This window comes from Trinickia diaoshuihuensis (assembly GCF_003390925.1).
Taxonomy (GTDB): Bacteria; Pseudomonadota; Gammaproteobacteria; order Burkholderiales; family Burkholderiaceae; genus Trinickia; species Trinickia diaoshuihuensis.
Genome location: NZ_QUBS01000080.1, coordinates 1 through 56,240 on the forward strand (window position 1 = coordinate 1; position 56,240 = coordinate 56,240).

A 56,240-nucleotide genomic window follows, 5' to 3' on the forward strand; every position below is an offset into this window, starting at 1 on the left:
AGTACCGCCCGTCTTGCGTTGCTGCGTCAGCAGCAGAGAAACGAGATTATGCAGAACCTTTTGCATCTCGTCAACAGTTTTTTTAGCACATCGCTTAAAACCTGTTGCCGTCGGCGCCGTTTCGTCGCCCCTCATCAAATGAGGATGCGAATAGTAGGTCAAACACACATCCCATGACAAGGGTGTGACGCAAATTTTTTTCAGCGCCGCGCGGCATCGGCGATCGTCGCGAGCGGCACCGCCGCCGCCATCGCCGCATATCCCTCGTCGTTCGGGTGAATGTGGTCCCCGCTATCGAAGCGGCGCTGCAGTTGCGCCGGATGCGAAGGGTCCCGTAGCGCGGCATCGAAATCGACGACGCCGTCGAACGCGCCGCTCGTACGAATCCATTCGTTGACCGATGCGCGCATCGCTTCGCGCGCGGGCGGCAGCGTCGCCGGGGTCAACGTCGCGCCGTATATGCGGATCCCGCTTCGGTGAGCGAGCTCGATCAAGCGGCGATAGCCGTCGGTCAGCTCGCGCGCCGTCACGGCCGTATGCGGAAAGTCGCAGTCGAGCCCGGCGCGCGGCGGCATCGCCGCGAAGTTGATGTCGTTGATGCCGATCATCACGATCACCGCGCGCACGGCGGGATGTCGCAGGGCGTCGCGCTCGAACCGCCGCTCGAGCGCTTCCCCATAACAAGGAGAGGCGCTCAGCAGACGATTGCCGCTGATGCCGAGATTGAGCACCGACCAACCCGCCGCCCCGCCCTCGTCGAGCCGGCGCGCGAAAACATCCGGCCAGCGGTGGTTCCGATTCAGGCTCGAACGCAAGCCGTCCGTGATCGAATCGCCGATCGCGACGATCGCCGACGCGTCGCGCGCACGCACGTCCAGGCCGCTCACCCACGCCGATTCGGTGAACTTGCGCGGGTATGCGCCTGCGTCCGCATCGGCGGCATGATCGCCCGGCGTCGAGACATAGTTGACTTGGTTCGCCACGCGATGCCAAGCGGTCAGCGTCTGCCGCGACCCCGCCGCGAGGCTGATCGCATACGGTTCGCCGGCCGTTACGCTAGCGGGGATCGCATCGCTATCGATCTCCTCTCCCGGTTGCAGCGTGATCGCGCTCTTGCCGCCGAACGTCACTTGCATGGACGTGCCCGGTTGCGTGGCCGCGCCGCCCGCCGAGCGCGCCAGCACTACATCCGTCAACGTAAGCGGCGCACGGCCGTAAGCATTGCTGACGCGAATACGCACGCCACGTCCCGACACGGTCGGGTAGACGATCTGTCTGACCGTGCGTCCGGCGACGTCGGGCGTCCGATACAGCGGCGGTGGATCGGGGACGTCTGGGATCGCCTGCAGCGCGGTCGCCCAAGCACTAACCCAACCTTGCTCCGCGGCGCTCGTCGCCGGCTGCGCGGCGTTCGCCGCGAAAGCGACGGCGATGACCGCGGCAGCCGTCATTGCTCGCAACACCGGCGAAATAGAAGAAGAAAGCATGGATACGCAAATCGAAGCGGATAGGACAAGCGGCGATTGTGCCTCAACGGCGCCCCGGCCATAAAGGCGGGTGCGCAGCCGTTGCTCGGGTCTCTTCCCCGTATAGAGGTTTTCCCTCGTTTGGCTTTCGTCGGTTTTAATCATCGGGCCCTAGCTGCCGATAACGCACTTCTCAGCGTTGGAGATAATCGTGAAAGCCTTCATCACCCTCCTTGCCGCGGCAGCCCTAACCGGGTGCGCGCAAATGCAAGCTCTGCGATCGAACGACGGTCAGCAATCGGCTTCGGCCGCAAGCGCGCAGGGTCCCGCCAAACTCGTCGACATCGCGATCCCCGCGGACGCACTCGGCGCGCACGATCCCCACCTCACCGAAGTCCTCGTCAAAGTGGGCGCGGTCGCATCCAAGCAGCAGAGCGCTCGCATCGTCATTGCCGCGCTCCCGCAGGACTTTCCTTATTTAAATCAATCGGTCAAGCGGGGCATCGCGTCGGCGCGCGGCGGTTCGGTTCAGATCGAAAACCTCTCCGTCGGCAGTTGCCATCCCTACAGCATTCAAGTCGTACCCATCGAATAGCCACCGGAGACGATCATGATTTCCCGTTCCGCTCTCGCGCTGGCCGGCGCACTACTCGCCGCCGGCACGCTCCCGGCCCACGCCGAAACCAATGCGCTTGCCGGCGCGGCCTCCAAGCTGTCCGGCGAAAGCGCGGGTCCTGGCCAGTTGTTCCCGCCGCTGCCCTCGCTCGCTTCGCTGCCGCCGTCGGCCGCCGAGCAAGTGGAAGACGCGGCGCCGGCGAACGGCGGACGCCGGACCGGCAAGAAGGGCCACAAGAGCGCATCGCGCAAAAGCGCGGCCGAACCGGTCGTTCGCGTGGTGGTCTCCGACGAGTCGCAGCTCTACCTGACGCAAGTCGATCGCAAGCTCGACGATATCTTGCACGCCTCGGCCCGCTCGGCCCATGGCGGCGCCGACACGGTTTCCGTGGCCTGGACCCGATAAGGCCGGCGGCCCAACCCAAACGTAGGAGTCGTCGGCAATGATCGCATCGTCCGTCCGCAATCCTCGGCTCGCCGCCCGCCTCGGCGCGGCGCTAGCCGCCGTCGCATGCCTGCTTACCGGTGCGAACAGTGCGCGCGCCGATGAAGACTGTTTCGCTCGCGCCGGGGCTTACCAAGGCGTGAACCCACTCGTCTTGCGCGCGATCGCCTGGTACGAATCGAAGGGCAACCCCAATGCGGTGCACCGCAATGCGGACGGAAGCATCGACGTGGGCCAGGCCCAAATCAATTCGGTCCATTTCGCCGAATTGCGCCGCTACGGGGTGCCGCCCGGTGCGCTCAAGGATGCGTGCGTCAACACCTACGTGGCCGCCTGGATGCTCAAGCAAAAGATGATTCGCTACGGCAACACCTGGCATGCGATCGGCGCCTATCACTCGGAAACGCCGTCGCTGCGCGATGGATACGCGCGCAGCATCCACGCCGTGCTCGCCTCGTGGGGCATGGACAAATAAGCTGAACGAGCGCCTTCGGGCGCTCAGCCTTGCTGCCGGACGATGATCTCGTAGCCGGAGCCGGCATTGCTGCGCGCGGCGCGCTCGGCTTCCTCATACGACAGGAAGTGCTCGGCTTCCTCGAACGACGGCGTCAACCCGACGTCGCCATCCTCTCCCGGACAGAGATACTGCTCGCCGGTTTTCACGAAATAGACGGTCGTCATGATCGCGTTGCTGGATATAGGCGGTGCCTTCAGTCTAGCAGCCGCCCGCCATGCCGGAGCCCGCCCTTTTTTCGGTCCGCGCGGCCGTCCAGTCGCCACGGATCCCGCCCTAAAAATTATTTATTAACCGACCGGTCGGTTGGTTTATACTCGCCACAACGTACAACCCAGGACGAGATCGTTCCCCATGTATACGCAATCCCTCGACATTCCGGGCAATGTGGCGGCGCTCGACGCCGGCGCTCAAACGCCCGAGCAAGCACGCTTCGACGCGGTGATCGCAGCGGACGGCAAGGTCGAGCCGCAAGACTGGATGCCCGACGCCTACCGGAAAACGCTCGTGCGGCAAATCTCGCAGCACGCCCATTCGGAAATCGTCGGCATGCTGCCCGAGGGCAATTGGATCTCCCGCGCGCCGAGCCTGAAGCGCAAGGCGATCCTGCTGGCCAAGGTGCAAGACGAAGGCGGCCACGGGCTCTATCTGTATAGCGCCGCGGAAACGCTGGGCGTGTCGCGCGACGATCTCGTCGCCGCGCTGCACAGCGGCCGGGCCAAGTATTCGAGCATTTTCAATTACCCGACGCCGACCTGGGCCGACGTCGGCGTGATCGGCTGGCTCGTGGACGGCGCGGCGATCATGAATCAGATACCGCTGTGCCGCTGCACGTACGGGCCCTATGCGCGCGCCATGATCCGCATCTGCAAGGAAGAGTCGTTCCACCAGCGCCAAGGCTTCGATGCGCTGCTGGCGATGATGAAGGGCACCGAGGCGCAGCGCGAACTCGTTCAGCAAGCGGTCGATCGCTGGTGGTGGCCGGTATTGATGATGTTCGGCCCGAGCGACAAGGACTCGGTCCATAGCAACCAATCGGCCAAGTGGGGCATCAAGCGGATCTCGAACGACGATCTGCGCCAGAAATTCGTCGATGCCACCGTCGAGCAAGCGAAGGTGCTGGGCGTGACGCTGCCCGATCCCGATTTGAAGTGGAACGAGGCGCGCGGTCATTACGACTACGGCTCGATCGATTGGGACGAATTTTGGCGCGTCGTGAACGGCGACGGTCCCTGCAACAAGGAGCGCCTCGCCACGCGCGTGAAGGCGCACGACGACGGTGCCTGGGTCCGCGAAGCGGCCCTCGCCCACGCCGAGAAGGTGCGCTTGCGCGCACAGCAAGAAGCGGCTTGAACCGCCGCCTTGCCTTCGTCACCGATTAACCAGCGTTTAGCATCGCCACGCATTCAGGAGTGAGTTCATGAACAAGGAATGGCCGATCTGGGAAGTGTTCGTGCGCAGCAAGCAAGGGCTCGACCACAAGCACTGCGGCAGCTTGCACGCCGCCGATGCGTCGATGGCGCTGCGCATGGCGCGCGACGTCTACACGCGCCGCCAGGAAGGCGTCAGCATTTGGGTCGTGCCCGCGGCGGCCATCACAGCCTCCGATCCGAACGAGAAAGCCGATCTGTTCGAGCCGGCCGGCGACAAGATCTATCGCCACCCGACGTTCTATACGCTGCCCGACGCAGTCAACCATATGTAAGAGTGTCATGACGACCACGCCCGAACATCTTTCGTACGTCCTGCGCCTCGCCGATAACGCGCTGATCCTCGGTCAGCGCAACGCCGAGTGGTGCGGTCACGGTCCGGTGCTCGAAGAAGACATCGCACTCGCCAACATGAGCCTCGATCTCATCGGCCAGGCGCGCATGCTCTACTCGCACGCGGCGACGCTCGAGCACGCGCTCACCGGCGCGAACAAGACCGAGGACGATTACGCGTATTTCCGCGCCGAGCGCGAGTTCAAAAACTACACGCTGCTCGAGTTGCCGCATGGCGGCCCCCTCAGCGGCACGGCGCGAGGCGATCGAGACTATGCGGTCACGATCGTGCGCAACTATTTGTACACGGCGTTGATGGCGCATGTTTGGACGGCACTCGAAGGCTCGAAGGACGCACAACTGGCCGCGATCGCATCGAAGTCGATCAAGGAGACGCGCTATCAGTTGCAGCATGCGCGCGATTGGCTCGTGCGCCTGGGCGACGGTACCGAAGAGTCGCACCGCCGCATGCAAGCGGCGCTCGAATACTTGATGCCCTACACACGCGAATGGTTTGCGCCCGATGCGCTCGAAGACGCGGTGGCCGCCGCCGGTATCGGCGTGCGCACCGTGGCGTTCGAAGCGGCTTGGCTCGCCGACGTCCATGCTGCCTTGGACGAAGCGACGCTGACGCTACCCCCGCCCGCCGTGCATGTGACGACGGGCAAGCACGGCGAGCACTCGGAGCACATGGGCTTCTTGCTCGCGGAAATGCAAAGTCTCGCTCGTCAGCATCCCGGCGCAAGCTGGTGATCGGCGCGCCCACGTCCCACGCGCGAGGTGTTCGACATGACAAGCGTCCCCCACTCCGCACGCGGCGCCGACGCGCTCGCGCGCGCATGGTCGGTGCTCGAATCGGTGCCCGATCCCGAAATTCCGGTCGTCTCGATCCGTGAACTCGGCATCTTGCGCAGCGTCGAGCAAGCCGATGACGGCACGCTTGAGGTCGTGATCACGCCGACCTATTCGGGATGCCCGGCCATGGCGCACATCGCCGAGGACATCGCGCACGCGCTCGAGCGGGCCGGCTTGACGCCGCATCGAATCAAGACGGTTCTCGCCCCCGCGTGGACCACCGACTGGATCACCGACGAAGCGCGCGAGAAGCTACGAGCGTACGGCATCGCGCCGCCCGGCGGGCGCTGTGCCGGCACGCCGGCAGGCGGCTCCGAGCAGGCGATCCGTTTCGTGGCTCGCTCGGCCGGCTCGCCGGCGTGCCCGCGCTGCGGCTCGGCCCACACCGAACGCCTCTCGCAGTTCGGTTCGACGGCATGCAAGGCGCTCTATCGATGCTTGGACTGCCGCGAACCCTTCGATTACTTCAAACCTTACTGACTGTGTGACTATGGCGACCCCGCAATTTCATTCGCTGCGCATCCGCGAGGTGCGGCCCGAAACCGCCGACGCGGTTTCCGTTTCGTTCGAAGTCCCGCCCGAGCTGCGCGAGCAATATCGTTTCACGCAGGGGCAATTCGTGACGCTGAAAGCGCACGTCGACGGCGAGGAAACGCGGCGCTCGTATTCGATTTGCGTCGGCGTGACCGATTACGATCGCGACGGCGAATTGCGCATCGGCATCAAGCGCGTGCGCGGCGGCCGCTTCTCGAACTTCGCGTTCGACACGCTGCAAGCCGGCCATACGATCGAGGTCATGACGCCCGATGGGCGCTTCTTCACGCACCTGAATGCCGAACAAGGCAAACAGTACGTCGCTTTCGCGGGCGGCTCGGGTATCACGCCGGTGCTGGCCATCGTCAAAACGACGCTCGAACTGGAGCCGCGCAGCACGTTCACGCTGATCTATGGCAATCGCAGCGTCGACGCGATCATGTTCGCCGAGGAACTCGAGGACCTGAAGAATCGCTACATGAACCGGTTCGTTCTGTACAACGTGCTGTCGGACGACATGCAGGACGTCGATCTCTTCAACGGTGTGCTCGATCGCGACAAGTGCGCCGCATTCCTCGATGCGCTCGTCTCGCCCGATTCGATCGACGAAGCGTTCATCTGCGGTCCCGCGCCGATGATGGATGCGGCGGAAGCGGCGCTCAAGGCGGCGGGCGTCGCCGAGTCGAAGGTACACGTCGAACGGTTCGGCACGCCGCTGCCGCAAGCGGGCGCGCCCGTCGTCGAGATCACCGACGAGACGCCGGCCGCCGATCTCGAAATCATCATCGACGGCAACCGCCGCAAGATGCGCCTGCCGTATGAAGGCGCGAGCCTGCTCGACGTCGGTCTGCACGCCGGTCTTGCCTTGCCGTACGCTTGCAAGGGGGGCGTGTGCTGCACTTGCCGGGCCAAAGTGCTGGAGGGCGAAGTGAAGATGGACAAGAACTACACGCTCGAGCCGCAAGAGATCGCCGACGGCTTCGTCTTGACGTGTCAATGCCATCCGGTCAGCGAGCGGGTTGTCGTGAGTTACGACGAACGCTGACTGAGCGGGGCCGCGCTTCGCTTGACTTCGCTTACACTAGCGCCGCGGCGGCCCCGGTGCACGGCGATGATGATGACTTGCGTCGATCGCGCGCCAGCCGGCCCGAAACGACGACGACATCATGGCCCGTACCCGAGCACCCGATCACGAAACCCAACGCGAGCAGATCCTCGAGCTCGCCGCCGCCGCCTTCGCGCAAACGAGCTACCCCAGCACGTCGATGGCCGAACTCGCCAGCGCGAGCGGCACCTCCAAAGCGCGCCTCTATCATTATTACGAGAGCAAGGAAGCGATTCTCTTCGACCTGCTCGACCGCTATACGAAGCGGTTGATGCTGATCATCGCCGAAGTCGAAGGCTCGAGCCAACGGCGCGGACTGAGTGAGCGGGAGACCTTCGCCGAGCTGGTGCGCGCATTCCTCGCCGAATATGAAACCTCGCACAGCCGGCACGTCGCCCTATTGAACGACGTGAAATACCTCGTCGACACCCAGCGCGAGATCATCCTCGATCGCCAGCGCGATATCGTTGCCGCGTTCGCGCGCCAGCTCGCGCGCGCCTATCCGGGCCGCGTCTCGAAAGAAAAGCAGACTGCCCTCACGATGATGGTGTTCGGGATGATCAACTGGACCTTCACGTGGCTCAAGCCGGGGGGCCGGCTCGGCTACCGCGAGTTCGCGGACGAGGTGATCGACGTGCTCGAAAAGGGCCTCGCGAACTAGACGCCGCCACGTCGGCACGGGGATGCTTTCGCCGCAACGCAGCATCGATCAAACGGCCGTTTGATCGGTCGAAACGACGCATTGCACATCTACAACACCGCCATTCCTTCTAAAAATCAGTAAGTTAGGCCGTTTCATGGCGGCAATAGAGGGGGTCCTCAGCATCGAATTCGGGTTTTCCCTATTAGGGGATATGCCTATCGGGTAGAATTCGCATTGCGCCGCAACAAGTGCGCATGACGAAAGGAGAACCCGCGATGAATTTTTACGCCCCCGCTAGCGCCGCCGCCTCGATCGAGCTTTCCGAGCGCGCCTCGCAAGAGGCTTATCGTGCCCCGGTTCTCGTGCGCGAATTGACGGCCGGAGACCGCGAGCAACTGCTTGCGCATTTTCTCGCGCTCGGCGACGACGATCGTCTACTTCGCTTCGGCCAGGCCGCGCCCGACCATGTGATCGAAAACTACGTGCGTTCGATCGATTTCTCGCGCGACAAAGTATTCGGCGTTTTCGATCACGAACTGGATCTCGTCGGCGTGGGCCATCTGGCGTACCTGCCGGCCGACGGCGACGGACGCACGGCTGAACTCGGCGTGTCGGTGCTCGAACGCTCGCGCGGCATGGGCGTCGGCTCGAAGCTGTTCGAGCGCGCCGCCATCCACGGTCGCAACTCGCGCGTCACGACGCTGTATATGTATTGCCTCTCGCGCAATACGACGATGATGCACATCGCCAAGAAGGCCGGGATGAAGATCGAGTACGCGTACGGCAGCGCCGATGCGTATCTGACGCTCCCGCCTGCCGATCAGGCCAGCATCATCAGCGAAATGCTGCAAGAACAGGCCGCCGTGTTCGATTACGCGATCAAGCGTCAAGCGCGCAACACGGCCCGCATCATCGAGGCGATGGTGCCGGCAGAGGCGCTAGCCTAAGTTTTTCGTCCCCCCCGCGCGCCGCCCTCCCCTGTGCGGCACGCGCGACGAGGCGGCCTTGCGCCGCCTCGTCTCTTTTGCGGCCCCGCAATCGCGCCTCAAAGAATCGGCAGCGCCGTCGTCTCCTTGAACGATTCGAGCGCGAAGCTCGTTTTGACGTCGATCACCGAGGGATGGTGCAGCAGTTGATCCTGCACGAAGCGCGAAAAGTGCACCATGTCTTTCACCTGCACGCGCAGCAGGTAATCCATCTCACCCGTCATCGCATGACAGGCGACGACTTCCGGCCACGACTGCACCGCGGCGCGAAAGAGTTCCGCGTGCGTGGTCCCGGCATGCCCCGTGGCGCCGCCGCGCTTTTCCAACCGGACGTTGACGTACGCCAAGAGCCCGAGGCCCAGCTTTTGCGGATCGAGCAGCGCGACGTAACCGCGAATGATCCCGGCCTCTTCCAGACGCCGAATACGCCTCAGGCAAGGACTCGGCGATAAATTCACGCGCTCGGCGATGTCCTGGTTCGACGCGCGGCCGTTCTCCTGCAAAAACGCGAGGATACGTCTGTCGACGGCATCGAGCTCGATATCGGCCATATTCTCACTCCCTCCGGTTCGCAAGAGACACAAAATTGCGCAATCGTAGTGCCAGCCGACCAAGATCGCAAATTTTTGCCCGGACGGCGGCTATACACTTGCGTCTATCGGCGGCGTGCGGCGGTTGGCCGCGGTGATATCGACAGGAGACAGGTATGCAGGTTCAAACGTGGGATAACCCCGTCGGCACCGACGGGTTCGAGTTCATCGAGTACACGGCACCCGACCCGAAAGCGCTCGGCAAACTGTTCGAGCAGATGGGTTTCACCGCTATCGCGCGCCATCGCCACAAGGATGTGACGCTCTACCGGCAAGGCGAGATCAACTTCATCGTCAACGGCGAGCCCGATTCGTTTGCGCAACGCTTCGCGCGCTTGCACGGCCCGTCGATTTGCGCGATCGCATTTCGCGTCCAGGATGCGGCGAAGGCCTACAAGCACGCGCTCGACCTCGGCGCTTGGGGCTTCGATAACAAAACGGGCCCGATGGAGCTGAACATTCCGGCCATCAAGGGCATCGGCGATTCGCTGATCTATTTCGTCGATCGCTGGCGCGGCAAGAACGGCGCGCAGGCAGGCAGCGTGGGAGACATCGACATCTACGACGTCGACTTCGAACCGATTGCCGGAGCCGATCCGCATCCGGTCGGCCATGGCCTAACCTATATCGACCATCTCACGCACAACGTTCATCGCGGCCGCATGCAGGAATGGGCGGCGTTCTACGAGCGGCTATTCAATTTCCGCGAAATCCGCTACTTCGACATCGAAGGCAAGGTGACGGGCGTGAAATCGAAGGCGATGACCTCGCCGTGCGGCAAGATCCGCATTCCGATCAACGAGGAAGGATCGGAGACGGCAGGCCAAATCCAGGAATACCTCGATGCCTATCACGGCGAAGGCATTCAGCACATCGCCTTGGGCTCGACCGATATCTACGGCACCGTGGACGGCCTGCGCGCCTCGGGCATCAAGCTGCTCGACACCATCGACACGTACTACGAACTCGTGAATCGCCGCATCCCCGGGCACACCGAGCCGCTCGACGAACTGAAAAAGCGCAAGATTCTCATCGACGGCGCGAAAGACGATCTGCTTTTGCAGATCTTCACCGAGAACCAAATCGGCCCGATCTTCTTCGAGATCATCCAGCGCAAGGGCAATCAAGGTTTCGGGGAAGGCAACTTCAAGGCGCTGTTCGAATCGATCGAACTCGATCAGATTCGGCGTGGGGTCGTGCAGGACAAGGCCTGACGCAAGACCGAAGCGCGGCCCCTGGGGCCGCGCTTCGCTTAGAACCGACTCGACGCTACATCAGCGAGAACGGCGCGGCATTCACGCTGTTCGCCTCAGTCGCGTCCTCGCTCGTCCGAGCCGCCTTCGCCGATGCCGTTTCGATCGTCGAGAGATGTTTGCGGCTCGCGTGCGCGATCGGCGTGCGCCGAGCCGGCGCATCGCCCATCGCGGCGGCCCACCGTTCGGCCGGACCGGCACCGATACCGGCCTTGGCGATCGTGCGAGACACCGCCGTCGCGACCATGCCGGCCTGCGCCTGGCGCGCGGGCAAGCTCATCGCGAAAAATACGGCGGACACGGTCAAGAAGGTTTGAATGTGTCGTTTTTCCATCTGTACTCCTTATATTGCGCGCGCTTGGCGCTTCACGCTCCCGGATGCACCGGCCTGGCCCCGGGTTGCATGCCCGCCAAACTGAACGGTCCGCAAATTAGACCAGCCCGACTGCCCGCGTTCCAGCCTTAAAACAACACGTTACGGTGGTTACAGACGGATACGAGCGTGCCTATTCGAGATAACGTGGGATCGGCAGAGGCTTATTCCTCTTGCGATGGCACTATTTTTGACATCTGCGGCGGGTTTTTACCAGTGCTACCATCGCAAAAAAACCGTCAATATGGCGGCCCCGGCCGAAGCGTCCACAAGATGCTCGAGGCCGAGACGTTTTGGTGATCCCAAACAGGGTTGAGGAGTCAACATAATGAATGCCCCGCTAGACGCAGGTCAGCGAGCCTCGCTGGAAGCTGCGCTATCGTCCGTCACGCTCGACGACAAATACACGCTTGAACGCGGCCGCGCGTACATGAGCGGCATTCAGGCGCTCGTGCGCCTGCCGATGCTGCAACACGCACGCGATCAAGCCGCCGGGCTCAATACCGCCGGGTTCATCTCCGGCTATCGCGGCTCCCCCCTCGGCGGGCTCGACCTCGCCCTTTGGAAGGCCAAGAAGCACCTCGCCTCGAATCAGGTCGTATTCCAGCCCGGGATCAACGAAGATCTCGCCGCCACGGCCGTGTGGGGCACGCAACAGGTCAATCTCTACCCCGGCGCGAAGTACGACGGGGTGTTTTCGATGTGGTACGGCAAGGGGCCGGGCGTCGATCGCTCGGGCGACGTGCTCAAGCACGGCAATTCGGCCGGTTCGTCCCAGCACGGCGGCGTGCTCGTGCTGGCCGGCGACGACCACGCCTGCAAGTCGTCCACGCTCGCGCATCAATCCGAACATATCTTCAAGGCCTGCGGCCTGCCCGTCCTCTTCCCGTCGAACGTCCAGGAATACCTCGACTTCGGCCTGCACGGCTGGGCGATGAGCCGTTACTCGGGCCTGTGGGTCGCGATGAAGTGCGTGACCGACGTGGTGGAATCGTCGGCTTCGGTCGATATCGATCCGCACCGCACGCAGATCGTCCTGCCGACCGACTTCGCCATGCCCGAGGGCGGTCTGAACATCCGCTGGCCCGATCCGCCGCTCGTGCAAGAAGCGCGTCTGCTCGACTACAAGTGGTACGCGGCGCTCGCCTATGTGCGCGCGAACAAGCTCGACCGCGTCGAAATCGATTCGCCGCATGCGCGCTTCGGCATCATCACGGGCGGCAAAGCCTACCTGGACGTGCGCCAAGCGCTCGTCGACCTCGGGCTAGACGACGAAACGTGCTCGCGCATCGGTATTCGTCTCTATAAGGTCGGCTGCGTCTGGCCGCTCGAAGCGCAAGGCGCGCAAGCGTTCGCGCGCGGCTTGGACGAAATTCTCGTCGTCGAGGAAAAGCGCCAGATCCTCGAATACGCGATCAAGGAGGAGCTGTATAACTGGCCCGACGGCCAGCGTCCGCGCGTGTTCGGCAAGTTCGACGAAAAAGACGGTGCCGGCGGCGAATGGTCGGTGCCGATGGGCAACTGGCTGCTGCCCGCGCATTACGAACTCTCGCCGGCGCTGATCGCCAAGGCGATCGCGACGCGGCTCGAGAAGTTCGAGTTGCCGTCCGACGTGCGCGAGCGCATCGCCGCGCGCATCGCCGTCATCGAAGCGAAGGAGAAGGCGCTCGCCAAGCCACGCGTCACGGCCGAGCGCAAGCCCTGGTTCTGCTCGGGCTGTCCGCACAATACCTCGACGAACGTACCCGACGGCTCCCGCGCGATGGCCGGTATCGGTTGCCACTACATGACGGTCTGGATGGATCGCAACACGAGCACGTTTAGCCAGATGGGCGGCGAAGGCGTGGCGTGGACGGGGCAGGCGCCGTTCACGAACGAAAAGCACGTGTTCGCGAACCTCGGCGACGGCACCTACTTCCATTCGGGCTTGCTCGCGATTCGCGCGGCAATCGCCGCCAAAGCGAACATCACCTACAAGATCCTCTACAACGACGCCGTGGCGATGACGGGCGGCCAGCCCGTCGACGGCGTGCTGACGGTGCCGCAAATCACGCATCAGCTCGCGGCCGAGGGAGCAAAGAAGATCGTCATCGTCACCGACGAACCGCAGAAATACAGCGGCACGACGCTGCTCGCGCCGGGCGTGACGATTCACCATCGCGATCAGCTCGATGACGTGCAGCGCGAATTGCGCGAGATCGAGGGCACGACGATCCTCATCTACGACCAGACCTGCGCGACCGAGAAACGGCGCCGCCGCAAGAAAGGCGAATTCCCCGATCCGGCGCGCCGCGTCGTCATCAACGAAGCCGTCTGCGAAGGGTGCGGCGACTGCTCGGTCCAGTCGAATTGTCTGTCGGTCGAGCCGCTCGAAACCGAACTGGGCACGAAGCGCCAGATCAACCAATCGAGCTGCAACAAAGATTTCTCGTGCTTGAAGGGCTTCTGCCCGAGCTTCGTGACGGTCGAAGGCGGGCAACTGCGCAAGCCGAAGCCGCTCGGCGCGAAGTCGAGCGACGCGCTGCCCGCGATCCCCGAACCCGCTCTGCCCGAAATCCAGCGCCCGTACGGCGTGCTCGTCACGGGCGTGGGCGGCACGGGCGTCGTGACGATCGGCGCGCTGCTCGGGATGGCCGCGCACCTCGAGCAAAAGGGCGTGACCGTGCTCGACGTCACGGGCCTCGCGCAAAAGGGCGGCGCCGTGATGAGCCACGTGCAGATCGCGAACGCGCCGACCGACATCCACGCGACGCGCATCGCGATGGGCGAGGCCAATCTCGTGATCGGCTGCGACGCGATCGTGACCGCCGGCGACGAATGCACGTCGCGGATGAAGCTGGGCCAGACGCGCGTCGTGATCAATAGCTCGAAGACGCCGACGGCCGAGTTCATCAAAAACCCGAACTGGACGTTTCCGGGCACGAGCACGGAGCAGGACGTGCGCGCGGCGGCCGGCGAGCATGTGGATCTCGTCGATGCGAACCGGCTCACCGTCGCCCTGCTCGGCGACGCCATCTTCACGAACCCGTTCGTACTCGGCTACGCATGGCAGCGCGGGTGGTTGCCGCTCGAGCATCGCTCGCTCGTCCGCGCGATCGAGCTGAACGGCGTGCAAGTGGAGAAGAACCTCGCCGCCTTCGAGTGGGGCCGTCGCGCCGCGCACGACCTCGCCAGCGTCGAACTCGCGGCGAAGCCTGCCGCGGGCTCGCAAGAAGCCGGCGCCACGGTGATCTCGCTGCATACGAAGAAGTCGGTCGATGCGCTGATCGCCAAACGCGTCGAGCTGCTGACCGCCTATCAAGACGCGGCTTACGCGAAGCGCTACGAAACGCTTGTGACGCAAGTACGCGGCGCCGAACGGGCGCTGGCCGACGGCACGGCCGCAAGCGAGCCGCTGACCGAAGCCGTCGCGCGCAATCTGTACAAGCTGATGGCGTACAAGGACGAGTACGAAGTCGCGCGTCTGCAAACGGATCCTGCGTTCCTCGCCAAGCTGCGCGAGCAATTCGAAGGCGATTGGAAATTGAACTTCCACCTGGCGCCGCCGATGACCGCGAAGAAAGATGCCAAGGGCCATCTCGTGAAGAAGCAGTACGGCCCGTGGATGCTCACGGCGTTCAAGCTGATCGCGAAGATGAAGTTCTTGCGCGGCTCGGCCTTCGACGTATTCGGTAAGACCGAGGAGCGCCGCACCGAGCGTGCGCTGATCGGCGAATACGAAGCGCTCGTGCGTGAAATCGTGTCGGGGCTGACGGCGGGCAACCTCGAACTCGCGATTCAGCTTGCGAATCTTCCGGACGGCATCCGCGGCTACGGCCACGTGAAGGAGAACAATCTGAAGGCCGTGCGCGTGAAGTGGAACGAGTTGCTGGCGAAGTGGCGCACGCCGGGCGGAGCGACGCGGCACGCGGCATAACCTACGGTGAGCCGGTAAGGGCCGGCCGAGAAAAAACCCCACGCCGGCGTGTTGCCGGCGTGGGGTTTTGTTTTTGGGGCGCCGCCGCGCTGTCGGCTAAACGCCGATCGGCTGCACGAGCGCCTTGCAGGTCGCCGCCTGCGGATCGCCGGCGGGCAGCTTGCCGCACGTTTGCTCCAATTGCCGCGCGAGCGCCTTGACGGTCGATTCATGCGCCCCGTCCTTGTTCCATTGCGCGAGCCGCGCAACGACTCGGCCCAAGGCACGCCGGTTGGCGCCGTAAAATGCGTTCGGCGTTTGCGCCGCTTGCGTCAGGACGTTCGACGCGATCTCTTGCACCCGCGCCGCGTCGTTCGGCGCCAGATCGATCACGCCGCTGACATACGAAGCCCCCCAGCGCAGCCGCGTGGCCGGCCCCGTCGAGGCATCGTAGGCCTGTTTGTACCAGGCCAGCGCGCCCGCCTTGTCGCCGCGCGACTTCGCGTTGAGCGCCAGTTTCGACATGAGGTAGTAAGGCGTCGGCGAACTCGCCAGCGACGCCTTCAACAGCGCATCGGATTCGTCGACGAGACCCGCGTCGGTCAGCAGTTCCGCGCCCTCCGTGACCACCACCTCCCGCTCGAACGCGTTGCTCGCGGCCTTGTGGGCATCGGCCACCGTGCGGCGCACGTCCTCGACGAGCGCCTTCGGAAGCGGCGTCCCCTTGGGCGCATCGAGCTTGGCAAGGTCCACTCTGCCTTGCAATGCGGAGAGCCGGTCGATGCTCGAGAGCGACGCATCTTGCTCGAGCCGCGCAAGCGTCGTGCTGAATGCTTCCACCAACCGTTTGCGCTCTTGCGTCCCGGCCGCCGACAGGTAGGCCGTCACGCTCGCGGGATCGGCCACGAGCAGATCGGAATAGAGGCGGCTGCGCTTGGCGTCGTGCAAGACCTGATCGAGCGCGGCCAGCGCCTTCGTCTTGTCGAGCGTGCCGCTTTGCTTCGGATCGTTCGACACTTCGACGACGAGCGCCTTCAACTCCAGTCGCAGCGACTCATCGTCCGCATGTTCGGCTTGCGCGCGCGCCGCGAGCTTCTCCAGCGTCTGGCCGATGCGATCGCTCGCCACGGGCAGGTCGCCATCGGTATCCCACGAGTAATCGGCCAATAGGCGCCAGTCGTCGCGATCGAGGTGCGCCCCGCCGTTCAGCGCATTCGTCAACGTCTGTCTTACAGGATGCGTCGCGCTCAAGCCGAGCGAGAGCGCCTGCATATATCGATCGACGTCCGCCTCGCCGGGCAGTCGCGTGATCTCGGTACCGTCGGGCCGGAACAGGATCATCGTCGGATAGCCGTGCACCTTGAAGCGCTCGCCGATCTGTTGCGCGCTTGCCGTATCGCCGTCCAGATAGACCGGTACGAACAACGCCGAGCGCTCCTTGAACGCCTGACGGCTGAAGATCGTCGCCTTGACTTGGTTGCACGACGGGCACCATACGGCGCCCCAATAAAGCAGCAACGGTTTGTTCGATGCTTTGGCCAACGCGAACGCCGCATTCACGTCGCCTTGCTGCCAGGCGATACCGGGCGGCAAATGCTGCTCCGGCGCCGCCGCCGCAATATTCGGCAATGCGCCTGCGGCGGCGATGACGAGTGCCGAGACGGAAATCGATACAACCTGCGCAATCGTACGAGATCGCATCTTCATAGTGTCATGCTCTCAATGGGTCGATCGACACACGATCGACGTTGATGGATGGGCCAATAGGTATCGGGTATTGCGCTTCGTCTCCGGATGCGTCAATCGAAGCGATGATCGAACTCCAGCCAGAACGTGCGGCCGTACGGCATGTAGTACCCCACCGTGTAGTAGGGCCAACCGGCGGAGTCGTCGTGCTTGATCGTGTTCATCAGGTTGTTGACGACGAGCGTCAGCGACGAGTGCTTCGTGAAATCATGTGAAACGCTTAGATTCGCTAGCGCCGTGGGCGACAAATAGGCTGTTTGCGCCGCGTTCGGCACCTTGCCGTAGCGCTCGACTTGTATCGTAGACGTCCATTTCGGAATCGACCAGGTCAAACTCACGGCCAGCTTGTCGGGCCACTCCGGATTGCCGGTCGGGTTCTGCAAGGAGTGGAGCAGATCCTGGGTGGGACCATTCGCGAATTGTTGATACGTGTGGCTCAGCACCTTCGTGTAGTTGACGGTCCAGAGGAACGAACCGAACCCATGCGTGCGCCAACGCCATTTCCCGCCCACGTCGAACCCGCTCGTGTGCTCGACGGCCGCGTTGATCGGATTCACGAAGATCGTGTTGATCGCGCCGGGGTCGAGCACCGCCGTCATCGGATTGCGCAATACGCGGCGCAACGCATCCTGGCAATCGGCCGAGTTCACGTCGAGTTGGCCCGTGCGGCATGCGGCCTCGGTATGCAGCAGGTTGTCCTGATCGATGACGGTGACGAGATTGTCGATGCGAATGTCGTAATAGTCCGCCGAGACGTCGAGATCGGCCGTGGGTGAGAACACGAAGCCGTAGCCCCATGATTTCGCATTCTCGGGCTTCAACGCATCGTTGCCCGTTTGCACGTAGTTCGAGCCCGGCGAGACGTTCGCGTAGGAGCAGTTGCTGATCGGTTGGCCCGCTTGGCTGCATCGATAGTAATCGGTCGTGCTCTCGAAGTAGCCTTTCGTCTTCGACTGATAGAGGTAGTTCATGTCCGGCGCCCGAAAGCTCGTGCCGTAATAGCCGCGGGCAAGCAAGCTTCGGAGCGGGCGGTATTCCAGGCCCAGGTTATAGGTGAACTGCCCCGCGTTCTTGCCGCTGAATGCGTAATCGTCGTAACGGCCCGCCAGCGTCGCGTTCAATTGATGAAAGATCGGTACGTCCAGTTCGAGCGCGGCCGCATAGCGTTTGCGCGTACCTCCGGCCGCTTGGGCGTCGCTCTGATTGTAGTAGGCGCCCTGATCGATCAGCGGATCGGGGGTGTTCTTGAAGCCTTGCATGCCGAACTCGAGCGCGCCCGCCGCCCTGACCATCCCCGCCGGCAGCCGGAACAAATCGCCGTTCGCGCTAAGCGTGAAGTTCTGCGTCCACGTATCGTTCTGGCTCGCCGATTCACCGTAGAGGCCGGCGAATTGCGCCGGCGTGAGTGGCGTCGCGAAACGCGTCGGGTTCGGCGCGTAGATCGGCGTGCCGTCCGCCGTGACGCCCAATTGCGGGCCCAGGTAATAGTTGTCGACGCTGGAGAACAAGCGCGGCACGGTGGCGCGGCTCTCGTAGCCCGATGCGTTGTAGGCCGCCTCGTAGTTCCAGCTACTGTCGCCGATCTTGCCGCGCACCCCGATGGTGACGTTGCCGAACGCGTCGTTCCATTCTTTGTCCCACACGGACGCGCCGCCGATCTCCTCGGGCGAGAAGCGCTTGCTCCACTGCTCGTCGGCGCCCGTCGTTTGATTGAAGAAGAAGTTCGTGCTCGCCGCGGCGGAGGTCCAATTCGGGCCGCGCGTGTTGTTCTTCGTCTGATCCCATGACGCCCAGACGGACCCGAACAGCGTCGTCTTATCGCTCAAGCGATATTCGACGCCGGCATACAGGTTCTCGCTGGCGTTGTTCGTTTGCGTCGTCCAAAACGTCGGCTTGGCCTTGCCGCTGCCGCAAAAGATACCGTGGCCGGTATCGACCGCGGACACGCTGCCGCCGAACGCCCCAATGCCCGAGAGCGAACCGCAGGCGCCGGGGCCGCCGAGGTAACTGCCGGAATCGAGATTGCGGCGCGACCAGATCGAGGTGGGCGACTCGCCCTCGAGCGTCGTCGAGGACATGAAGTCGCGCTGGTCGGACCAAACGGGATTGGTCTTGCTCAATTCGATGCCGAAGACCGTGCTGAGATTGCCGAACTCTTTGCCGCCCGTAATCTGGAGACGGCCGTTGGCCCCGCCGCCTTGCTCGGTCGTCCCGCCCTTGACGTTCACCTCGATCCCGTCGATGTGCTTCTTCGTGATGATATTGACGACGCCCGCGATCGCATCCGAACCGTAGACCGCGGAGCCCGGCCCGTTCAGAATCTCGATCCGGTCGATCATCGCCGAGGGCACGTTCGCCAAATTGACGAAGTTGACATTGCCGTCGTAAGCCACCGGGTAATCGGCCACGCGCCGGCCGTCCACCAATACGAGCGTATGGTTCGGTCCTAATCCGCGCAAACTGATCGCATTGGCGGCGGGCGTAAATGTATTGCCGTAATCGGCGCCTTGCGTAAAACCGGTGTTTTGCGTCTGCTGGCTGATCGCATCGAATACATTACGATAGCCTTTAGTTTCGAGATCCTTGCTCGTAATGACGGTGACGCTCGTCGTGCCTTCTTTTTCCGAGCGCGGGATGCGCGAACCGGTGACGACGATTTTCTTCAGTCCCACGGGGCCGCTCGCACCCGCGGGCGCCGAGGCGCCGACAGCACCGGCGTCCGCCGTGGGTTCGGCCCACGCCCAATTCGCGCCTATCGCCAAGACCACCGAAAGCGCAAGCGATAGGAACGCCTTTGACAAGGCGCCAATAGTTTTTATCTCGAGGCTCATCGTTTTTATCGAGCGGAGTTCGATCCCCGCTTTTCATTCGTTCGGCATAGTTATGCGGAAGTCCGAATTTAAAAGCGGCGGCAATCGAGCGTCCAACGATCGTTCGTCATATCGATGTGACGAATTCTTCGATTCTTCGCTGGGATAAAAAGAGAGTGGTATGAGAACGATGCTGCCATCGAAGCGACGGGAGGCCCCGTCGCGCTGCCCCCGTTGCGGGAGCAGCGCACCTAACTCAGGTCAAGCGCCTACGCGCGTTATTCCACGCCGGCGTTCGCCGCGGCCACCGCCGTCATATTGATGATGCGTCGCACCGTCGCCGCGGGCGTGAGGATATGCACGGGCTTGGCCGCGCCGAGCAGGAACGGTCCCACCGTCACGCCGTCCCCGCCGATCATCTTGAGCAGGTTGTACGTGATGTTCGCGGCCTCGACGTTCGGCATCAAGAGCAGATTCGCCTCGCCCGTCAGCGTCGTGCCGGGGAACGACTGCTTGCGAATGACCTCGGACAGTGCCGCGTCACCGTGCATTTCGCCGTCGACTTCGAGTTGCGGCGCGCGCTCGTTGATGAGCTTGCGCGCGGCCGCCATGCGCTGCGACGATGCCGACGGCGCGCTGCCGAAGTTCGAATTCGACAACAGCGCGACCTTCGGCACGATGCCGAAACGCTCGATTTCGCGCGCGGCCAAGATCGCCATGTCGGCCAGTTGCTCGGCGCTCGGCACTTCGTTCACGTAGGTATCGCAGATGAACAGGTTCCGGCCCGGCAGCATCAGCAAGTTCATCGCCGCGTAGTGCTCGGCTTGCGGCGCGCGGCCCAGCACCTGTTCGACGTATTTCAAGTGGCTGTGGTACGTGTCGATCATGCCGCAGATCATGCCGTCGGCATGACCCAAGCGAATCAGAATCGCGCCGATCAGCGTATTGAACTTGCGCATCGCGGCTTTGGCGATCTCGGGCGTCACGCCGTCGCGCGCACCGATCTCGTGATAGAGCTGCCAGCTTTGCGTAAAGCGCGGATCGTCTTCGGGATTGACGATCTCGACATCCTCGCCCACGCGCAGCTTCGAGCCCATCTTCTTGAGCCGCATCTCGACCACGGCCGGCCGCCCGACGATGATCGGCTTGGCGATCTTCTCCATCAGCACGAACTGCGCGGCACGCAGCACGCGCTCGTCCTCGCCCTCGGCGAAGACGATGCGCGCCGCCTTCTTCTTGGCCGATGCGAACACGGGCCGCATGACCATGCCCGTGCGATAGACCGTTGCGCCCAGTTGCTCGCGGTAGGCATCCATATCTTGGATCGGGCGCGTCGCGACGCCCGAATCCATCGCCGCTTGCGCGACGGCGGGGGCGATCTTGATGATCAGACGCGGATCGAAGGGCTTCGGAATCAGATACTCCGGACCGAACTCGAGCGAATGTCCCTCGTAAGCCTTGGCCACTTCGTCGCCCTGGTCCGTTTCCTCGGCCAGTTCGGCGATCGCGCGCACGCAGGCGAGCTTCATTTCTTCCGTGATCGTGGTCGCACCGACGTCGAGCGCGCCGCGGAAGATGAACGGGAAGCACAGGACGTTGTTGACCTGATTCGGATAGTCCGAGCGGCCCGTCGCGATGATCGCGTCGGGGCGTGCGGCCTTCGCATCCTCGGGGCGGATCTCGGGTTCGGGATTGGCCAGCGCGAGAATCAGCGGCTTGTCGCCCATCGTCTTGACCATCTCGGGCTTGAGCACGCCGGCGCTCGAACAGCCGAGGAACACGTCGGCCGATTGAATCGCGTCGGCAAGCGTGCGCGCCTCGGTCACGGCCGCATAGCGTGCCTTCGACGGATCGAGGTTGCCGCGCCCTTCATAGATGACGCCCTTGGAATCGGCGACGAGTACGTTTTCCTTCGACAGACCGAGCTTGACGAGCAAATCGAGGCACGCGATGGCGGCCGCGCCGGCGCCCGAGCAAACGAGCTTGACCTTCGACAGTTCCTTGCCGACGACCTTCAAGCCGTTCAGGATGGCCGCCGAGGCGATGATCGCCGTGCCGTGCTGATCGTCGTGGAAGACGGGAATCTTCATGCGCTCGCGCAGCTTTTGCTCGATATAGAAGCACTCGGGCGCCTTGATGTCTTCGAGGTTGATGCCGCCGAGCGTCGGCTCGAGCATCGCGATCGCCTCGACGAGCTTGTCGGGGTCCGACTCGGACAACTCGATGTCGAACACGTCGATGCCGGCGAACTTCTTGAACAAGCAACCCTTGCCTTCCATCACGGGCTTGGCGGCCAGCGGGCCGATATTGCCCAGGCCGAGCACCGCGGTGCCGTTCGTCACCACGCCGACCAGATTGCCGCGCGACGTGTACTTTTGCGCGTCGAGCGGATCGGCGTGGATGGCCTCGCACGCGGCGGCGACGCCCGGCGAATAAGCCAGCGAAAGATCGAGCTGGTTCGACAACGGCTTCGTGGGCGTAACCGAGATCTTTCCGGGCTTGGGGTTCTGATGGTATGCGAGGGCGCTTTGCTTCAGTTGTTCGTCCATATCCGAGCCTGCGAGATGTAAAGATGTAATTGAGTGAGCTGTTATTGAATGGGGCCGACACGCTCACGCCGGATGCGGCGCCGGGCAAGTCGGCAAGTGAGCGACTGCGGCGGCCGCTCTGCGCGCCGGGTAGGCGCTGCGCCGGGGCTAAAACGGCGCGTGAGCGATTTGCGGGGCGCCTAGTGTACACCCCCTAATCTTCGTTTCCAGCGGGGCGGCAGCGGAACTCGGGTAAAATACCGGCCTACGCGCGCAGCCGCCCAGAGTGCTGCCCGAGGGCGAGCCCGCCCGCCTCACGCTCTACATCCAAGGATTTGCCCATGACAGGCTACGATCGCCAAACGATCTCCGACACGACCGCCAAGATCCTGCTCGAAGTGCAGGCGGTGCACTTCAACGCCGAGAAGCCGTTCATCTTCACGTCCGGCTGGGCAAGCCCGGTCTATATCGACTGCCGCAAGCTCATTTCGTACCCGCGCGTGCGCCGCGCCTTGATGGAGATGGCCGAGACGACGATCCTGCGCGACGTCGGCTTCGAGCAGATCGACGCGGTCGCGGGCGGCGAAACAGCCGGGATCCCGTTCGCCGCCTGGATCGCCGACCGCATGATGCTGCCGATGCAATACGTGCGTAAGAAGCCGAAGGGTTTCGGCCGCAACGCCCAAATCGAAGGGCATCTCGAGGAAGGCTCGCGCGTGCTGCTCGTCGAGGACCTGACCACGGACAGCCGCAGCAAGATCAACTTCATCAATGCGCTGCGCACGGCTGGCGCAAGCGTGAATCACTGCTTCGTGCTGTTCCACTACAACATCTTCAAGGAAAGCGTGTCGGTGCTGAAAGACATCGACGTCGATCTGCACGCGCTCGCGACTTGGTGGGATGTGCTGCGCGTGGCCAAGGCATCGGGCTACTTCGACACGAAGACGCTCGACGAGGTCGAGAAATTCCTGCACGCGCCCGCCGAATGGTCGGCCGCGCACGGCGGCGCGACGGCCACGCCGCAATAACGCTAGCACGAGTAGCTCGGTACCTACCTATGCGCGGGCGATGCGCCCGCGCATACGGCCAACTTTCCCGCCTCGCCCTCGTGCGACGCGACGCCATAGTCCATGGCCCGATGCGCCAGGCCGTTCGCCCGCGCATATTCGATGAGCTCGGCGTCGCTCGCGACGCCGAGCTTGCGCAGCGCGGCCACCTTGTGCGAACTGACCGTCTTCACGCTGCGATTGAGCCGAGCGGCGATTTCGCTGACGCTCAGGCCCGACGCGAACAGACGCAGCACCTCGATCTCGCGCGGCGACAACGCGATGGGATCGTTCGCCCGGCCGTTGCGCGCCGCACCGCGCTCGAGCACCGCGCGCAGCGAAGGGCTGACGTAGCGGACATCCTTCATCGCGTGGCGCACGGCAAGGCCGATATGAGCTAGATCGTCGCCCTTGCCCACCACGGCGGCCACGCCCGCCTCGAACAAGCCTCTGAGCAGCGCGCCGTTGCCGAGCATCGTCAAAACGACGATGCGCACGGTCGGAAAATGCCGCCGCAAATAGCCGATCAGGGTTAAACCGTCTCCGTAGCGACCGCACGGCATCGCCAGATCGGTGACGACGACGTCGACCGGCATGCGACGCAGCGACTCAACGAGCTCGGTCGATTGCCGCGCTTGCGCGAGCAGCGCGATATCGTCGAACGCGTCGAGCGCATGGCGCACCCCGAGCAAGATGACAGGATGGTCGTCGGCGGCGACGACTCGGGTGCGGCGCATGGAAGGCGCGCCGCCAAGGGTAAAACGCGAGACGGTTGAGCTCATAAGACCGATACCGATACGTTTGGCCGATCGCCCCGGCCGTGGATAACGAGACACGCGCTCATCCGGTGCCCCGCGCGGCGGGCATTCGGACGCCACGATGGCGAGCGGCCGATGTTAGACTGGCTAGCGCAAGGCAGCGCGATGTCGGCGAATATTCGGCCGCAACGAGGTCCCTCCCGCCCAAGAAGAGATCGGTTCATGCGCAACTATCGCGAACGCGTCGCATCGGTTTGGCTCATGTTCTCGTCCCGAGGCCGGGCGGCCGCCGCCGCGTCCGTCTTCGTCGTCTCCGCCGTCGTGCTGGCCGCCGGGGCGAGCACGGCGGCGGCGCAAGGGACCTTCTCTCTTCATAGCAGCGACCTACGAGACGGAGCCGCGATCGGCAAGGCGCAGATTTATGACCGCAGCGGTTGCAAAGGCGAGAACGTTTCGCCGCAGCTTTCTTGGCGCAACGCACCGGCCGGGACCAAGAGCTTTGCCGTCACCGTCTTCGATATCGACGCCCCCGGCCCCGGCTGGTGGCACTGGGCCGTCGCCGCCATTCCGCCTAGCGTGACCACGTTGCCGGCAAACGCGAGCGCCTCGGGCTACTTGAATGCCATTGGAGCGATGCAAGCGCGCAACGATTGGGGCGACACCGGCTACGGCGGTCCGTGTCCGCCGCCGGGCAAGCCGCATCGTTACATCGTGACCGTGTTCGCGCTGAACACGGCCGATCTGCGCCTCGGTTCAGGGCGCCACGCGCTGATGTTCGATCACGAGATCAATACCGCGATGCTCGCCAAGGCCAGCCTCACGGTCACGTATCAACGCTGAACGCGAAGCGCGAGCCGCGGCCCCGCGGCGATGCCGCGCCGCATCGAATTTTCACAGCAATTTCGCTTAACAACCCGTAAAATCATGGCTTTGGCGCCGTTGCGGCGGCGCTTTCACCGGCCACATAGCGAGATCGAAATGAGCACGAAGGTTTTTGTCGACGGACAGGAAGGCACGACGGGTCTGAAGATTTTCGAATACCTGTCGCGCCGAACCGACGTCGAAGTGCTCCGCATCGAGGAGGCGAAGCGCAAGGATTTGGACGAGCGGCGCCGACTCATCAACGCATCGGACGTCACGTTCCTGTGTCTGCCCGACGTCGCCTCACGCGAATCGGCGAGCCTCGTCGAAAACGGCAACACCGTGCTCATCGACGCAAGCACCGCTTTTCGTACCCACGCCGATTGGGCCTATGGGCTGCCCGAGCTCGCGCCGGCGCAGCGCGAACGGTTGCGCAGCGCCAAGCGCATCGCAGTGCCGGGCTGTCATGCGTCGGCCTTCGTGCTCGCCATGCGCCCGCTCGTCGACGCCGGTTTCGTCACGCGCGATTTCGCCGCGCACGCTTACTCCATCACGGGCTACAGCGGCGGCGGCAAGAAGATGATCGCCGACTACGAAGCCGCGCAGCCGAACCCCAAGCTCCAAAGCCCGCGCGCCTACGCGCTCGCACTCGGCCATAAGCATTTGCCCGAGATGGCGGCGCATACGGGTCTCGCGGCCGCCCCCATCTTCACCCCGATCGTCGGTCCCTTCTACAAGGGCCTCGCCGTCACGACCTACTTCACGCCCGAGCAGCTCGGCAAACGCGTGGGTCCGCGCGACGTGCAAGCGCTCTTCGCCGAATACTATGCGGACGAAGCCTTCGTGCGCGTTGCCCCGTTCGATGCCCAAGACAATCTCGACGAGGGTTTCTTCGACGTCCAAGCGAACAACGACACGAATCGCGTCGACTTGTTCGTGTTCGGCAACGAGGAGCGGTTCGTTACCGTCGCGCGGCTCGACAATCTCGGTAAGGGCGCCTCGGGTGCCGCGATCCAATGTATGAACCTGAGCATCGGCGCGGACGAACAAACGGGATTGCAGCGTTGATATAGAGCGGCACCCCATCGAATGCAAGACGAAAGCCGGCAATGCCGGCTTTTCTTTTGATACTTTACGGCGCGCGCGTATGCCGTCGCAATGACACCGTCAGCGGCTAATCGCCCGGTCGAGCGAAATGCAATAGCTGCCGCAATCATCCGATCAATAGAGGGTCCAAGCGACATAATCGTCCCGAGCCTCGCCTTGCAAACATCGTGCTGGCTCGCGCAACCGCGCGCGCCGCATGCGAGCGCTTGAAACGCGTTTTTTGTTTCAATATCGGCTTGCTCGCCTTTTCCCCTCTCGTTCTCATTCGAATAGCGTTTTTTGAATCGCGCTTTTTAGACGCCTTTGTCAATTGACAGCGAAAAGATCCGCGACGAAATTACTCCGCATAACGCCTATCGCCACCCGCAACGACGGCCGCAAAACCCAGGTAAAGGAGGTTCGCTCGCAAGCGACGATCGGTTAGGAGAACAAACTAAATGAAGCGGCGGCCGACAGGGAGCCGGCCGCCCGATAACGATAAAGCCAATGGAGGAACGTCATGACCCGGAACGCCCTTTTTGCGCTGGCGCTCATTGCGCCTTTCTTGTCCGCGTGCGGAGGTGGAGGTGGCGGCGGCGGTAGTGCCGCCACCGGCGCGGCCGGCAGTTCGGCTGCCGCCGCCGATCGGCTCTGTCCCGCCTCGCTCGACTACGGCACCGTCTTCACGGGCGGCGGTGGCGACGGCGAACTCGTGAAGATGCAGATCGATACGACGAAGATGACCTGGCAGGTGACCTACGTCGAATCGGCGATCCCGGCCACGACCGGCACCGTCACGCCCTCGCGCGCGGGCATGACGCAAAGCGGCACGCTGGCGGCCGAAACGCTGCTGCCGACGCAAAAGCAAAACGAATGCGCGTATTACCTGCAAGGCGCGAGCCTCGATCCGAACAAGCCCGCCCGCATCTTCGTCGGCCAAGGCGTGCTGGGCGGCACGATTCCGGGCAAGGAAATCCAATACAACGGAATCGCCGGGTTCGGCGCCGTTCCCGACAAGTCCTTTCCGTATTTCCCGTTCATCGGCTTCTCTTCGCTCGAGACGAACCTCGCCAACGTCGCGGGAAGCTACAACCAGATCGGCTATCACATCATTCCGTCGCAGAACTACGCGACCGTGCCCGTCGATGCGACGATCACGATCCATGCGGACGGTACGTGGAGCGAGACCGACAACGTCGGCGTGAACGCGGGCAAAACGCAGCAGGCGGGGACCAACTGGGCGCTGTCGAGCGACGGCAGCGGCGCCTTCGAGACGGACGCGTTTCAGAGCCAGGCCAAGGCGACGAACGCGGTGACGCCCGCCGGCAAGGGCTTCATGATCGTCGGCAAGCTGCGCAATCAGTTGGTCCCGATCCTGATCCGCACGGGCTACGCGAATCCATCGACCTTCCAAGCCGACGACGAATCGGGCATCTCCATCCTTGCGCCGCAAACGCCGGTTGCCGTCGACACGCAAGACGGCCAGTACATCGGCGTGGATAGCCAGTTCGCGTATCGGGCGACCGCGCTCGAAGGAACGGAAGCGACGATGCTCGACCCCTACCAGCCGTCCAACGCCTCGCTCGCGACACCGCTCGATCTGAGCTTCGCGAACCTCGTGCCGGGCGTCGTCACCTCGGCCGTTCATGAGGCATCGTCGAATGTGGCCACGGGCAAGCTCGTCTTCACGGGCGGCGTGTTCGGCTATCTCTACAACGAGAACACATCGCCTTACTTCACGATCAACGCGTTCGTCCAATAACGAGCGCGTACCGTTGGGCATCGGCCGTCGGCTCGCCTTGCCCGCAAGGTGAGGCGAGAAGTACGGCCACATAAAAAAAGCAGACAGGGAGGAAACATGGATAAGACAACACGAATCGCCGCGTGCGCGGCGTTGCTGGGCGCGTTCGCCGGTGCGGCGCAGGCGCAGCATGCGGGCGATAACGTCGTCACGCTGGGCTGGTTTCACATCATGCCGCAAGACTCCAGCACCCCGATGACGACGTACGTCACGCCGCAGCCGATCGATACGCCGCTGCGGCTGCCGAGCGCCTTCACCTCGCAGGGCACGGGGCTATCGACGACGAACGCGGACACGCTCGGACTCGTCTTCAGTCATTTCCTGACCGACCATATCGCGATGACCACGGTGGCCGGCGTCCCGCCGAAGTTCAAACTGAAGGGGCGCGGCTCGATCGTGCCGCCGGGACCCGCGGCCGCGCTCGGCACCGAGAACCTCGACGATCCGGCAAACGAACCGATCGTCAAGAGCGTGCGCCAATGGAGCCCGGCGATGATGATCCAGTATTACTTCAATGCGCCGACCGCGAAATTCCGGCCGTTCGTCGGCGTGGGCGTGTCGTACAACTTCTTCACGAACATCGAGCTCAATCCTAACTTCGTCACGTCGACGCAGAACAATCTTGGCTCGGTGCTGGCGGCCGGGGCGGCAAGACCGGGGGTGACGAGCGTATCGGCGAAGGCATCGCCGTCGTGGGCACCGGTATTCAACGTGGGGGCCTCGTACGACTTCACGGAGCACTGGGGCGTGAGCGCGTCGCTCACCTACATTCCGTTGAAGACGAATTCGACTGTGTATGTGCGCGCGGCCGACGGCACGCTGCTCGGCACAACGAAGGCACAACTGACGGCCGACCCGCTCATCACTTATGTGGCGGTGGCGTATAAGTTTTAGGTGAAGTAGCCCACAACGACCAACGGCTGCCTTTCGGCAGCCGTCGCATGCGGGATTCTCTATCCACCTTCCAGCGGAATTCCCACTCCTGGTGGGACCCGGGTTCCCGGGCGGCGCTACGTTTTTTGCACTCGCTCGTACGTAGTTTTCAGTTGAGACTGTGCGCGATGCTCGCACGGCTGGTCAAGGAAGCTCAGCACTCACCGACGGTTGTCGATCGCACCGCCCATCGAAAAAAAAGCCCGCCAAACTGGCGGGCTGAATCCATATCAGAGGAGACATGGAGGAGACAACTTCACTCTAGCAAACCGTTTGATGCGATGCAACAGACCCTATTGACGCACCGCCCGCGCGTTGCCCGCACGCAACAGATCGCGACAAAAACCCGCCCGTCATACGAGCGTCAACGAAAGCAGAAAGCCCAACTGGTCGACGCCGACCGGCTTCACCAGATGGACATCGAAGCCGGCGGCCAATGCCATCTCGCGGTACTGCGGCTGCCCCCACCCCGTCAGCGCAATTAGCAGCAATGCGGATTGCCCAACCAGCTCCCGCATCGTGCGTGCCGCGGACAAGCCGTCCAGCAACGGCGCGCCGACATCGATCAACGCCGCATCGGGCGGCGAGCGACGCGCCAACTCGAGCGCCTCCTCGACACCTCGCGCCGAGATCGCCTCGTAACCGAGACTCTCGACCAGGTTGATCAGCATGGTGCGGGCGGTGTCGTCGCGATCCGCGATGAGCACCCGCTTACGATGCTGGGCGGCGGCGGACGGCACGTGCGCCGCGCTTGTGTCCGAGTGGCGATGCCAATCGTGTCTTTCCGTACTTTCGTCCGTTACGTTCGCGAGCGATGCTTGCGCGCCGTACCCATCGGATTTCATTGCTTCATCCTCGTTGCACAGTGCCTATCGAGCAGGCCGGCGCGATTCGCGCTCGGCTCGCCTATGGTCTTTCGCGTTGTCACGGATCCGATCACATCGATTCAAACAAGCGTTTGGAGACTCACTTCAGCGCTCGATTAAAAATAAGGGTTTCTGCTGACATACGCAAAAATTTTTTTCGATCGCCGACTGGCGAGACGCTTCATTCGTCCGATTGAAACACCTCGATCCAGCCCGCGCGGCCGCCTCGCCTCGCGCTCGCTCCCTCATTAAAACGCGCCTTCCACCGAAGTTTTCGCCTCGACTGCCCTCCGTCTGTGCCCCGTCGCCGCGGGAATGCGTTACTTCAGCCTAAAGTTCGGCGCCGCGCGTCCGTTCAACGCAGAAGAAGGCGCCTCGCCGATGCATCTGGAACGAAGGAAACGCAGTGAAATCGCATTTTTATTCGAGCGCAATGGCTGTCGCGCTCGCCGCGGCAAGCACCCTCGCCGCTCCGCAAGCTCGGGCCGCCCTCGGCCAGCATGTCGAAAGCGTCGCGAGCGACGCCACCCACCTCACGGCAATAGCGCACGCAAGCATCGTGCAAGGCGCTTACGCCGTCCATACGATCTCGCTGCCATCCGGCACGCTCGTGCGCGAGTACGTTGGTGCCGACGGGATCGTGTTCGGCGTGGCCTGGGAAGGGCCCACGCTCCCCGATCTGAAGACGACGCTGGGCGCGGCATTCGACCGCTTCGCCACGGCCAACGCCACGCGCGGAGGCAGTCCGCTCGCCGTGTCGGCCGACGACCTCGTCGTCTATTCGGGCGGACACCTGCGCGCTTTCTCCGGACGCGCCTATCTGCCCCATGCGCTACCGGCCGGTGTCGATGCCGGCGTCGTTCGCTAAGGAGTACGAACGATGTTCCGACTCGATACCTCGACAATCGTCAAATGGGCGATGGCACTGTTCGTCGCATGTTCGATCGCGGCATGCGGCGGCGGTGGCGCAAGCTCCGGTTCCGCGTCCGGCTCGATCAGCAATACGTCGGCGTCGCCATCGGCGCCACCGGCCGCCAATGTCGCCGCGATCACCGTCGATCACGGCGTCGCCGGCGTGCCGAACATGCCCTTCGTGAGCGTCACCGTCTGCGCGCCCGGCACCGCGAACTGCCAGACGATCGACCACGTGCTCGTCGATACCGGCTCTTGGGGCCTGCGCGTGTTCGCCTCGGAATTGCCCGCTTCCGTGGCGCTACCGCAGCAGACGAACGGCAACGGCGGCGCCCTCGCGGAATGCATGCAGTTCTTCGACGGCTACACCTGGGGCTCGGTGCGCACGGCCGACGTTCAGATCGGCGGCGAGCATGCCAGGTCCCTGCCGATTCAACTCATCGATCCCAATTACGCCGCCGTCCCGAGCACGTGCGCCAATGTGGGTGCGCCCCGCAACACGCCGAACACGCTCGCGGCCAATGGCATTCTGGGCATCGGCGTGTTCAAACACGACTGCGGGGCGGCGTGCGCAAGCCAAGCGATCGCAGGCACTTATTACACTTGCTCAGGCACTAACTGCACACCGACCGCCGTGGCCGAATCGTTGCAGGTCGCGAACCCCGTGCCGTATTTCGGCACCGATGGCAACGGCGTCGTCATCAGCCTGCCGGCCGTCCCGGGCGCCGGCGCCGCCAGCGTTAGCGGAGAGTTGATTTTCGGGATCGGCACGCAAAGCAACAACGGCCTGGCATCGGCGCAGGTGATCGCCGTCGATGCCGCCCGCGGCGTCTTCACGACGGCGCAAAACGGCACGACCTATACGCGCGGCTTCATCGACAGCGGCTCGACGGGACTGTTTTTCGAAACGAATTTGATGTCGGCATGCGCTAGCCCCGATCAAGCCTATTACTGCCCGAGCGGCACAGAGCAGTTCAGTGCGGTCAACACGGGCTCCGACGGACGGACGAGCAGCGTCACGTTCAGCGTCGGCAATGCCGCGCAGATCTGGCAAGCCTCGGGCGGCGCGGCGGCGATGCCGTTGTTCGCCGGGCCCGCGTTCGTGGGGTCGCAAGACTTCGATTGGGGCTTGCCGTTCTTTTACGGTCGCCGCGTCTACACCGCGATCGAACAACAGCCCACGCCGGCGGGGGCCGGGCCGTATTTCGCCTATTGACCGCCTGTCGATCTGAGGAAGCACCTGCCCGGCAAAAAGGGGCGACGCATCGATTGCGTCGCCCCTCTTTCGTTCCAGCGCGCCATATGGCGCATATGGCGGTGAGTTCAGTGCCGCACGAGCGCCATCATCGCGCCGAAGCCGACGAATACGCCCCCCGTGAGCCGGTTGAATGCGCGAGCGACGCGGCCGCTTCTGAGCGTCGTGCCGATCCGCGCCCCGCAGACCGCGTAGACGAGATACCAGCTCACTTCGATCACGGCGAAGGTTGCGACGAGGATGCCGAATTGCGGCAGCGTCGGCTTGGACGCGTCGATGAATTGGGGCAAAAGCGCGGCGGCAAATAGGATCGCTTTCGGGTTGCTGCTCGCAACGAGAAAGCCGCTGCGATAGAGCGCGCCGAGCGAGCGCGAAGGTTTGGCCGAGGCGCCGGGCGCGGTTTGCGCCGCCGCACTCGCGTCGTCATCGACTTTGGCGCGCCACGACTTCACGCCGAGATAAATCAAATAGGCCGCGCCGATGAGCCGCAAGGCGTCGAACATCGTCGGCCAGGCCTTGAGAAACACGCCGAGTCCCGCGGCGGAGATCGATAGCATGAGCACGAGCGCCGACAAGCAGCCGGCCATCGTTGCCCCGGCCCGACGAATCGAATGCTGGGCGCTTGCCGTCATGACGACGAGCATATTCGGACCGGGAATGGCGCTGACGACGAAAACGGTAGCGACGAACAGCCACCACGTATGCAAACTCATGACGCGAAGTCTCCGGTAAGGACGTGAACCGGCGATTATGCGCCCGATCTCCGGTTCGTGCGTCCCGCGGGCATGCTCGCTCTCCTTTGGTACGGAGATTCGTAGTGGGATGTCCGCGGCGCAACGAACTCGGCGCGGTATTAGCGCCCCGCGCGCCGCGCCGCCACTTCGCCGAGAACGGCAAAGTCCTGCTCGCCCTCGCCGCGCGCCATGACCTCGACGAGGTTGTCGCGCACGAGGCTCGCGAGCGGCATCGGCGTCGAAGTTGCCTCGGCCGCCGCCATCGCCAGGCGCACGTCCTTCAGTCCGAGCCGCGCCTTGAACATCGCCGGCTCGTAGCGGCGCTCCGCGATCAGCTTGCCGTAACCGGCATAAACGGGGCCGGGGAAAGCGCTCGACGTGATGACGTCGAGGTAGTCGGTCATCGCGACGCCGTACCCGGCCAACAGCGAGGCGGCCTCGCCGAGCGCTTCGATCGCCGAGGCGAGCGTGAAATTGGCCGCGAGTTTGATCACGTTCGCGTGCTGGGGGAGCGAGCCGATGCGGCACGTCTTTTGTCCGACGACATCGAAGATCGGCTGCACGCGGTCGAGGGCCTCGGCGGGGCCCGCCGCCATGATCGTGAGCTTGCCGGCGGCCGCCACGTCGGGCCGACCCATGACGGGCGCGGCGACGTAGTGGATCCCGCGCGCGGCGTGATCGCGCGCCATCGTCTCGGCCAATGCGACGGAGATCGTCGCCATGTTGACGTGAACGAGATCGCGCGGCGCCCCGCCGAGCAACGCGGCATCGATCGTCTCGGCGACGGCCGCATCATCCGCGAGCATCGAAAAGACGGCGTCGCCGGCAAAGGCGTCCGAGGGAGCGTCGACGAGGGTCGCGCCCAGCGCCACGAGCGGCTGCGCGCGCTCGCGCGTGCGGTTCCAGACGCGCACTCGATGCCCCGCTTTCAAGATGTTTTCGACGATCGCGTGGCCCATGCTGCCTAGGCCGATAAAACCGATATCCATTGCTGACTCCTTCACTCAAAGAGCGGAAGTAAATCACGATCGATGAGAACGTGCCCGGCGGCGCGCACGCGTTGCCGCCCGCGGTGCCATACTCTTGCCATGCCGACCGTCACCGCCACGTTCCGGTTTTACGAAGAGCTGAACGATTTTCTCGCCCGGCCGCTTCGCGCTCGCGCCTTTAGCTGCGTCTGCGCGCACTGCGCGACGACCAAACATATGATCGAGGCGCTCGGCGTGCCGCATACCGAGGTCGAACTCATCATCGTCAACGGCGAATCGGTCGGCTTCGACCGCGTGCTCGAAGACGGCGATCGGGTGGCCGTCTATCCGAAGTTCGAGGCGCTCGACATCTCGCCGCTGCTACGCGTGCGAGAACGCCCGCTGCGTACGGTTCGCTTCGTCGCCGATGCGCATTTGGGCGGGCTCGCGCAACTGCTGCGCCTGGCCGGCTTCGACACGCTCTACGACAATCATTTTGCCGATGCGCAAATCGAAGCGCTCGCCATGGAGCAGGAGCGCATCGTCCTCACGCGCGATCGGGAGTTGCTCAAGCGCCGCACGATCACGCACGGCTGCTACGTCAGAGCGCTCAAGCCGCAAGCGCAATTGCGCGAGATCGTCGACCGCCTCGATCTGGCCGGCAGCGTGCGCCCGTTTCGGCTCTGCCTCGCATGCAACGCCCCGCTGCGGCGCATCGACAAAGCGCAGGCGCTCGGGCGCGCCCCGGAAGGCGTGCTCGAGCGCCATTCGCAGTTCGTCACGTGCGACGTATGCCGGCGCGTGTTTTGGGAAGGCTCGCACTGGCGCCGCATGCGCACGCTGATCGATTCGCTCGTGCCCGAGCACGGTCGAGACCTCAGAACGTCAACACCGTCCTGACGCCCCCGACGGCTTCGTTGCCGATACGAGCGCCGCCCGCGCCGGGATTCGGCACCCCGCCGCCCGGGCGGAAGAAGTACTGGAAGTCGGCCTGCACGAGCCACCACGGCGCGACTTGATACTGATAGGTCGCCTCCACGACCGTCTCGGCGCTGCGCACGGGGTAGCCCGGCGTCGTCGCGGCTCCCGTGTCCCGATCGAACGCGCCGGCGTGCGAGCCGATACCGGCGTAGCCGAGGGCGAGGCCGACCGAGTCGTTGTCGCGGCCCGCGAACGGCGCCTTCAGCACGACGCCCGCGTTGGCGCTGAAATCGACGGCGTTGCGATCGCCCGGTGCGCCCATCACGCGTGCGAACACGCCGACCGAGCGCGCCGAATCGGCGCTCGCCCGCCAGACCATTTGGTCCGCGACGGCATAGACGCTGAAATTGCCGTGACGCATGCGCGGCTGGCCGTTCGAAGCCGGATCGGCCAATGAAAGGCCGTCCGTGCCGTCGCGCTGGTCGGCGAAACGCGCGTTGTTGTACCAGAAGCCCAATTTATAGGTTCCGGGCAAGACGCTCGTGGCCTGCTGCGCGCCGCCCGCGCTCGGTTGGCCGATCGCATACTGCACTTCGCCGATGAAGAGCGCGCCATTATGCAAATTGAAGCGCGTGCCGCTGCCGTTCAGCTTTTGCGCATCGCCGATGCCCGGAGCGGGATTGCCATCGAAGACGCCGCCGAGCACGGTCACGGCGTCGTTCAGCTTATAGCGCGCGCGTACGCCCAGCGAGGACAGCGGATACGCCGGCCCGCCCGCGGGCAAGTCGGCAGCGGGCAGCACGGGCCAGCCGAACGTCGCGTTCAGAAACGTGTTCGCGTATTGGCTGACGATGAATTCCTGGTCGAGGCTTTGCTGACCGATCTTCAGGTCGAACGCATCGCCGAACGATTGCTGGTACCAGAGTTCCCACAGACGCGTCGTCGCCTCGGCTTCGACGCCGCTCGCGCTTTGCAGCGTCGACAAATGCGAGGCGGTAATGCCGTGGCCATGAATTTGCAACGCATCGATGAAAAACTGGCCGCCCTTCAGCCCGATCGCCTTATCCATATCGACGGCCAAGCCGAACTGGGTCGCGCCGTCGTACGCCAGACCGCGCCGGGTGCCGCCGGAAAAATTGCCGAACAACTCGCTCGTTTCCTGCGCGCTGAACGTGACGCCGTGAGCGCCGAGCAGCGTGCGCAATCCTCCCATGTCGCCCAGCAGCGTGGTGCGCTCCCATAGTCCGCTAGGCGCCGCGGCGCTTTGCTGCGCTTGCGTATCGACGGTTGAGTTCGAAGCATCGGCCGCGGGCGCAGCGCCTTGCGCATGCGCCTGCGTCGAGGCGCCGCCCGCAAGCGCCAGCATTAGGAGCGCGGCGGCGGCAACCGGCGCGAGGCGCGCGGGTGCGCGGCGGACAGCCGGCGCAACGGCGGTCGACTGAATGTCTGCTGAAATCGAGGCTCGAATCATATCGGTTGTATTCGTTGTTTTGATGGCAAAGGCGTAAGCGTACTCGCTCGGGCGAGGGCCCCGCGGTACGCAAAGATAATCGCGCGAAACGCGCAAGAAGCGTTCGACGTGCATAAAAGCTCCCCGTTCGTCCGGCCGGGAGCCGAACGAAATACATGAGCGGCACCCCACGCGTGCTCAAGCGAGAGCAGAGCAAGGGGGCCGTAAAAATAGGAGCGTGCTACGGAACAAAACGTCGCACCGACGTTCGGCTTAGAAGCGCGCTGACCCGGCAATGCGAGTCAGCGGCACGGAAAGTCCAGGTCGCTAACGCGCGATTGCGAACGAATTGCCGGCACGGGCCGGCGAACAAGATCGACTACTACCGCTTGCGTCCACGAGGGACTCTCCTGAGAACTGAAAACAGGGCGGATTCTATTCGTACCTCTTTTTACGGCGCAAGCGGAATTTGCGGTCGATACCCGATGCTCACCTCTATGATGAGCAGCCGTTGTTGCGCGAATCTGACGGCGCGCAAACCGCCGCCGAAGCGCGGCGTACGACGCACGCCTCAGCTCTGAGCAAGGCGAAGCGCGCGGAAGAACACTTAAGGACACCGAATTTTTAAGCGCGACTGAAATTACGGGTTGACGCTCGTTCCGCGCGACAACTAAAATTTCATCAATTCCACAAATGGGGCATATGCCTTGGACAGTTGCAGTAGTCGACCTTCGAACAGTGTTTCCGCCTGATCGGCACGACGCCGCTGAATTCTTCCTTTAGCCGCCGTCATGCCAACAGGCAGACGGTGCGCATCGCAGTCTCTTCCCGTTTTTCGCGCATCGATTTCGAATGGCCACCACGCCGTTCGGCGCCGCCTTGCGTTCGTTCGCATTCGCCGCGCTGGGCGGTGCGTTGCCGCGAGCGGCGTTCGCTCGCGGCGATACACGTACGCGCCGGCATTGCGCTTGCCTAAAGCCGCATCGCCTGCGCGCCGATGAACACGTTCGTGCGCCTAGCGCGTCCGAGCTTCGCGAAAAAGGAGTCTGCCGTGACCGACCCCGACCCTAGCCGATCTTCGATCAGGCGTTCGCTCGCCGCGAATGCCGCCTGCATCGCCTGATGCCGAGGCCGCATGCGTTCCTTCCCGCTTCATGAGCCGCGCGATCGCGGCATGAGCGAGTCGTGACCGGCGGGCCTCGTCTCAGGCCCTATCCGGTTTCACGCATTGGATCTCGAAGGAATCGCCATGTACTTCGCCCTTCTCGTTTCGCAACTGCCCCACGCCGCCGACGCACACGGCAACTACCCCGATCTGCTCGCGCGAGCCGCGCAGACGCACCGCGTCCGGCAACGCGCCGCGCGCTGCCTCGCACGCATCGCAGCGCTATTCGGGCTCGCCGCTTAACGGCAGTCAATCGGCAATCGGTACAAGCGGGCTGCCCCCAAACGCTCGGTCGGAACTCCGGCGGCCTGCCTCGAACAGCAAATAAAACATCGAAGCAATACCAAGGAAAACGAAAATGTCCACGCCTGCAAACGTCTCGTCCGCACGGAGCGCCGTGCTCGACGACGCCCACACCGGCGACATCAAAGGGGCTTTCGGAACGATCGCCCATCACGACACCGCGCCGCGCCGAAACTGGGCCGCGCGGCTGCGCACGCTACTCGCCATCCTCGGCCCGGGACTCATCGTCATGGTCGGCGACAACGATGCGGGCGCCTTCGGCACTTATACGCAAGCCGGCCAGAACTACGGCACCACGCTGCTGTGGACGCTCGCACTCTTGATCCCCGTGCTCTACGTCAATCAGGAGATGGTGCTGCGCTTGGGCGCCGTCACCGGCGTCGGCCACGCGCGGCTGATCTTCCAGCGTTTCGGCAAGTTCTGGGGCGCATTCAGCGTGATCGACCTGTTCCTGCTCAACGCGCTGACCATCGTCACGGAGTTCATCGGCATCACGTTCGCCCTCGATTTCCTGGGCGTATCGAAAGTGCTCGGCGTGTGCATCGCCGCCGTATTGACGATGGCCGCGGTCAGTACGGGCGATTTCCGGCGTTTCGAGCGGTTCGCCATCGTGCTCTGCTTGCTGAGCTTGCTGCTCGTGCCGGTGCTCGTATCGATCCATCCGCCCGTGGGCACGATCGCGCGCGACTTTTTCATGCCGGCCTGGCCGCACGGCTCGAAGCTGTCCGATGTCATGCTGCTCGTCATCGGGATCGTCGGTACGACGGTCGCGCCATGGCAGTTGTTCTTCCAACAGAGCTACGTCATCGATAAGCGGATCACGCCGCGCTTCATGAAGTACGAGAAGATCGACTTGTGGATCGGCATCGCCTTCGTGATCGTCGGCGCCGTGGCGATGATGGCGTTCACCGCGGCGCTGTTTGGCGGCCGCCCCGAGTTCGGCCAGTTCACCGATGCCGGCGGCGTCATCGCCGGGCTGCATAGATACGTCGGGGAAACGTCGGCAACGATCTTCGCCGTCGCGCTGCTCGACGCCTCGATCATCGGCGCCGCGGCCGTCTCGCTGTCGACGGCCTATGCGATCGGCGATGTCTTCAAGATCCGCCATTCGCTGCATCGCAGCGTGCTCGACGCCAAGGGTTTTTACCTCGTCTACTTCGGCATCGTCGCGCTCGCGGCCGCGCTCGTGTTGATGCCGGGCAGTCCGCTGGGACTCCTGACCGAAGCCGTGCAAACGCTTGCCGGCGTGCTGTTGCCGAGTGCGACGGTGTTCCTGCTGCTGCTATGCAACGACAAGGCGGTGCTCGGCCCGTGGGTCAACTCGAAGCGCCTGAACGTCTTCACGGGCGCGGTCATCGCGGTGCTCGTCGTCCTCTCGATCATCCTGACGGCAGCGACCGTCTTCCCCGACATCTCGGGCGAGACGATCGTGCGCATTCTCGTCGGCGGCATCGGCTTGTTCGCTCTCGGATACCTCGGTGCGGAATTCATGCGCCGCCGCGATCGCTCGAGCGCCACGACCGAGGAAGAGACGAGTGCGACGCGCGCCGCGAATCGTGCCTTGCGCGACACGTGGCGCATGCCGCCGCTCGATGAACTCGCACAGCCGAAGCTGACCTTTGCGACACGCTTGTGGATGGGCGCGCTACGCGGTTATCTCGTCGTTGCGGTCGGCCTTGTGATCGTGAAGGTCGTCCAACTCGCGTTGCAGCATTGACCGACCGCCGAGGCGCCCGCTCCGGCCGGCGCCTACGTGCGCGTTTCTTCCTTCGCGTCGTAACGGCCGCGTGCGGCCGCGCTGTTCAAGCGGGCTCGTTCGAGCAAAGCCTGTTGAGCCGCCTTCACGTTTTCCGGCTTGCCTCGCCAGGCGGCAAGCGGCGGCTCCTGCAACGCCCGCCCATAGGAAAAACTGAGCGGCCAGGGGCGCCGTCCCGTGCGATTGATCGCGTCGAGGTGAGCGCTCGCTTCCCGCGGCGTTTGTCCGCCCGATAGGAAGTAGATCCCGGCGACGGCTGGCGGGACGGTCCTGCCGAGCACCGACACTGTGCGCGTGGCCACTTCCTCGACGCTTGCTTGCCGCCCGTGCGCCTTGCCGGGTAGCACCATGCTGGGTTTGAGCAGCATGTGTTCGAGCACGACGGCATGGCGGTGCAACGCATGAAACACCTCGTGCAGCACCGCCTCGGTTACCTCGGCGCAGCGGTCGATCGAATGACCGCCGTCCATCAGCACCTCCGGCTCGACGATCGGCACAACGCCGGCCTCCTGACAAATGGCCGCATAGCGCGCGAGCGATTCCGCGTTGGCTTGTATCGCCAAGCGGCTCGGCAGCGTATCGGACACGTTGTATACCGCGCGCCACTTCGCGAAACGCGCGCCTTGCGCCTTGTATTTCTCCAAACGGGCCGCAAGCCCATCGAGCCCCTGCGTGATTTCGTCGCCGCTCGCATGGGCGAGCGCGATTTTGCCCGTATCGACCTTGATCCCGGGCACGATGCCGTGACGCGCGGCCAAGCTCGGCAACGGCTCGCCGTCGTCGGCCTGCTGCGCGAGCGTTTCCTCGTAGAGAATGACGCCGCTCACGTATTGTCCGAGGCCGGGCGTGGACAGTAGCAGGGTGCGCCAAGCGCGGCGATTTTCCTCGGTGGATTCGACGTCGATCGTCTTGAACCGCTTCGCGATCGTGCCGCCGCTTTCGTCCGCGGCAAGCAGGCCCTTGCCATCCTGGACGATGGCGTCGATGGTGGATTGCAGTACGTTCTCGGTTGGCATCGTCCGGCTCCTCAGGCAAAAGGCCGCGAGGCGCACGACGGCTCGCGCTCGCAACGCTCGAGTTCAGTGCAGTGTGCGCGGCACGAGGCTGCCGCCGATGTGCGTTCGACCGCGCAGGACGTCAGGACGGGCGAGCAAACCGCGTGCCGCTCGCCGCCTGGGGAGTTCACGCGATGCCGCCGGGCACGGTCAGGCGCCGTTCGCGCGCCGGCCAATACGCGCGCAAAGCAGCAAAAAGCGCTCGATTTGTAGTGCATTCTTGTCGATACCGTCTCGACGCACGTCACGCTGCAAGCGCACGCAAGCGAGGCGTGCACGCCCCGCCTTGACGATGGCCAACGCCCCGTGCAGCCGATGAAGCCGCGCGAGGAAAGCATCGGCATCCGGTACGGCAAGCGCGGCGCGTAACGCGCGCTCGTCGTCGGGCCAGCCGGCGGCAAATGCCTCGTGCAACGCGCTGGGCGCGGTGCTCTGCGCTCGCGGGTCGTCCGCGTCAAGCGGCGTGCTGCCGAGGTGCGCGTGCAGCAATGCGCGCAACTGCGTCATCGAAAACGGCTTGCGCAGCACGGCGGCGAATCCCGGAAGCGGCTCGGCTCTATAGGGCCATGCATCCGCCGGAGCGCCGCTCGCGCGTGCCGACGCCGGCTCGCGCCACGCCGTACCGGCGACGACGGGCATCGCCAGACCATGCGCGCGCAAGGCCGCGAGCAGCGCCTGGCCGCCCATATGCGGCATGCAAAGATCGGTGATGACGAGATGGTAAGGGCGGCTGAGCGCCCAATCGAGCGCGATCGGGCCGTCCGGCGCCGTATCGACGCGGCCGCAGCCCAGCGCGGCCAGTTGGTCGGCAAGAATGAAGCGGGTGAGCGCGTCATCGTCGACGACGAGGATACATGCGTCGGACAGCGCGTACGCGTGGGTCGAAGGGTGATTCTCGAGCATGGCGGGCCTCCGGTGCGAGCGTCGCGCCATGCGTCGGCAGGCGCGACACGAACGAGCGCCGAAGGTAACGCTCGATCCTCGCCGCGGCGGCCTATCGCCTAAAAAAAGGACCACGGACCGGCCCGAACCGCTTGGGCCGATTCGCGGACCGGACCGAAACTATCTGAGCGAGCGCTGGCGCGCGCGCAAAATCGGCAGTTGCCGCAATACGTTGAATGCGATCAGATTGCCGAGCACGACGAGCGCGAGCCCGACGCCCGCCGGCACCGACCATCGATATCCCTCGAAGACGGTCGATACGGCCAGTGCCACGAACGGAAACAGCACCGTGCAATAGGCGGCGCGTTCGGGCCCGATACGCCCGACGAGCATGAGATAGGTCGTGAAGCCGATGACGGAACCCGGCACCGCTAAGTAAATCAGCGCGCCCAGATAGCGCGGGGTCCATTCGGGCTCGAACGAGAAGCCGGCCACGAGGCTGCCGATCGTCAGCACGCAGGCGCCGATCAGCATCGCCCACCCGTTCGTGACGGTGGGATGCAGCCCCATCGATTGCATGCGGCTAGACAGCAAATTGCCGACGGAAAAGCACATCGTGCCCACGAGCGTGATGCCCAAGCCGAGCCACATCGTTCGATCGCCCGCGTGTTGCGCCACTTCAGGGGCGAACAGGCACAAGATGCCGACGAGCCCCAGCACCGCGCCGACGATCGCGCTGGGCTGCAATGCGCGCCCCATGAATAGACGGCCGTTCACGGCGTTGAACAGCGGCGCCGTGGAGAAAACGACGGCGACGAGCCCGCTCGGCACGATCTGCTCGGCGTAATAGAAGCACAGAAAATTGCAGCAAAAGAGCGCGAGCCCTTGGCCGAGCAGCAGCGGCCACGCGGCGCGCGGCGGCCGCATCGGGCGGCGCGTGAGCCGCACGAGTGCAAGCATGACGATGGCCGCGAGCATGAAACGGAAAGCGATCGACACGGGCGGGGCAACCACGCCGGTTTGCCATTTGATCGCAATCCAGGTGGTGCCCCAGATGAGCACGGTGGTGAGATAAAGCAGCAAATTCATAAGAGGCTCGAACGACGTTGAGCGAACCGGTGCGGCTCGCCCCCTGTCCATCCACTATGCAACCGCGGCCCCCCATTTGCGTTGTCTAAGTTTGCGGTTTTATTTCGTCGAACACCGGGCGTACGGGTCCCACTTTCCTTATACTCATCCCGTCATCATCCCATTTCGCATCGCCGCAGCCGTGAACGCGAGCCCCTTCGTCCCCGCTATCACAGACGCCTCGTGCACCGAACCACCGCCATTCGGCATGCACTCGGTGGGGGTTACGCTCGCCAACGCCAATGCGACGCTGGAGCGTTTCGCCTGGCTCGGCGACCGCCTCGCCGCCGCCGTTTGGCGGCGCGACATCGTCGAGGACGAAACGGCGTACGACCAACCGGGCCATCACACGCTCTCGTGCTACTTGGACGGCGGCTATCGCACCGAGCGGCAAAAGCTGCCGGGGCAGTACGGCGCGCCGCAGCGGCTGTGCGCGCTGCCCGGCGATCACGAATCACGCTGGTGGGTGCGCGGCCACATGCATTTCGTGCACCTCTATTTCCTGCCCGAGCATTTCACGCGGCGTGCCGTGCACGAACTCGATCGCGAGCCACGCGAACTCACGCTGGCCGATCGCACTTATTTCGAAGACGCTCACATCGCCACGCTATGCCGCGGGCTCGCCGCGCTGCCGTGGGACGGTCCGGACGAGCGCTTGCGCGCGAACGAGGCCGCTCACGAAATCCTGAGCCTGCTGCTGCGCAGCCAATCGGCACGCCGGGCGGATGCGTCGTTGAAGGGAGGGCTCGCGCCGGCCGTCCGGCGTCGCTTGCGCGACTACATCGAAACGCATCTGGCCGATAAGCTCACGCTGGGCGACCTTTCTGACGTCGCTTGTCTTTCGGAATTCCATCTTTCGCGGATGTTCCGCACGTCGTTCGGCATGCCGCCGCATGCTTGGATCGCCGAGCGGCGGGCCGAACTCGCGCGCGAGTTGCTGCGCACGACCACGCTCGCGGTCGATGAGATCGCGGCTCGCACGGGCTATGCGAACGCAAGCCACTTCGGTCATCGCTTTCGCGCGACGGTCGGGGCTTCGCCGCTCGCTTATCGCCGCGCGCTCACACGGGCTTGATCGGCGCGCGCCAAGTAGGCACGCAACGCATCGATCACGGCCGCCACCTTTGCCGAAGGCTGACGCGTCGAGGGAAAGACCGCCTGGATGGATGCGGGCTCGCCGCTCCAATCGGGGAGGAGCCGCACGAGCCGCCCCGCCGCCAGATCGTCGCCGATCGAGAAATCCGTCAGCAAACCGAACCCCGCTCCCGCCAAGGTCGCGGCACGGCCCGCGCTAGCCGTATTCGCGATGAACGCCCGTTTGCAGCGCACCGTCGCGCGCCGCCCGCTCGCGTCGCGCAGCGACAGCGTGTCGGGATGCGCAAGCGTCGACAACCCGACGAACGGCCAGGCGCCGAGCTCGCTAGGCGAGTTCGGCAAGGGCCGCCCCGCGAGAAACGCGGGGCTCGCGACGATCCACCGCAAGTATTGGCCGAGCCGCGCCGACCGGTAGCTCGAATCCTTCAAATTGCCCAGGCGGACGGCGACATCGATGCGCTCGGCAACCAGATCGACGTAGTCCTCGCCACAGATCAAGTCCACCCCGAGTTCCGGATGCGCGCGCTGCAGCGCGGCGAGGGCCGGCGCCACCACCAGTTCGCCGTAATCGACCGGCGATGCCACGCGGACCACGCCGCGCAACGGCCCGGACGTAGCCGAGATCGCTTCGAGCGCATCGCTCGCGGCGCGCAGACATTCGCGGCTCGCCTCGTAAAGCGTGCGCCCGGCCTCGGTCAAGCTCGAGCGGCGCGTCGTGCGCACGATGAGCGTCACGCCCACCTCCGCTTCGAGCCGCCGCAGGTGGGCGCTGACCATCGTCTTGGCGAGCCCGAGCCGCTCGGCGGCAGCGCTCAGCGAGCCCGCCTCCACGACGGCGGCAAACACGACGAGGCGGTTCAGATTGAGATCGCGCAGATCCGGCATGGTCAATTGTTCGTTCTGAGTGGACTCTGATTGCCCGATTATCCATCTTATCGATTCAATCACGTAGCGATAGACTGTTCCAGGAAGTGGCGGGATACGGCCATCGCCCTCCACGCCACGTCAATGTCAACGTCCACGTCACGAGGAACGAGCCATGTCGCTTTCCCGTCCAGCGCAGCCGATTCGGCTTTACGCGATGCGTCTGTCCGGCCACGCGCACCGCGCCCTGCTGTGTTTGAGCCTGCTTGGCCTGCCCTTCGAGACAGTCGAGGTCGATTTGGTCGCCGGCGAGCAGAAAAGCCCTGAATTCTTGGCGATGAGCCCGTTCGGTCAGGTGCCCGTAATCGTCGACGGCGAGACGGTCCTGTTCGATTCGACGGCAATCCTCGTCTATTTGGCCAAGCGCTACGGCGATCCGTCGTGGCTGCCCGACGATCCGGTCGGCGCGGCCCGCGTCCAGCAGTGGCTGTCGATGGCCTCGGGCCCGATCGCGCATGGCCCCTGCGCCGCGCGGCTCGTCAAGGTGTTCGGGATTCCGATCGATTACGACGTCGCCGTGCGCGTCTCGACGCGATTGTTCGACGTCGTCGAGCCCGCGCTCGGCAAAACGCCGTTCGCCGTCGGCTCGCATCCGACGATTGCCGATATCGCCGCCTATAGCTATATCGCGCATGCGCCCGAGGGCGGAGTGTCGCTCGCCCCCTATCCGAACATTCGTGCCTGGCTCGCCCGCATCGAAGCGCTGCCGGGTTTCGTCGCAATGCCCTCGTCCCCGCTTCCCGCGACGGCCGCCTAACCCTTTTCCGCCAGGAGCCAAGCCCATGAGTACTGCGCCCTCTACTCAGTCCGGTGCCGCGCCGGCCGTTGCCGCGCCGGCCGCTGCCGCGCCAGCCACCGGTTGGGATCTGGACGAGATGCCGTTCCACGTCGGCGAGATAGCCGTGCAGACGCGGGCTGGCGTTCAAGCGAAAGCCGAGGTGGGCGGACGGCGCGGTATTCGGCGCTACATGCCCGAGCAGCACCGGCAGTTCTTCGGGCAACTGCCGTTTATCGTGCTCGGCGGAATCGACGGGCGCGGGCAACCGTGGGCCACGCTGCGCATGGGAGAGCCGGGGTTCGTCTCTTCGCCCGATGCGAGGACGTTACGGATTGCCGGCGAAGCGTTGCCGGACGATCCGCTCGCCGGAGCCTGGCATCCAGGCTCGGCGCTCGGCGGGCTAGGCATCGAATTGCCGACGCGCCGGAGGAATCGCGTAAACGGCACGGTCACGCACGTCGAGGACGATGCACTGACCATCGCCGTGCGCCAAAGCTTCGGCAATTGCGCCAAGTACATCCAAAGCCGCACGCCGACGCGGATCGAACGACCGGATGCGGCCGCCACGCGCGAGCCGGCAACGCGAACAGCAGCCTTGGGCCAGGCCGAGCGCGCGCTGATCGAGCGCAGCGATACGTACTTCATCGCCACGCGCAGCAGCCTGCGCGAGGACGCCGCCGCCCAAGGCGCCGACGTCTCGCACCGGGGTGGGCTGCCGGGATTCGTCCGCGTCGAGGACGAGCGCACCTTCGTCGCCCCCGATTACCGCGGCAACTTGTTTTTCAACACGCTCGGCAATCTCGCCGTCGATGCCCGCGCGGGCCTTCTCTTCATCGACTTCGAGTGCGGCGATTTGCTCTACGTGGCCGCGCATGCCGAGATCGTCTGGGACGAAACAGCGCTGCAAGGCTTCCCCGGCGCCGAGCGGCTCGTCCGATTCTCGGTCGACGAAGTCCTTCGCAGCCCCGGCGCCCTTCCGTTTCGTTGGTCCAAGGTCGAATATGCGCCGCAGTGGCGGAGCGTCGAAGCCGCGTAGCGCGTCGAGCAGCACTACCTCGTCGCATCGCGTCGATTTATAAAAACAATTATCATTCGCATTGCGATAGCTTTTATCATGGACGCCAACAGCAACACTGACGAGGTGCGCCATGACGACTGCGCAAATGCAACTGGGATTGAGCGAACGCACGACGCTCGCGATCGGTGAAGCCCTGGCCGGCAAGGGCGGGCGCGGCCTGTTTGCGCGTACGCGCTCGGCGCTGCTGTTCGCGGGGCCGGCGGTGATCGCCTCCATCGCCTACGTTGATCCGGGCAACTTCGCCACGAACCTGCAGGCCGGCGCGAAGTACGGCTACTCGCTGCTGTGGGTGGTGGTCGCGGCGAACGTCATCGCGATGCTGTTCCAAGGGCTCTCGGCCAAGCTTGGGATCGTGACGAACCGCAATCTTGCCGAGATCAGCCGGGCGCACTTCCCGCTGCCCGTCGTCTACGCGATGTGGGGCGTGAGCGAGATCGCGGCCATGGCGACCGATCTCGCCGAGTTCCTCGGCGGGGCGCTCGGGTTATCGCTGCTGCTGCACGTGCCGCTCATGGTCGGCATGGTTTTGACCGGCATCGTCACCTACGCGATTCTCGCCGCCGAGCGTCAGGGGTTCCGTCCGCTCGAGCTGATCGTCGGGGCGCTGATCGGCACTGTGGCCCTCTCCTATGTCGTCGAACTGATGCTCGTCGACGTCGATTGGTCCGCGGCGGCCCATGGCGCGCTCGTGCCTCGGTTGCAAGGCCCCGGCGCGCTTGCCGTTGCCGTGGGAATTCTCGGCGCCACGGTCATGCCGCATGCCATCTATTTGCATTCGGGCCTCACGCAGAACCGCGCACCGGCCAGCAACGATGGCGCGCGCCGCAAGCTGTTGCGCTTTTCGAATCGCGAGGTCGTCGCCGCGCTTTCGGTCGCCGGGCTCGTCAACGTGGCGATGGTGATCATGGCGAGCGGCGCGTTTCACGCCGGCCACGCCGACATCGCCGAGATCGAAACGGCCTATCGCAGTTTGACGCCGCTGCTCGGCGCCGGCGCGGCGGCGGTTTTCCTCGTCTCGCTGCTGGCCTCCGGTATTTCAAGCTCGGTCGTGGGCACGATGGCCGGACAGATGGTCATGCAAGGCTTCGTCGGCTTTCATATTCCGGTCGGCGTGCGCCGGTTGCTGACGATGGCCCCCGCGTTCATCGTCGTGGCGCTCGGCGTGAATGCGACCGACGCGCTGCTCTATAGCCAAGTGGCGCTGAGCTTCGCGCTGCCCGTACCGATGATCGCGCTCGTCATCGTGACGAGCCGGCGGGAGATCATGGGTGCGTTCGTCAACAGCCGGCGCGTGGCCATCGCCGCCGGGGCGGCGACGGTCGCAATCCTCGCGCTGAACGTCGTGCTCTTGCTGCAAACGTTCGGGCTCGTGCGCTAAGGCGCGGCCTCGCGGGTCACCGTGTGCCGGACGTATGGGAAACCTTCGTCCCACGCGGTTTTGCCACACGCCGCGATTTCGCGAGCAAGCGTACGAGACGCGTGTCCTCGCGAGGCAGAGCGTCGGTCCCGGGAGCTTGCTCGCGGGCCGGTGATTTTCCGTTCGCCCGCTTGCCCGCGCGCTCCGCTCGTTTCGCCAGGGCTTCGCTTGCCCTCGCCTCGCGTTTGACGCGTCTCGCTTCGCGCGCGAGCAGCGTGGCGAAGGCAGCCTCATCGGCCTTCAGGCCGCGGCGCGTCTTCACCTTAGGCAAGTCGCCGAGCGTGCCCGCTTCGAATGCCTCGACGACAGCGGGATGGATGTAGCAGCGCCGGCAAACGGCGGGGGTGTTGCGCAACGCGGAAGAGACGGTTTTGACCGTTTCGAGCAGGTGCTTGTGCCGCTCGGCCGCGGTACGAGGCTCGACGCGCCTGAGCGCCGCCAACGCGAACACGCTGCCGGCCCACGTTCGATAGTCCTTGGCCGTGAAGTCGGCGCCGCTCGCCTCGCGCAGATATTCGTTGATGTCGGACGATCCGACGGGCCGGCGCTCGCCGTCGTCGTCCATGTACTGGAAGAGTTCTCGTCCCGGCAAATCCATGCATTGGCGCACGATGCGGGCAATGCGCGGATCGTCGACATCGACGTCGTGTTCGATCCCGCTCTTGCCGCGAAAGCGAAAGCGCAGGTGCGCCCCGCGCACGGCCGCGTGACGCTTGCGCAACGTGGTCAGGCCGAACGAGCCGTTCTCGCGCGCATATTCCGCGCTGCCCACGCGCACGAGCGTCAGATCGAGCAAGCGCACCACCGTGGCGGCCACCTTCTCCCAAGGCATGCCGGGCGCGCGCAGATCGCGCGCCACGCGCGCGCGGATTTTCGGCAGCGCGTCGCCGAACGCGGCCATGCGCTCGTACTTCGTCGCATCGCGAATCTCGCGCCAGCGAAGGTGATAACGATACTGCTTGCGGCGGCGCGCATCTCGCCCCGTGGCCTGCAAATGCCCGAGGGGATCGGGGCAAATCCACACGTCGGTGTACGCGGGTGGAACGGCGAGCGCGCGGATGCGAGTGAGTTCGTCGTCATCGGTGATTCGCCGGCCGTCCGGATCGAAGTAGACAAAGCGTCCGCGCACGAGCTTACGCGTGATGCCGGGACCGCGATCGTCCACATATCGAAGGTCTTTCGGCAAATCGACAGGTACGGACCGCGACTCGCATGCGCCCGCGGACTCGTCGTCCGCCGGCGGCTTGGCTTGTTGCGTGCGCTTCGATGAACGACGGTTAGGCATATGAATGAACACGAGCCGCAAAGGTGCAGTTCGCTGCAGCACCGCAAGGGCTGTGCCACGGCCCCGGATGAAGCATGCCGGCTCGCAACGGGACCGCCGGCGGGCGTTCGGCATCAGCCATAAGAAGAATCGGCGTGCGAACGCGCGGCGCGGCTCGCGTAGGGAGCTGTCGCGGCCCACCAGACGAGCGCCGCGACCAGCGCGACGGCCGCGGCCGCGCCCAGGACGATCCGCATCGCGCCGACGAACGCCGGAATGGAGCCGATCAACGAACCGAACACCGCCACGCCGAGCGCCGAGCCCGACTGGCGGGCCGAATTGAGCACGCCCGCCGCCACTCCGGCGTACCGGTGCTCGACCGTGGCCAGTGCGGGCGCCGTCGCGGCTGGCGTCACATAGCCCGCGGCAAAGCCGATCGCGACGAGCGGTGCGATCGCCGTCCAGGCCGGCGCGCCCGCCAGGAGCGCCAACAGCGCGAGCGCGCCGGCCGCATAAAGTGCGAACGCGAGCGACATCGAGGCGCGCGCGCCTATGACCTGCGACAAACGATTCGACGCGATCCCGCCGATCGCCACCATCGCCGTCATCGGCAGCAGGGACAAGCCGGTCGTGAGCGGCGTGTAAGCGCGCACGCGCTGGTAATACAAGCTCGCGACGAATAGCAGGCCGTAAAAGACGAATGCCGACGCCATCGAAACAAACGTCGAGCCCGCGAACACGCCGCTGCGAAAGAGCGCCATGGGCAGCATCGCGTCCGCGCTGCGCGACTCGACGAAGACGAACGCGGCCCAGGCGCAGACGGTCACGATCGCACCGGCGACGATCGCGGGAGAGTGCCAGCCCAGCGGCGCGCCTTCGATCAACACGCCGACAAGCGCCGCGAGCGCGACGATCGCGGTCAGTTGTCCCATGGGATCGAACCGGCGCGCGCCCATGGCGGGCGCATCGCGCGCGACTCGGCACGTCATCGCGATGCCCGCGAGGCCGACGGGGACGTTCACGAAGAAGATGCTGCGCCATCCGGCCAAATGGATCAGCGCACCTCCGGCGATCGGGCCGGCCGCCATGGCCACGCCGCCGCAGCCGACCCAGAGCCCGATCGCGCGGGCGCGCGCCTCAGGGCTCGGGCACGCTTGATTGATCAGCTTGAGCGAACACGGAACGAGCATCGCGGCGCCGATACCTTGGAGTGCGCGCGCGGCGACGAGCATCGGCAACGACATCGACAGCGCGCAGGCCGCAGAGGCAAGCGTGAACACGCTCAAGCCGGCCAGGTAGATGTTTCGCGCGCCCAGCCGATCGCCGAGCGTGCCGCCCGTCAACAACAACGCGGCAAAGACGAGCGTGTAGGCGTTGGTCACCCACTGCAGACCGGATATCCGCATCGAGAGCGCCGTCGCGATCCGTTCGAGCGCCACGTTGACGATCGACGTATCGAGAATGACGATGAAGTAACTGATACTCGTCGCCGCGAGCACGCGCCGGCGCTGCGCCGCCGCAAGCGCCGCCGTTGCGGCATTCGCTGCTGACGCCTCGTTGCGTATTCGATTGCCCATCGTTCGCCTCCATCCATGATCCGTCAGATGGCGGCGAGTCTATGCGCGCGGCGGGCCTCGATGCTTCGACGGCGATCGAATCATGCTTCGCGCGATTGCTGCTATTGTGCTTGGGTCCCGCTCGTATCCGATGGAGAGCGCCGCATGGCCTTGCAGCCGAACCTCACCTCCGCCGCCTTTCTGATCGCCGATCCCGCGCGCGCGGCGATCTTGATGAGTCTCGTCGACGGACGCGCGCGCCCGGCGGGCGAACTCGCCTACGCGGCCGGCATCACGGCGCAGACGGCCAGTTCCCATCTAGCGAAGCTGCTGGCGGGTGGGCTGCTGAGCGTGGAGACGCAAGGCCGGCATCGGTACTACCGATTGGCCGGCCCCCACGTCGCGCACGCGCTCGAAATCCTAGCGACGATCGGCCCCGCGCCCGAGGTGCGGCGGCGCCCCGTCGGCGCAAGCGCCGAACCGCTGCTGTTTGCCCGGTGCTGCTACGACCATCTCGCCGGACGGTTAGGCGTGGCGCTGACGCAGGCGCTGCTCGCGCGCGGCTTTCTGGATGGACAAGCCGATAAGCGCTTCGAGGTCACGCCCTCGGGCGTCGAGTGGTTCGCGCGGCTCGGGCTCGATATCGCAGCGATCAAACCGGGCCGCCGCGGCATCGCGCGCCAATGCCTCGATTGGACCGAGCGCGAGCACCATCTCGCCGGGCCCCTCGGAGCCCACGTGCTCGCCGCGTTCTGCGAGCACGGCTGGCTCTTGCGGTCGAAGACATCGCGCGCCGTACAAGTCACACCGAAAGGCGCAGCCTGGCTGCGCGAGACGCTCGGAATCGATGCCGCGACGCTGATGCGCGCGGCGGCCGTCGAAGGTCGTCACGACACCGCCGTTCAGCCCGAACGCGCCTGCGCATCGTGATTCGCCACGCCGGCTGCGCCGAGCGTCCTCAGCCTTCGAGCGCCGCGCCGAAGTGATCGTTGAACGCATGGAACTGCGCCATGTACTTCTCGTACCCCTGCTCGGCCGCAAACCGCAGCGGATGCACGCGCTTGACGAGCACCTCGCGCGCATCGGGCTGGATCTCGAGAATCGTCATCACCTCGTCGATGAACTCCGCGAGCGGCATCGCTTGCGGATCGTTCGCTTGCTGCTCGCCCATGAGCTCGGTCTGCACATAGGGCGGCGCGATCTCGATCACATCGACGTTCGTATCGCGCAATTGATAGCGCAGTGCATCGCTGAACGCGTGGATGGCTGCCTTGGTCGCGCTGTAGGCCGGCGTGTGCGCCAGCGTCAAGAACGCCAAACCCGAGGTCACCGTCGCAATCGTCGAGCGCGGCTGACGCTTGAGCTGCGGCAGCAACGCCGCCGACAGACGGATCGGGGCCAGCAGATTCGTCGCGATCGTCGCTTCGGCCGTCGTGAGGTCGACCTGATCGGCTCGCCAATTTTCGAGCTGCATGATGCCGGCGTTGTGGACGACGACATTGAGCTTCGGGAACGCCTCGGCCATATGCGCGGCAAACGCTTCGATGCCCTTCGCGTCGCGCACGTCGAGCACCGCCGTCTCCATACCCGGGTTCGCCTCGGCGACCTTGCGCAGCGCGTCCTCGCGACGGCCCGCGATGATGACCTCGTTGCCGCGGCGATGAAAGGCCTCGGCCAGGGCGCGACCGATGCCGGAGCCCCCGCCCGTGATGAGAATCGTATTTCCGGTGACTTGCATGGTGTCTCTCCTTCGATTGACGATTGACCGAGGGCAGGATAGCGGCAATACTCTCATTCAGGAAGTAGGCACCGGAATGTGCTATACGTACACGGTAGTAAGTATTGGACGAGATCAAGGCCATGCCCCAACGAAAAGAATCCGCGGCCGGACGCGCCGTCGTCTTCGAATCGCCGACGGGCGAACGCTCGACGCCCGAGATCGACGATGTCGTGATGGAGGTCATCGGCCGTATCGCCGACAAATGGACGATGTGCGTGCTCGAGGTCCTCGCGCAAAACGGCGTGCTGCGCTTCACGCGAATCGGCGAACTCGTCGGCGGCATTAGCCAGCGCATGCTGACGAAGACGCTGCGTCAGTTGGAAGAGGACGGCTTCGTTACGCGCACCGTCTATCCCGAAGTGCCCCCGCGCGTCGAGTATCAGTTGACCGAACTCGGACATAGCCTGTGCGCTGCGTTTTGCGGCGTGTGGCTATGGGCCGAAAAGCACTACGCACAATTGCAATCGCTGCCCAAACGAGAAAAGGCGGCGTAGCGTCCCAGGGCAAAACAGCAATACGTCCTGCTTTTTCGCCAACACCGCGCGCTAGACCCTACCCGGGATCAAGATCGATCCGCCCGCGCTCCGCGTGGGCAAGTGCTATCCCTATCGATCCACCCAGAAAGGGCAAACCATGAATCGCTCATTCACGATCAGGCCATCATCGCGAACCTTCGTCGCGGCATCGGCTCTGTCGCTGCTCTGCTCGCTTTCGCTCGCCGCCGCCACGCCGCCGGCGCTCCCGTCACCGCAAGTCCAGCTCGCCGACGGCGCGATCGCCGGCGAGCGCGCGATAAGCGGGGCTCAACCACTGAATGTCTTTCGCGGTATCCCGTACGCCGCGCCGCCGGTGGACTCGAACCGCTGGCACGCGCCGCAACCGGCGGCCCGCTGGAGCGGCGTGCGCGAGGCGAAGCAGTTCGCCCCGCGCTGCATGCAAATGGACCTGCCCGGCCTCACCTTCCGCTCCGATCGGATGAGCGAAGATTGCCTTTATCTGAACGTCTGGGCGCCGGTCCAACAGCCGAACGAAGCGATGCCCGTGCTCGTCTATTTTCACGGCGGCGGTTTCGCGGTCGGCGACGGCTCCGAGCCGCGCTACGACGGGGCGAATCTCGCGGCGCGCGGCATCGTGGTCGTGACGGTCAACTATCGGCTCGGCGCGTTCGGTTTCATGATGCATCCCGATGCGGCGGGAGAAGGCGGCGCCGGCACCGCGGGCAATTACGGGCTGCTCGATCAGCAAGCGGCGTTGCGGTGGGTGCGCGAGAACATCGCGCGCTTCGGCGGCAATCCCGCCCAGGTCACGATCGCGGGGGAAACGGCCGGCGCGATCGCCGTGAGCGCGCATATGGCATCGCCGACCTCGCGCGGGTTGTTTGCGCGCGCGATCGGAGAGAGCGGCGGCGCGTTTGCGCCCAACGCCTTTTGGCGCCGCGAAAAAGCGGAGCGTGTGGCGCGAGGATTCGCGGCGCTGGCCGGCGCCGAATCGCTGCAAGCGTTGCGCAAGCTATCGGCCGAGCAACTGCAAGCGGCGATGGGTACTTACTCGGCCCCCTCGCCGTCGTTTTGGCCAACCATCGACGGACATTTTCTGACCGACACGCCGGCTGCGATCTTCGAGGCGGGGGCTCAGGCGCCGGTCCCGCTGCTCGTCGGCTCGAACTCGGCGGAAAGCCACGCTCGAACGGTGTATGGCCCCATGGAACCGACCGAGGAAAATTGGTCCATCATCATGCAGGCCGTCTTCGGCAACGCACTGCCGGAAGCGCGCAAATTCTATCCGGGAGGGAACGCCGCCGAAATCGCGCAGTCGGCGACGACGCTCACGAACGACATCACGATCAGCCATAGCGTCTGGCGTTGGATGGATTTGCATCGGCAAACGGGCCGCGCCCCCGTCTATTTCTACTTGTTCACGCATCGCCGCCCGCCGGCCGTCGCGGGCTATGACGACTCAGCACCCGCTACCGGCGCGCCACACCGGTCGGAAATCGTCTATGCGTTGAGCACGCTCGACGAGGACCGTCGCTACCCGTGGAGGAAGGACGATCGCACCGTCGCGCGGATCTTCTCGGGATACATCGAGCAGTTCGTGAAAACAGGCAACCCGAACGGCCGCTACGACAGGCAGTCGAACTTCACGAAGATCGGGCGCGTGCCGGACCTGCAAGCGGCGCCCGATTGGCCCGCCGCGCGGCTCGGCCGCGACGGGATCGTGCGGCAAGTGATTGCGCTGGACACGCACACGATCGAGGATCCGAGCGCCGAACGCCAAGCACTCGTCGAGCGGGTCATGAGTAGCCGCGGCGGGAAGTAAGTCAGGCCCCTTCGCCGGGGGCATCGACGGCGGCCGCCCCGCCGCTCTCGGCCTTGGCACGGCGCGCGGGGCGGCGCACGGTTCTGAGCTTCGCGCTCGTGCCGCCGCCGCAGAAAAAGCGATCGCCCCCGTCCGATTCGAGCCCCGACACGATCATCCCATCGGGCATCGCAAGCGCCTCGATCACCTCGCCCGATTGCGGATCGACATGCCGGATTTCGCTGCGCTCGTCTTCCCAGGTGCCGTGCCACAGTTCACCGTCCACCCACGTGACGCCCGTCACGAACCGGTTCGATTCGATCGTGCGCAATACGGCGCCCGTCTCGGGATCGATTTGGTGAATCTTGCGCGCCTTGTACTGCGCGATCCAAAGCCGCCCCTCCGCCCATGCGAGCCCCGAATGACCGCCGCCCGGCGGCGCTTCGATCGTCGCGAGTACTTGCCCCGTGGCGGGGTCGAGCTTGCGGATGACATCGCCGGCCAATTGAAACAGATGCTTGCCGTCGAAGGCGGTGCCCGCCGATGCGGGTACGTCGAACGTGCGCCGCAGTTGCCCGCTCGCGGGATCGAGGGCACACAGCTTGTCGCCGGCGGCGAACCAGACCCGGCTACCGTCGTAGGTCACGCCCGCCACGTTGTCCACGCCCGGCAACGGCCCGTACTCATGCAAGATTTCGGCATTCGATCGTTTCATGGCGCTCATCCTATTCGTTTGCCCACGGCGTGGGGAGTAACAAAGCCGTCGCGAATCCGATGACGCTCGGGAGCATCCAACGGCGCGCACGCCCCGCTCCGACCGATTGGATCTTGCCGGAGCCGGCCAGCGCGTCGAGGGCTCGCTGCACCGAACGCTGACTCGCGCCCAACGCCAGCGCCAGCGCGGAACTCGACCACGACTCACCGTCGCCGAGCAGCGCGAGCACAGCCGCATGTTTCTCGTCCACGGGCCTCGCCAATACGACGACCTCCGAGGCGAGCGTCGGCATCAGCGCGAAGCCGCGCTTGGTGGCCGTGACATCGGCCACCGGCCGCAGCAACGCGCGCAAGCGGCCGATCTCGACGCGCAGCCGCGCGCGGTGCGACTCGTCGATCGCCTTGGCGCGGAAGGCCCTCGCGATCAACGCCTCTCTGGGCACGTCCTCGGGCCACGCCTGCGCGAGTTCGCACACCAGCGAGAACAATACGGGACGGGAGGTGAGCGAAATATTCGTGTCCGCCACGCGAACCGCGTAACGGCATGCATCGACGATCAAGCGACGCGGCGAGGCGAGCGCCTGCGCTTGCTCCAGCGTAACGGGCCGCGTCCGGCCCTGCGCGATCAAGCGCGCTGCCGGCGCGCTCAGCGCGAGCGCCGCGCGTTCGACCTCGGCGATCAGCGCGTCGATGCCCGATTCGCGCGCGGCTTGTTCGGCTCGCCGCAGCGCATCGCGTGCCTGTGCGGCGTGCAGCCGTCGCAGCGCAATGCCTGCCGCGACGAGTGCGCGCGATGCCCGCAACGCTGCCGGCAATGCGCGCGCCGAATCGGCTTCCAGCACGCGTTCGGCTTCGTCGGGCAGCCCCGTCAACAAAAGACAGCGCGCCTCGAGGCAACGCGCGTGCGCGGCATTGATCCGATCGCCGTGCGCCTCGAGCGCCGCATGCGCCGCGCCGAGCGACTTGCGCGGGCCGCTCAGATCGCGCGCGGCGAGCGCCACCTCGGCTTCGGCCACCACGCAGCGCGCACGAGCCAGCGGCGCCTTGCCGCCGAAGGCGCGCGCCGCGGTGCGCAGCAATACCTTCGCGCGCGCAAGCTCGCCCAGTTGGGCCATGGCGATACCGCGCAGCGCCAGTGCGGGGGCGTCGTCGCGCAGTGCGACGCGGTTCAGGGCGCCGAGCGCGTCGCCCGTCGCGAGGGCACGCGCGGCGGCGGCAATCAGGGCGTCCATGCGAATCCCGCCATACTTGTCACTCCCCCCGGATGGGTGCCGGTCACTAATCTAGCACGTGCCGTCTCGAGAGAAGTTCACGTCTTGCCGGCGCCATGGCTGC

General features: G+C 64.8%; 49 protein-coding genes and 1 pseudogene. 29 read left to right on the forward strand and 21 right to left on the reverse strand.

What is annotated here, in order from left to right; genetic code table 11:
- Positions 1-200 precede the first annotated feature (200 nt).
- A complete protein-coding gene (locus DXT59_RS17720; RefSeq protein WP_116138180.1) occupies positions 201-1,451 on the reverse strand; it encodes an SGNH/GDSL hydrolase family protein in 1,251 nt (416 codons plus the stop codon).
- Between the two features lie 226 nt (positions 1,452-1,677).
- Here DXT59_RS17720 and DXT59_RS17725 point away from each other — a divergent pair, with 226 nt between their 5' ends.
- Genes DXT59_RS17725 through DXT59_RS17735 form a run of 3 tightly spaced genes read left to right on the forward strand, consistent with a single transcriptional unit; the run spans position 1,678 to position 3,001 of the window.
- Positions 1,678-2,061 (forward strand): hypothetical protein, encoded by a 384-nt coding sequence (locus DXT59_RS17725; RefSeq protein ID WP_116138265.1) that lies wholly within the window; start codon positions 1,678-1,680, stop codon positions 2,059-2,061.
- A 15-nt stretch (positions 2,062-2,076) separates the two neighbouring features.
- Entirely contained in the window at positions 2,077-2,487 is a 411-nt protein-coding gene (locus tag DXT59_RS17730) for a hypothetical protein (protein ID WP_116138181.1), read from the forward strand.
- A gap of 37 nt (positions 2,488-2,524) precedes the next feature.
- Positions 2,525-3,001: a lytic transglycosylase domain-containing protein gene (locus tag DXT59_RS17735; RefSeq protein ID WP_116138182.1), complete on the forward strand. Its 477-nt coding sequence runs from the start codon at positions 2,525-2,527 to the stop codon at positions 2,999-3,001.
- 23 nt (positions 3,002-3,024) lie between these two features.
- Here DXT59_RS17735 and DXT59_RS17740 read toward each other — a convergent pair whose 3' ends face one another.
- Positions 3,025-3,207, reverse strand: a complete 183-nt coding sequence (locus tag DXT59_RS17740; RefSeq protein ID WP_116138183.1) for a hypothetical protein — start codon at positions 3,205-3,207, stop codon at positions 3,025-3,027.
- 187 nt (positions 3,208-3,394) lie between these two features.
- Here DXT59_RS17740 and paaA point away from each other — a divergent pair, with 187 nt between their 5' ends.
- The 7 genes from paaA to DXT59_RS17775 all read left to right on the forward strand — a co-directional run bounded on the left by paaA (position 3,395) and on the right by DXT59_RS17775 (position 8,887).
- Positions 3,395-4,393 (forward strand): 1,2-phenylacetyl-CoA epoxidase subunit PaaA, encoded by a 999-nt coding sequence (gene paaA, locus DXT59_RS17745; RefSeq protein ID WP_116138184.1) that lies wholly within the window; start codon positions 3,395-3,397, stop codon positions 4,391-4,393.
- Positions 4,394-4,460: 67 nt separating this feature from the next.
- Positions 4,461-4,745, forward strand: a complete 285-nt coding sequence (gene paaB, locus DXT59_RS17750) for a 1,2-phenylacetyl-CoA epoxidase subunit PaaB (RefSeq protein WP_102649412.1) — start codon at positions 4,461-4,463, stop codon at positions 4,743-4,745.
- Between the two features lie 7 nt (positions 4,746-4,752).
- Complete coding sequence (paaC, locus tag DXT59_RS17755) at positions 4,753-5,556, forward strand: 1,2-phenylacetyl-CoA epoxidase subunit PaaC (protein ID WP_116138185.1); 804 nt, start codon at positions 4,753-4,755, stop codon at positions 5,554-5,556.
- A 36-nt stretch (positions 5,557-5,592) separates the two neighbouring features.
- A complete protein-coding gene (gene paaD / locus DXT59_RS17760) occupies positions 5,593-6,138 on the forward strand; it encodes a 1,2-phenylacetyl-CoA epoxidase subunit PaaD (protein WP_116138186.1) in 546 nt (181 codons plus the stop codon).
- Between the two features lie 10 nt (positions 6,139-6,148).
- Complete coding sequence (gene paaE / locus DXT59_RS17765) at positions 6,149-7,237, forward strand: 1,2-phenylacetyl-CoA epoxidase subunit PaaE (protein WP_116138187.1); 1,089 nt, start codon at positions 6,149-6,151, stop codon at positions 7,235-7,237.
- 121 nt (positions 7,238-7,358) lie between these two features.
- Positions 7,359-7,958: a TetR/AcrR family transcriptional regulator gene (locus tag DXT59_RS17770; protein ID WP_116138188.1), complete on the forward strand. Its 600-nt coding sequence runs from the start codon at positions 7,359-7,361 to the stop codon at positions 7,956-7,958.
- Positions 7,959-8,215: 257 nt separating this feature from the next.
- Positions 8,216-8,887, forward strand: coding sequence for a GNAT family N-acetyltransferase (locus DXT59_RS17775; RefSeq protein WP_116138266.1), 672 nt, complete (start codon positions 8,216-8,218; stop codon positions 8,885-8,887).
- Between the two features lie 98 nt (positions 8,888-8,985).
- Here DXT59_RS17775 and DXT59_RS17780 read toward each other — a convergent pair whose 3' ends face one another.
- Positions 8,986-9,477: an Lrp/AsnC family transcriptional regulator gene (locus tag DXT59_RS17780; RefSeq protein WP_116138189.1), complete on the reverse strand. Its 492-nt coding sequence runs from the start codon at positions 9,475-9,477 to the stop codon at positions 8,986-8,988.
- A gap of 155 nt (positions 9,478-9,632) precedes the next feature.
- On the opposite strand from DXT59_RS17780, the gene hppD reads away from it, so the two are divergent.
- Complete coding sequence (gene hppD / locus DXT59_RS17785; protein ID WP_116138190.1) at positions 9,633-10,730, forward strand: 4-hydroxyphenylpyruvate dioxygenase; 1,098 nt, start codon at positions 9,633-9,635, stop codon at positions 10,728-10,730.
- A gap of 55 nt (positions 10,731-10,785) precedes the next feature.
- Here the strand turns inward: hppD and DXT59_RS17790 are convergent, their stop codons facing one another.
- Positions 10,786-11,103 (reverse strand): hypothetical protein, encoded by a 318-nt coding sequence (locus tag DXT59_RS17790; RefSeq protein WP_116138191.1) that lies wholly within the window; start codon positions 11,101-11,103, stop codon positions 10,786-10,788.
- A gap of 367 nt (positions 11,104-11,470) precedes the next feature.
- On the opposite strand from DXT59_RS17790, the gene DXT59_RS17795 reads away from it, so the two are divergent.
- Positions 11,471-15,058, forward strand: a complete 3,588-nt coding sequence (locus DXT59_RS17795) for an indolepyruvate ferredoxin oxidoreductase family protein (RefSeq protein WP_116138192.1) — start codon at positions 11,471-11,473, stop codon at positions 15,056-15,058.
- A gap of 96 nt (positions 15,059-15,154) precedes the next feature.
- Here the strand turns inward: DXT59_RS17795 and DXT59_RS17800 are convergent, their stop codons facing one another.
- The 3 genes from DXT59_RS17800 to DXT59_RS17810 all read right to left on the reverse strand — a co-directional run bounded on the left by DXT59_RS17800 (position 15,155) and on the right by DXT59_RS17810 (position 22,142).
- Positions 15,155-16,744 carry a thioredoxin family protein gene (locus DXT59_RS17800; RefSeq protein ID WP_116138193.1) on the reverse strand — a complete coding sequence of 530 codons (1,590 nt, stop codon included), beginning with the start codon at positions 16,742-16,744 and terminating at the stop codon, positions 15,155-15,157.
- Positions 16,745-16,836: 92 nt separating this feature from the next.
- Complete coding sequence (locus DXT59_RS17805) at positions 16,837-19,614, reverse strand: TonB-dependent receptor plug domain-containing protein (RefSeq protein WP_116138194.1); 2,778 nt, start codon at positions 19,612-19,614, stop codon at positions 16,837-16,839.
- Positions 19,615-19,871: 257 nt separating this feature from the next.
- Positions 19,872-22,142, reverse strand: a complete 2,271-nt coding sequence (locus tag DXT59_RS17810) for an NADP-dependent malic enzyme (RefSeq protein WP_116138195.1) — start codon at positions 22,140-22,142, stop codon at positions 19,872-19,874.
- A gap of 320 nt (positions 22,143-22,462) precedes the next feature.
- Here DXT59_RS17810 and DXT59_RS17815 point away from each other — a divergent pair, with 320 nt between their 5' ends.
- On the forward strand, positions 22,463-23,149 hold the full coding sequence (locus DXT59_RS17815; RefSeq protein WP_116138196.1) for an orotate phosphoribosyltransferase: 687 nt from the start codon (positions 22,463-22,465) through the stop codon (positions 23,147-23,149).
- A 23-nt stretch (positions 23,150-23,172) separates the two neighbouring features.
- On the opposite strand, the gene DXT59_RS17820 is transcribed toward DXT59_RS17815, so the two are convergent.
- A complete protein-coding gene (locus DXT59_RS17820) occupies positions 23,173-23,904 on the reverse strand; it encodes a LuxR C-terminal-related transcriptional regulator (protein WP_116138197.1) in 732 nt (243 codons plus the stop codon).
- Positions 23,905-24,186: 282 nt separating this feature from the next.
- Here DXT59_RS17820 and DXT59_RS17825 point away from each other — a divergent pair, with 282 nt between their 5' ends.
- The 4 genes from DXT59_RS17825 (at position 24,187) to DXT59_RS17840 (ending at position 28,567) form a co-directional block, all read left to right on the forward strand.
- On the forward strand, positions 24,187-24,765 hold the full coding sequence (locus DXT59_RS17825) for a YbhB/YbcL family Raf kinase inhibitor-like protein (RefSeq protein ID WP_116138267.1): 579 nt from the start codon (positions 24,187-24,189) through the stop codon (positions 24,763-24,765).
- Positions 24,766-24,903: 138 nt separating this feature from the next.
- A complete protein-coding gene (argC, locus tag DXT59_RS17830) occupies positions 24,904-25,854 on the forward strand; it encodes an N-acetyl-gamma-glutamyl-phosphate reductase (RefSeq protein WP_116138268.1) in 951 nt (316 codons plus the stop codon).
- Between the two features lie 538 nt (positions 25,855-26,392).
- Complete coding sequence (locus DXT59_RS17835) at positions 26,393-27,634, forward strand: DUF2957 domain-containing protein (RefSeq protein ID WP_116138198.1); 1,242 nt, start codon at positions 26,393-26,395, stop codon at positions 27,632-27,634.
- A 96-nt stretch (positions 27,635-27,730) separates the two neighbouring features.
- Complete coding sequence (locus DXT59_RS17840) at positions 27,731-28,567, forward strand: OmpW/AlkL family protein (protein WP_116138199.1); 837 nt, start codon at positions 27,731-27,733, stop codon at positions 28,565-28,567.
- Positions 28,568-28,959: 392 nt separating this feature from the next.
- On the opposite strand, the gene DXT59_RS17845 is transcribed toward DXT59_RS17840, so the two are convergent.
- Positions 28,960-29,451, reverse strand: a complete 492-nt coding sequence (locus DXT59_RS17845; RefSeq protein ID WP_116138200.1) for a response regulator — start codon at positions 29,449-29,451, stop codon at positions 28,960-28,962.
- A gap of 427 nt (positions 29,452-29,878) precedes the next feature.
- Here DXT59_RS17845 and DXT59_RS17850 point away from each other — a divergent pair, with 427 nt between their 5' ends.
- Both DXT59_RS17850 and DXT59_RS17855 read left to right on the forward strand, forming a co-directional pair.
- Positions 29,879-30,340, forward strand: a complete 462-nt coding sequence (locus tag DXT59_RS17850) for a DUF2844 domain-containing protein (RefSeq protein WP_420823398.1) — start codon at positions 29,879-29,881, stop codon at positions 30,338-30,340.
- Between the two features lie 12 nt (positions 30,341-30,352).
- Positions 30,353-31,600, forward strand: coding sequence for a DUF3443 domain-containing protein (locus tag DXT59_RS17855; RefSeq protein WP_116138202.1), 1,248 nt, complete (start codon positions 30,353-30,355; stop codon positions 31,598-31,600).
- Positions 31,601-31,707: 107 nt separating this feature from the next.
- On the opposite strand, the gene DXT59_RS17860 is transcribed toward DXT59_RS17855, so the two are convergent.
- Both DXT59_RS17860 and DXT59_RS17865 read right to left on the reverse strand, forming a co-directional pair.
- The gene (locus DXT59_RS17860) at positions 31,708-32,352 is read right to left on the reverse strand and encodes a LysE family translocator (RefSeq protein WP_116138203.1); all 645 of its coding nucleotides are present in this window, start codon (positions 32,350-32,352) and stop codon (positions 31,708-31,710) included.
- A gap of 140 nt (positions 32,353-32,492) precedes the next feature.
- Positions 32,493-33,362, reverse strand: coding sequence for an NAD(P)-dependent oxidoreductase (locus DXT59_RS17865; RefSeq protein WP_116138204.1), 870 nt, complete (start codon positions 33,360-33,362; stop codon positions 32,493-32,495).
- A gap of 99 nt (positions 33,363-33,461) precedes the next feature.
- On the opposite strand from DXT59_RS17865, the gene DXT59_RS17870 reads away from it, so the two are divergent.
- Positions 33,462-34,241 (forward strand): Mut7-C RNAse domain-containing protein, encoded by a 780-nt coding sequence (locus DXT59_RS17870; RefSeq protein ID WP_116138205.1) that lies wholly within the window; start codon positions 33,462-33,464, stop codon positions 34,239-34,241.
- Here DXT59_RS17870 and DXT59_RS17875 read toward each other — a convergent pair.
- Entirely contained in the window at positions 34,219-35,628 is a 1,410-nt protein-coding gene (locus DXT59_RS17875; protein ID WP_420823399.1) for a carbohydrate porin, read from the reverse strand. The genes DXT59_RS17870 and DXT59_RS17875 overlap by 23 nt on opposite strands.
- Before the next feature lie 1,333 nt (positions 35,629-36,961).
- Between DXT59_RS17875 and DXT59_RS30710 the strand changes: the two genes are divergently transcribed.
- A complete protein-coding gene (locus DXT59_RS30710; RefSeq protein WP_162878128.1) occupies positions 36,962-37,120 on the forward strand; it encodes a hypothetical protein in 159 nt (52 codons plus the stop codon).
- 115 nt (positions 37,121-37,235) lie between these two features.
- Positions 37,236-38,897 (forward strand): Nramp family divalent metal transporter, encoded by a 1,662-nt coding sequence (locus tag DXT59_RS17880; protein ID WP_116138206.1) that lies wholly within the window; start codon positions 37,236-37,238, stop codon positions 38,895-38,897.
- Between the two features lie 32 nt (positions 38,898-38,929).
- On the opposite strand, the gene DXT59_RS17885 is transcribed toward DXT59_RS17880, so the two are convergent.
- The 3 genes from DXT59_RS17885 to DXT59_RS17895 form a co-directional block, all read right to left on the reverse strand.
- Positions 38,930-39,952 carry a class I fructose-bisphosphate aldolase gene (locus DXT59_RS17885; RefSeq protein WP_116138207.1) on the reverse strand — a complete coding sequence of 341 codons (1,023 nt, stop codon included), beginning with the start codon at positions 39,950-39,952 and terminating at the stop codon, positions 38,930-38,932.
- Positions 39,953-40,141: 189 nt separating this feature from the next.
- Positions 40,142-40,894 carry an Hpt domain-containing response regulator gene (locus tag DXT59_RS17890; RefSeq protein WP_162878129.1) on the reverse strand — a complete coding sequence of 251 codons (753 nt, stop codon included), beginning with the start codon at positions 40,892-40,894 and terminating at the stop codon, positions 40,142-40,144.
- 159 nt (positions 40,895-41,053) lie between these two features.
- Positions 41,054-41,962: a DMT family transporter gene (locus DXT59_RS17895; protein ID WP_116138209.1), complete on the reverse strand. Its 909-nt coding sequence runs from the start codon at positions 41,960-41,962 to the stop codon at positions 41,054-41,056.
- A 247-nt stretch (positions 41,963-42,209) separates the two neighbouring features.
- On the opposite strand from DXT59_RS17895, the gene DXT59_RS17900 reads away from it, so the two are divergent.
- Positions 42,210-43,076, forward strand: a complete 867-nt coding sequence (locus tag DXT59_RS17900) for a helix-turn-helix domain-containing protein (RefSeq protein ID WP_116138210.1) — start codon at positions 42,210-42,212, stop codon at positions 43,074-43,076.
- Here the strand turns inward: DXT59_RS17900 and DXT59_RS17905 are convergent.
- Complete coding sequence (locus tag DXT59_RS17905; protein WP_116138211.1) at positions 43,049-43,981, reverse strand: LysR family transcriptional regulator; 933 nt, start codon at positions 43,979-43,981, stop codon at positions 43,049-43,051. The genes DXT59_RS17900 and DXT59_RS17905 overlap by 28 nt on opposite strands.
- A 154-nt stretch (positions 43,982-44,135) precedes the next feature.
- Here DXT59_RS17905 and DXT59_RS17910 point away from each other — a divergent pair, with 154 nt between their 5' ends.
- The 3 genes and pseudogenes from DXT59_RS17910 to DXT59_RS17920 all read left to right on the forward strand — a co-directional run bounded on the left by DXT59_RS17910 (position 44,136) and on the right by DXT59_RS17920 (position 47,254).
- On the forward strand, positions 44,136-44,777 hold the full coding sequence (locus tag DXT59_RS17910) for a glutathione S-transferase family protein (RefSeq protein ID WP_116138212.1): 642 nt from the start codon (positions 44,136-44,138) through the stop codon (positions 44,775-44,777).
- 25 nt (positions 44,778-44,802) lie between these two features.
- Positions 44,803-45,831, forward strand: a pseudogene (locus DXT59_RS17915) (pyridoxamine 5'-phosphate oxidase family protein); the annotation flags it as partial.
- A 115-nt stretch (positions 45,832-45,946) separates the two neighbouring features.
- On the forward strand, positions 45,947-47,254 hold the full coding sequence (locus DXT59_RS17920; RefSeq protein WP_116138214.1) for an Nramp family divalent metal transporter: 1,308 nt from the start codon (positions 45,947-45,949) through the stop codon (positions 47,252-47,254).
- 16 nt (positions 47,255-47,270) lie between these two features.
- Here DXT59_RS17920 and DXT59_RS17925 read toward each other — a convergent pair whose 3' ends face one another.
- Together DXT59_RS17925 and DXT59_RS17930 are read right to left on the reverse strand one after the other, a co-directional pair.
- The gene (locus tag DXT59_RS17925) at positions 47,271-48,578 is read right to left on the reverse strand and encodes a DNA topoisomerase IB (RefSeq protein WP_116138270.1); all 1,308 of its coding nucleotides are present in this window, start codon (positions 48,576-48,578) and stop codon (positions 47,271-47,273) included.
- Positions 48,579-48,691: 113 nt separating this feature from the next.
- On the reverse strand, positions 48,692-50,134 hold the full coding sequence (locus tag DXT59_RS17930) for an MFS transporter (protein WP_116138215.1): 1,443 nt from the start codon (positions 50,132-50,134) through the stop codon (positions 48,692-48,694).
- Positions 50,135-50,278: 144 nt separating this feature from the next.
- Between DXT59_RS17930 and DXT59_RS17935 the strand changes: the two genes are divergently transcribed.
- Positions 50,279-51,043, forward strand: a complete 765-nt coding sequence (locus tag DXT59_RS17935; RefSeq protein ID WP_116138271.1) for an ArsR/SmtB family transcription factor — start codon at positions 50,279-50,281, stop codon at positions 51,041-51,043.
- 28 nt (positions 51,044-51,071) lie between these two features.
- Here the strand turns inward: DXT59_RS17935 and DXT59_RS17940 are convergent, their stop codons facing one another.
- A complete protein-coding gene (locus DXT59_RS17940) occupies positions 51,072-51,851 on the reverse strand; it encodes an SDR family oxidoreductase (RefSeq protein ID WP_116138216.1) in 780 nt (259 codons plus the stop codon).
- Between the two features lie 122 nt (positions 51,852-51,973).
- Here DXT59_RS17940 and DXT59_RS17945 point away from each other — a divergent pair, with 122 nt between their 5' ends.
- Positions 51,974-52,387: a winged helix-turn-helix transcriptional regulator gene (locus DXT59_RS17945; RefSeq protein WP_116138272.1), complete on the forward strand. Its 414-nt coding sequence runs from the start codon at positions 51,974-51,976 to the stop codon at positions 52,385-52,387.
- A gap of 139 nt (positions 52,388-52,526) precedes the next feature.
- Positions 52,527-54,212, forward strand: a complete 1,686-nt coding sequence (locus DXT59_RS17950) for a carboxylesterase/lipase family protein (RefSeq protein ID WP_116138217.1) — start codon at positions 52,527-52,529, stop codon at positions 54,210-54,212.
- A gap of 1 nt (position 54,213) precedes the next feature.
- On the opposite strand, the gene DXT59_RS17955 is transcribed toward DXT59_RS17950, so the two are convergent.
- Positions 54,214-54,906 (reverse strand): Vgb family protein, encoded by a 693-nt coding sequence (locus tag DXT59_RS17955; protein WP_116138273.1) that lies wholly within the window; start codon positions 54,904-54,906, stop codon positions 54,214-54,216.
- A gap of 10 nt (positions 54,907-54,916) precedes the next feature.
- Complete coding sequence (locus tag DXT59_RS17960; RefSeq protein WP_116138218.1) at positions 54,917-56,137, reverse strand: helix-turn-helix domain-containing protein; 1,221 nt, start codon at positions 56,135-56,137, stop codon at positions 54,917-54,919.
- Between the last annotated feature and the right edge of the window lie 103 nt (positions 56,138-56,240).

Excerpts from the sequence above, each read along its gene's own strand:
- DXT59_RS17720 (WP_116138180.1), bottom strand. The coding sequence starts at position 1,451 with ATGACGGCTGCCGCGGTCATCGCCGTCGCTTTCGCGGCGAACGCCGCG.
- DXT59_RS17730 (WP_116138181.1), top strand. The coding sequence starts at position 2,077 with ATGATTTCCCGTTCCGCTCTCGCGCTGGCCGGCGCACTACTCGCCGCC.
- DXT59_RS17735 (WP_116138182.1), top strand. The coding sequence starts at position 2,525 with ATGATCGCATCGTCCGTCCGCAATCCTCGGCTCGCCGCCCGCCTCGGC.
- DXT59_RS17740 (WP_116138183.1), bottom strand. The coding sequence starts at position 3,207 with ATGACGACCGTCTATTTCGTGAAAACCGGCGAGCAGTATCTCTGTCCG.
- paaA (WP_116138184.1), top strand. The coding sequence starts at position 3,395 with ATGTATACGCAATCCCTCGACATTCCGGGCAATGTGGCGGCGCTCGAC.
- paaB (WP_102649412.1), top strand. The coding sequence starts at position 4,461 with ATGAACAAGGAATGGCCGATCTGGGAAGTGTTCGTGCGCAGCAAGCAA.
- paaC (WP_116138185.1), top strand. The coding sequence starts at position 4,753 with ATGACGACCACGCCCGAACATCTTTCGTACGTCCTGCGCCTCGCCGAT.
- paaD (WP_116138186.1), top strand. The coding sequence starts at position 5,593 with ATGACAAGCGTCCCCCACTCCGCACGCGGCGCCGACGCGCTCGCGCGC.
- paaE (WP_116138187.1), top strand. The coding sequence starts at position 6,149 with ATGGCGACCCCGCAATTTCATTCGCTGCGCATCCGCGAGGTGCGGCCC.
- DXT59_RS17770 (WP_116138188.1), top strand. The coding sequence starts at position 7,359 with ATGGCCCGTACCCGAGCACCCGATCACGAAACCCAACGCGAGCAGATC.
- DXT59_RS17775 (WP_116138266.1), top strand. The coding sequence starts at position 8,216 with ATGAATTTTTACGCCCCCGCTAGCGCCGCCGCCTCGATCGAGCTTTCC.
- DXT59_RS17780 (WP_116138189.1), bottom strand. The coding sequence starts at position 9,477 with ATGGCCGATATCGAGCTCGATGCCGTCGACAGACGTATCCTCGCGTTT.
- hppD (WP_116138190.1), top strand. The coding sequence starts at position 9,633 with ATGCAGGTTCAAACGTGGGATAACCCCGTCGGCACCGACGGGTTCGAG.
- DXT59_RS17790 (WP_116138191.1), bottom strand. The coding sequence starts at position 11,103 with ATGGAAAAACGACACATTCAAACCTTCTTGACCGTGTCCGCCGTATTT.
- DXT59_RS17795 (WP_116138192.1), top strand. The coding sequence starts at position 11,471 with ATGAATGCCCCGCTAGACGCAGGTCAGCGAGCCTCGCTGGAAGCTGCG.
- DXT59_RS17800 (WP_116138193.1), bottom strand. The coding sequence starts at position 16,744 with ATGAAGATGCGATCTCGTACGATTGCGCAGGTTGTATCGATTTCCGTC.
- DXT59_RS17805 (WP_116138194.1), bottom strand. The coding sequence starts at position 19,614 with ATGAGCCTCGAGATAAAAACTATTGGCGCCTTGTCAAAGGCGTTCCTA.
- DXT59_RS17810 (WP_116138195.1), bottom strand. The coding sequence starts at position 22,142 with ATGGACGAACAACTGAAGCAAAGCGCCCTCGCATACCATCAGAACCCC.
- DXT59_RS17815 (WP_116138196.1), top strand. The coding sequence starts at position 22,463 with ATGACAGGCTACGATCGCCAAACGATCTCCGACACGACCGCCAAGATC.
- DXT59_RS17820 (WP_116138197.1), bottom strand. The coding sequence starts at position 23,904 with ATGCGCCGCACCCGAGTCGTCGCCGCCGACGACCATCCTGTCATCTTG.
- DXT59_RS17825 (WP_116138267.1), top strand. The coding sequence starts at position 24,187 with ATGTTCTCGTCCCGAGGCCGGGCGGCCGCCGCCGCGTCCGTCTTCGTC.
- argC (WP_116138268.1), top strand. The coding sequence starts at position 24,904 with ATGAGCACGAAGGTTTTTGTCGACGGACAGGAAGGCACGACGGGTCTG.
- DXT59_RS17835 (WP_116138198.1), top strand. The coding sequence starts at position 26,393 with ATGACCCGGAACGCCCTTTTTGCGCTGGCGCTCATTGCGCCTTTCTTG.
- DXT59_RS17840 (WP_116138199.1), top strand. The coding sequence starts at position 27,731 with ATGGATAAGACAACACGAATCGCCGCGTGCGCGGCGTTGCTGGGCGCG.
- DXT59_RS17845 (WP_116138200.1), bottom strand. The coding sequence starts at position 29,451 with ATGAAATCCGATGGGTACGGCGCGCAAGCATCGCTCGCGAACGTAACG.
- DXT59_RS17855 (WP_116138202.1), top strand. The coding sequence starts at position 30,353 with ATGTTCCGACTCGATACCTCGACAATCGTCAAATGGGCGATGGCACTG.
- DXT59_RS17860 (WP_116138203.1), bottom strand. The coding sequence starts at position 32,352 with ATGAGTTTGCATACGTGGTGGCTGTTCGTCGCTACCGTTTTCGTCGTC.
- DXT59_RS17865 (WP_116138204.1), bottom strand. The coding sequence starts at position 33,362 with ATGGATATCGGTTTTATCGGCCTAGGCAGCATGGGCCACGCGATCGTC.
- DXT59_RS17870 (WP_116138205.1), top strand. The coding sequence starts at position 33,462 with ATGCCGACCGTCACCGCCACGTTCCGGTTTTACGAAGAGCTGAACGAT.
- DXT59_RS17875 (WP_420823399.1), bottom strand. The coding sequence starts at position 35,628 with ATGCTGGCGCTTGCGGGCGGCGCCTCGACGCAGGCGCATGCGCAAGGC.
- DXT59_RS30710 (WP_162878128.1), top strand. The coding sequence starts at position 36,962 with ATGTACTTCGCCCTTCTCGTTTCGCAACTGCCCCACGCCGCCGACGCA.
- DXT59_RS17880 (WP_116138206.1), top strand. The coding sequence starts at position 37,236 with ATGTCCACGCCTGCAAACGTCTCGTCCGCACGGAGCGCCGTGCTCGAC.
- DXT59_RS17885 (WP_116138207.1), bottom strand. The coding sequence starts at position 39,952 with ATGCCAACCGAGAACGTACTGCAATCCACCATCGACGCCATCGTCCAG.
- DXT59_RS17890 (WP_162878129.1), bottom strand. The coding sequence starts at position 40,894 with ATGCTCGAGAATCACCCTTCGACCCACGCGTACGCGCTGTCCGACGCA.
- DXT59_RS17895 (WP_116138209.1), bottom strand. The coding sequence starts at position 41,962 with ATGAATTTGCTGCTTTATCTCACCACCGTGCTCATCTGGGGCACCACC.
- DXT59_RS17900 (WP_116138210.1), top strand. The coding sequence starts at position 42,210 with ATGCACTCGGTGGGGGTTACGCTCGCCAACGCCAATGCGACGCTGGAG.
- DXT59_RS17905 (WP_116138211.1), bottom strand. The coding sequence starts at position 43,981 with ATGCCGGATCTGCGCGATCTCAATCTGAACCGCCTCGTCGTGTTTGCC.
- DXT59_RS17910 (WP_116138212.1), top strand. The coding sequence starts at position 44,136 with ATGTCGCTTTCCCGTCCAGCGCAGCCGATTCGGCTTTACGCGATGCGT.
- DXT59_RS17920 (WP_116138214.1), top strand. The coding sequence starts at position 45,947 with ATGACGACTGCGCAAATGCAACTGGGATTGAGCGAACGCACGACGCTC.
- DXT59_RS17925 (WP_116138270.1), bottom strand. The coding sequence starts at position 48,578 with ATGCCTAACCGTCGTTCATCGAAGCGCACGCAACAAGCCAAGCCGCCG.
- DXT59_RS17930 (WP_116138215.1), bottom strand. The coding sequence starts at position 50,134 with ATGGGCAATCGAATACGCAACGAGGCGTCAGCAGCGAATGCCGCAACG.
- DXT59_RS17935 (WP_116138271.1), top strand. The coding sequence starts at position 50,279 with ATGGCCTTGCAGCCGAACCTCACCTCCGCCGCCTTTCTGATCGCCGAT.
- DXT59_RS17940 (WP_116138216.1), bottom strand. The coding sequence starts at position 51,851 with ATGCAAGTCACCGGAAATACGATTCTCATCACGGGCGGGGGCTCCGGC.
- DXT59_RS17945 (WP_116138272.1), top strand. The coding sequence starts at position 51,974 with ATGCCCCAACGAAAAGAATCCGCGGCCGGACGCGCCGTCGTCTTCGAA.
- DXT59_RS17950 (WP_116138217.1), top strand. The coding sequence starts at position 52,527 with ATGAATCGCTCATTCACGATCAGGCCATCATCGCGAACCTTCGTCGCG.
- DXT59_RS17955 (WP_116138273.1), bottom strand. The coding sequence starts at position 54,906 with ATGAAACGATCGAATGCCGAAATCTTGCATGAGTACGGGCCGTTGCCG.
- DXT59_RS17960 (WP_116138218.1), bottom strand. The coding sequence starts at position 56,137 with ATGGACGCCCTGATTGCCGCCGCCGCGCGTGCCCTCGCGACGGGCGAC.